Raw genomic sequence first — 57671 nt, 5'->3', positions numbered from 1 at the left:
TAAAATGCAGGGATTGCTCCTTTTTCTTTCATTGGCAAACCGTCACGAAATTGCTTTGCCTGGTTAAAATAATTAAAAATTGCTGCACTATTTTCCTTTTCCAATAGTGTTTTAACACCATTCATTTCTTCCTGCCATTGATTTAATAGTTCAATTAATACTTCTCGATTGTGCAGCAAAATATCCTTCCACATTTCCGGGCTGCTTGAGGCAATTCTTGTTAAATCCCTAAATCCTCCTGCTGCCAGGCGTGGAATGAGACTTTCTGCTTCTGAAAGCTTTTCTGTTTGTCGGACAATGGAGGCAGCAATGATATGGGGAAAATGGCTGACTATCCCTGTAAGATAGTCATGATTTCCAGGTGTAATTGTCAAAAACTTTGCATTTGTCCCACGTAACCAGTCTTTTAATAATTCAACTTTCTTTTTATCGATATGATCTTCCGGAGTTAACAGATAAAATGCATTTTCAAATAATATTTCTTTTGCTGCAGAAACACCACTTTTATGCGAACCAGCCATTGGGTGACCGCCAATAAATGTGATTCCCCAATGCTTCAAGCTAGCAGTACTTTCGACAATTCTACTTTTTGTGCTGCCTGTATCGGTTACAATTACCTCTGGATTAAGTGGCAGTTTAGCTAGTAACTGGAGAATCTCTTTCGTCTCGTTTACAGGGGCGGCAATAATGATTAAATTGGCATCGATTACACCCTCATCGATATTTTCGGCAATTTCATCAATGACTCCCAGCATTTTGGCCAGCCTAGACTGTTCCTTATTAATATCAAAACCCACAATTATTGCATCTTCATGCTCCTTTTTAATACAAAGAGCTAAAGAGCCCCCAATTAATCCTAATCCAATAACAAAAACTCGGCCTTTCAATTTACATCCCCCTAATAAGAAAAGCGCAAGGCGCCCGCTTATCGGCGTATGGACTGGAGCGCTTCGACTGAGATAAAGGAAACACGGAGAGCGTAGCGATCCGATGTTGACTTATCGTAGGGAGAAGAGCGAAGTCCACTAGCCGATGGCGCCTGGAGCTGGACATTTCTCTAAGTCAAATGTTATATTTTCTTATTCTATAAGAAAAGCGCAAGGCGCCCGTCTATCGGCGTATGGACTTAATCTTCCTTATCTTTAAAAATAGCTGGGCTCTATTTAGTTTTCCTTGAGGAAATCGCTTAAGGCTTGAAGCACACCCACATTTTCCTCAAAAGAGCCCACCGTAACTCTAACTGCTGTCGGGAATCCTAATGCTTTTCCGGAGCGGACAATAAATCCTTTTTCAAGTAAATATTGAAAGACTTTATCACCATCTATTTTAAAATCGATTAAAATAAAATTAGTTTGTGAAGGATAGTAGTCCAACTGATTTTGTTCACAAAAATCATAAAATTGGGTTAGACCTTGTCTGTTTTTTTCTTTACAAACCTCAACAAATTCCTGATCATTAATTGCCGCAATAGCTGCTAATTGACCTAATGAATTAGCATTAAAAGGCTCTCTTGCAGGCTCAAGTGCTTTTATGATTGTACGATTTGCAACTCCATATCCGACTCTTAAGCCAGCCATTCCATATATTTTAGAAAAGGTTCTAAGCACAATTAAATTTTCATACTTCCTTGTTAAATTGATGGAATCATAGTAATCTTCAGCTACGACATATTCATAGTAGGCTTCATCAAGCACGACTAGAATATGTGGGGGAACCTTATCTAAAAACGGAATTAATTTATTTTCTGGTATATATGTAGCCGTTGGGTTATTAGGGCTGCAGACCCAAATAACATTTGTCTGCTCGTCTATAGCCGCAAGCATTTCATCCAAATTATGTTCACCGTTTATAAGAGGTAATTCCTTAATAACGGCCCCTTCAATGATGGCGTTGTGTTTGTATTGTGAAAATGAGGGTGTTGCCATAATCGTACTTGCATTAGGATGCAAGAGTGACCTTGAAATAATTTGGATAAGATTATCTGAACCATTCCCTAAAATGAGCTCTTCCTCGTTAATCCCCAAAAATTCCGCAAGCTTCTCTCTTAATTGAGTGGCGTACCCATCAGGATAAATAGCTAAACTAGACAGGTTTGATTGAAGGGCAGTACTAACCCCAGTTGAACATCCAAACGGGTTTTCATTGGAGGCAAGCTTTACAATCTTCTCCAGATTAAATTGTTTTTTAACTGCATCAATTGACCTTCCTGGCTGATATGGAGTAAGTCTCAATAATTGTTCTTTCCATCTCATTTTCTCCACCCCTTTAGTATTAGAAAAAAAAAAAAAATAAGAAAATTCTCTACAATGCCAAGCTATTATCTAAATCCGGTCGAAGCACCTTAGCTTCTCTTAAATAAACATGAATAATTTTTTCTTGGGAGAGGCCTGTATTCACATGCATCATAATTCTTACACACATGTTCAAAGAATTAGGAACTTGCATTTCCCGCATACACATGACTGGTACATAAATCCAGCCCGGAAATTTCCGCAATGCTTTTGCCGGGAAGGCGGCATCAATATCTTCAGTAGTTGAGATAAATACGGATGCAACGGAATCAGGCTGTATATGATTCACTTCGATTAATTTTGCAAGAAGCTCTTCAGTGGCAGAAATAATCGCTTCCTCTGTATTGCCACTAACCGTTGTTGCTCCTCTCACCCCTCTGATCATAAAAAAGTCCCCCCCTTGTTAAAAACTTTTAAGTTCTTCTAACAATTTAGTTTCGGATATTTTCTGAAGCTTTGGCATTCCCAATTCCTCTAGTAAAACGAATCGAATCGAATCACCTACAGACTTTTTATCTTGTTTCATTTTAGCTAATAATTTTTCAAAGGATAGATGATCAGGAATTTTTGTTTTATATCCTAGTTGTTCTACCCACTCAATAAATTCTTCTAAATGGAAAGAAAGATCTAGTAATTCTTTACTTAACTTCAAAGCAAAAATCATCCCTATCATAACCGCTTCACCATGAGTAAAGTTCCCATAACCCATTTCTGATTCAATGGCGTGCCCTAACGTGTGCCCCAGGTTCAGGTAAGCTCGTATTCCCGTTTCCCTTTCATCCTGACTAACAAACTCATTTTTAATCTTAATGCCTTTTATTAACGAATTAGATAGTTGATCTAATGTTAGTAAATTAAGGTCATCAACATTATTTCGCAACCATTCATAGAATGTCGGATCAAAAATCAGTGCATGTTTAATAACCTCAGCAAATCCTGAACGGATTTCTTGGTCAGGCAAGGTAGTTATAAACTCAAGATCATAAAACACAGCTTCAGGCTGATAAAAAGCCCCAATCATATTTTTCCCAAGTGGGTGATTGATGGCCACTTTCCCGCCAACAGCACTATCATGAGCTAGAATAGTAGTCGGGACTTGAATAAAATGGATACCTCTCATGTAGGATGAGGCAACGAATCCAGACAAATCTCCTACTGCTCCACCGCCAAATGAAAGAATAACTGATTTACGATCAAGGCGGTTTTCAAGTGCGGTTGATAGAGAATCATAATAAACTTCAAAGGTTTTAGTCTTTTCTCCACTTGGCCCTGTATAAATAATAGGCTCCCACGGTTTTAAACTGAGCAGCAATTTTTCAAGATGAAGCTTAGCTACCGTTTCATCTGTAATAATTAATATTCTTGTAAGGTCCTGAAAATGATTAGTTAAAAAAGTACCAATCTCGTTCCTTACACCTTCTCCTACAAAGACATTATATTTTTTTGACTCTGTTTGGATGTGAATCGTTTCCATTAAAATTCCCTCGCAAATTCCCGCTGTCTTTTGATTTCTTCTGCAAAGGTTGCAAAGCGATCGCTGTAAAATTGTTCAACCAGAGCGTTGGCAAGTTCCCATGCAACAACACTCTCAGCAACAACAGCTGCGGCAGGTACAGCACAGCTGTCCGAACGCTCAATGCTGGCAGCAAACGGTTCTTTTGTTTCGATATCGACACTCATTAATGGTTTATATAACGTTGGAATCGGCTTCATTACACCGCGTACGACAATTGGCATTCCCGTCGTCATTCCACCCTCAAAACCTCCGAGACGATTTGTTTTCCGGTAGTATCCTTTTTCTTGATCCCAAGCGATTTCATCATGAACTTCGCTTCCAGGCTTTCTGGCTGCCTCAAAACCAATACCAATTTCTACCCCTTTAAACGCGTTAATACTCATAATAGCAGCCGCTAATTTTCCATCCAGTTTACGATCATAATGGACGTAACTTCCAACACCAACTGGCATACCAGTAGCGATTACTTCCACGACCCCACCAATTGAATCACCGTTTTTCTTCGCATTATCAATGGCTTGCATCATTTCTTGCTCCACATTTGGGTCTGCTGTTCGAACTGGGGAACTTTCTGTCCGTCCTTTTAAAGCTTCCAATGTGATCGTGCTGTCAACGTTTGCTGTAACTCCACCAATTTCAACGACATGGGCGACAATACTGACTCCTACTAACGATAAAAGTTTCTTGGCTACTGCACCTGCTGCTACCCTAACGGTTGTTTCACGTGCAGAAGATCGCTCAAGCACATTTCGCATATCCCTTTGCCCATATTTTATAGCTCCATTTAGGTCAGCATGTCCTGGCCTTGCACGGGTTACCTTGCGTTTTATTTCATCCTCTTGTCCTTCTTCAATGGATTCAATACCCATTATATTCGTCCAATGCTTCCAATCGTTGTTTTTGACTACTAAAGTAATCGGCGATCCAAGCGTTTGTCCATGACGAACACCTGAGACAATTTCAGCTGTATCTTTCTCTATCTGCATTCGTCTCCCCCGGCCGTAACCCTTTTGCCGTCTTGCTAACTCCTCATTTATATCAGAAGCTGCTAACGTCATACCCGCAGGGAGGCCTTCTAATATTGTCGTTAGCTGTGGTCCATGGGATTCTCCAGCCGTTAAGTATCTCATTCCCATCGTTCTTTCCCCCTTCAACTCATTAAAGAATTATGTATCAATATATCACAACATCCTCAATAAACCTAGTATAACTATTCAGAAAATAAGGGTAAAAATTTTGTATACGTATACAAAAAAGCACTTGTATAATTAAATACAAGTGCCCCGCTAATATTAAATTAATAAATCCATTCATTCACTAACTTGGAGTACTCAACAACCCCGGTTTCTTTAAAAAACAAGCCAATTTCACGCTCTGCACTTGCTGGTGAATCAGAGCCGTGAATGACATTTTTTCCAACTGTTAGTCCAAAATCACCGCGAATCGTACCAGGTGCCGCATCCTTTGGATTAGTAGAACCCATCATTTGGCGAGCCGTACCGATGACATTTTCTCCTTGCCATACCATTGCAAATACAGGACTAGAGGTAATGAAATCAACTAATTCACCGAAAAATGGTCTTTCCTTATGCTCACCATAATGCTCTTCTGCAAGCTCTTTAGGGATGCTCATTAATTTAGCTCCAACCAATTGAAAGCCCTTTCTTTCAAAACGCGCAACGATTTCTCCAATTAAATTACGTTGTACTCCATCAGGCTTTACCATTAAAAATGTTTTCTCCATAAGTTCCACTCCTATATATTATGTATACTTAATTGTCATAGTGGACAATTCTTGAAAATGTTATCATTTTTTTGAATATTTAGCAACCAATTTAAAAGGTAGAAAAAACTTAACATATCATCACTTTTTTAAACTAAAAACGGTGAGAGAAACTCCTCTCATCGTTAATATTTTCGTCTGCCTATAAATTTTGCAATATCACGTAGTGTCTTCTTAGCCTTATTTGCAGGTAATTCTTCTAATATTTCAAGGGCTTTACTTAAATAATGATCACTCAGTTGAACTGATTTTTCAATTGCACCAGACTGCTTTATCAGGGTAATAATCCTTTGAATATCTGCTGATTCCATCTTTTCATGAACATTCTCAATTTCACTACGTATCGTAGCATCTTCTAAAGCAAATAGGGCTGGTGCCGTAATATTCCCATGCAATAGGTCACTGCCTGCAGGCTTTCCGAGTTCTTCCTCCGTTGCAACAAAGTCTAAAATATCATCAGTTATTTGGAATGACATCCCAACATAATACCCGAAACGGTAAAGTTTCTTATGAATGGTCTCCTCAACATCAGCAACAATTGCCCCTAACTGGCAGCTTGCAGCAATCAGCAAAGCAGTCTTTCTTTTAATTCTACGCAGATAATCGCGAAGATTTTGATTAAAGCGGTACTTATCCTTGATTTGTTGAATTTCCCCAACTGTTACTTCAAAAATCGTATCAGCCAAGATTTTATGGGCCTCAGTTCTTTCAATGATTGTCATCAATTCAAGGGCTAAAGCAAAAACAAAGTCACCTGTATACATGGCAATTTTGTTATCCCATTTAGCTTTGACTGTTGGCTGACCCCTGCGAAGATCTGCATCATCGATAACATCATCATGAACAAGTGAAGCCATATGTATTAGTTCAAGGGCAACCGCCACATTTTTCATCACATTGATATCATAATGACCAAATTTACCACCGAGCAAAACAAAAACAGGACGAATTCTTTTTCCTCCAGCTTGTAATGTATGCATAGAAGCTTGTTTCAAAAGACGAGACTCCGCTTGAATTGTCTCTTCGAGTTTTTTTTCAATTATGTTAATATCCGAATTCAAAAATGAATACATCATTTTTAATTTCATTTGTATTCACCCTGCTTTTCATCCTGTCTTCATTCAAATAATTATTTTTTATATCCAATATGAACTGCAGCTGCGCCGCCGCTGTATGGTCTGTATTTCACTTCATCAAACCCGGCCAGTTCAAACATGTGGGCAAGTTCTCTCATTCCAGGAAAATCGCGGGCAGACTCCTGAAGCCAAGAGTATTCTTTATAACTCTTAGCAAATAATTTACCAAACATCGGCATGATAAATCGAAAATAAAAATAAAAAAGTTGTCTATAACCAATTAATGTTGGCTGCGAAGTTTCCAGACAAACAGCAAGGCCACCTGGCTTTACAACGCGATGCATTTCTTTTAATACCTGTAGGTAATCCGGAACATTTCTCAGTCCAAAACCAATCGTAACGTAATCAAAACTATTATCTTCAAAAGGGAGCTCCATTGCATTCCCATGTATCAGGTTCACCTGGTTTAATCCTTGATCCTTAACCTTTTCAATCCCAACATTGAGCATATTCTGGCTAAAGTCAAGACCTGTTACACTGCCGGAAGGGCCTATGGTCTCTGCTAAAGCAATCGTCCAATCAGCTGTTCCACAGCATACATCGAGTGCTTTTGAGCCTGGCTGTACATTCATTCTTTTCATGGTGTCTTTACGCCACTTGAGATGCTGTTGAAAACTGATAACAGAGTTCATTTTATCATAACTGTCAGAGATTTTTTCAAATACATCATGAACTCGTTCTTCCTTCGATTGCTGCATGTTTATTACCCTTCTTCCACAAAAGTTTTTGCAAATGGCTGATGCTGATTTAAAAGAAAAGAAATTCTTTTCTCTAAATAATCATTTAAATACGGAAGCTGTGGAATTCCTTTTTCTATGATTTGTTTTGATTGTTCAAGATAGCGGTCACATACCATTAACAAATGATTTTGATGATCACTTGAAATATTTACCAAATGATTATCATCTTTAGGATAAAGGTTTCTCTTTAATGCCTCGAATAATAAGGAGTTCCCAGCTTGAATAAATTGGTTTCTCTCAGCCAACAGTCGTTTAAAAAATAAAAGATTGGCCAGAATTTCATTCCAGATGTCTACTTTAAAATATTCAGCAAACCTTAAATGTAAAGAACTCTCAATCTGCTTTATACTTGTCATGAGTTTTTCGATTCCGGTTGTTTTTATCTGATAAACAAGAATTTTATGCTCATTAACCTCTTTTATTCCTTTGGCAAGTGCCTTAATCATCAAAATATCTTTTGATTCTGCAAGGAGCTTATAATATAAGCCACTATAATAATCACCGGCAAGAACCGTTAATTGTCGTCCTATTTCATCATCAGACGATTTCAAAATATGTTCATGTGTATCAAGGGCAATTTGGACCAACATTGTTGACATCGCGTAGTTTTGCATTTTGTTATAAGGCAATTCGAGTCGGTCCATTATTGAGATGAGGATAAGGAGTTTATCTTCGTCAATAATTGGGGTTTCAATATATTCGAGCAAGTATGAGTTAAACACTCTCTTTTCGACCTGCCCTCTAATACTTTTATATTTTTGTCGAATGTCCGGCACTCTAATCACCCCATAATCCCCTAAATATGATGTTTTTATGTATGTTAATTTCTAAAAAATATAAAAGAAAATTCATGCCCATTAAATAAAAAATTAGCCTCTGACTTCTATAGGCAAGCAGAAACCATTATATCATAAAAGATATTACATGGGCAGGAATTCACAAAATAAACAATATCTAAATAAGTGAAAACCAAGCTTTTTAAGATTAACCTGTAAAGTTTTTATTTATTACTTCTTTATTTCACTTTCTACTTCACCAAAGTGAGTAAGAATTTTTGCATTTCCCCTAATTTTAATTGCGGAAGTATGCTCTGTAAATTGTGCAATTAGTACTTCACCTTTATCAAGCTTTTCTGAATGATGGAACTTTGTATCAGTACCTCTGGTTAAGCCAATTACACTAACTCCATCATCAATGGCCTTTATCACGACAAAATCACTATTTTGCTGATTGCGCTTTTCCAATTTAATCACTCCAAATATGTTAGAAATATTCGATACTAATATTTTATTAAGGAAAGCACTTCAGAACGGGCAACTGCATCATCGGCAAGAGTTCCACGGACTGCGGTAGTAACTGTTTTTGAGCCGGGCTTTTTAACCCCGCGCATTGTCATGCACATATGCTCTGCTTCGACCACCACCATTACACCATGTGGATCCAGCTTTTCCATTATGCTGTCAGCAATGGTCGAGGTAATCCGCTCTTGCAGCTGTGGCCTTTTTGCAACCGCTTCAACAGCCCTTGCTAATTTACTCAGGCCTGTGACACGACCATTTTGTGGTATATAAGCCACATGTGCTTTTCCGAAAAAAGGGACCAGATGATGTTCACACATTGAATAAAACGGGATATCTTTAACCAGTACTAGTTCTTCATGGTCTTCACTAAAAATTGTCTCAAAATGCTGTTTAGGATCCTCATTTAAGCCGCTAAAAACTTCCTCATACATTTTTGCGACACGTTTCGGTGTATCAAGTAAACCTTCACGTTTTGGGTCTTCACCGATTGCTTCTAATATTAGACGTACCGCCTCTTCAATTTGGGCACGATTCACTTCTGTCATACAGAATTCCTCCTAGCGTATATCTGTCAAGTAGAGATAAAGAAAACCCGCCGACTGGCAAGCGCCTAAGGGCGAAGACAGAGGCGTAGTTGCCCTAATGCGTTCAGAATTTATGAAAATAAATTCTGATTAGCTGACAAATACATATTAGCACAACCATTTCGGTCCAAGCAAAAAAATAATAAAGGCGCAACCGCCAGAACTGAACGGTTACAAGTTCACCCATAGAAAAAAGGCCATGGACATTCCCATGACCTTTTTGCTTTAGCCTACCGCTTAAAGCAATAAATATATGTAATTATTTTACTGCGTCTTTAAGCGCCTTGCCTGGTTTGAATGCTGGAACTTTGCTTGCAGCGATTTCGATTTCTTCGCCTGTTTGAGGGTTGCGGCCTTTACGGGCAGCACGCTCACGTACTTCAAAGTTTCCAAAACCAATTAATTGTACTTTATCACCATTTTTCAAAGCATCTAAAATCGCATCAAAAACAGCATCAACTGCTTTTGTAGCGTCCTTCTTTGAAAGCTCGCTAGCTTCAGCAACTGCATTAATAAGTTCTGTCTTGTTCATGCCATTCACCTCCTCCCAAAGAAATTATCAAGATTCGTAAATAAGATTACTTATCTACATTTCTAAACAATTTTTTTAATTTCTATACGTTATAGCGCAGTTTAATTACCAAAGTAAGCCAAATTAACTGCTTTAGTGTCTTAAATCTATTTTTTTATAAAAAACCTTATGAAATAAAGGTTTAAAGCACTATAACGTAATTCTGTTAAAAGATTATCACAATCAATTCAGCATATCAAGAAGATTTCAAGATTTTATGGTAATCTTTTCGTTTTTTCAACAAATTTCTCCTATACCGAACTCACTTCCTGTTAAATTTATTGACAAAATAAAAAAGACTCCAACTGGAGTCCAAGTCTAGAGGATAATGGCAATTAAGCCACCAGATCCTTCGTTAATTATTCTCTCTAATGTCTCTTTTAATTTATATCTTGCATTCTCCGGCATCAAGGAAAGCTTTGCTTGGATACCCTCACGAACAATGGAACTCAAGCTACGTCCGAAGATATCGGAATTCCAAATCGATAATGGGTCATCCTCAAAATCCTGCATTAGATAGCGAACTAGCTCCTCGCTTTGTTTTTCTGTACCAATGATTGGGGCGAATTCCGATTCCACATCAACTTTAATCATATGAATGGATGGTGCAACTGCTCTGAGTCTTACCCCAAACCTCGGACCCTGGCGGATTATTTCTGGTTCTTCAAGGCTCATGTCAGAGAGTGTTGGCGAGGCAATCCCATAACCTGTTTGTTTCACCATTTTTAATGCGTCGGCAATATGATCATATTCTGCTTTCGCATGGGCAAAATCCTGCATTAATTCAAGGAGATGATCTTTTCCTCTTATTTCTACGCCGACGATTTCTTTTAATATGTCATCATATAATTCATCTGGTGCAAGTAAATCTATTTCGGCAACCCCTGAACCCATTTCAATCCCTGCCAGACCAGCACGCTCAATGAATTCATAGTCACTAAATTGCTGTACAACGCGGTCAACATCTCTTAATCTCTTAATATCTTTTACCGTTTCTTTAACGGCCTCCTGGTAGCTTTCACGAAGCCAGTGGTTTTCCCTAAGCACCATGACCCAACTCGGAAGATTCACATTGACTTCAAGCACAGGGAACTCGTATAGTGCTTCTCGAAGGACATTGAGGACATCACTGTCGCGCATACTCTCCACACTCATCGCAATGACGGGGATATCATATTTCTCTGCTAAACTTGATCTGAGTGTTTCTGTACTTGGATGGTATGGTTGGGCACTGTTCACCACCATTATAAACGGTTTCCCAACTTCCTTCAGTTCGTTGATGACTCTTTCCTCTGCCTCAATATAATTGCTTCTTGGTATTTCTCCGATGGTTCCATCTGTGGTAACGACTACCCCAATAGTGGAATGTTCTTGGATAACCTTTCTTGTGCCGATTTCAGCTGCTTCATGAAATGGAATCGGCTCTTCATACCATGGCGTATTAATCATTCTTGGTCCATTTTCATCCTCATATCCTTTTGCACCAGGAACAGTGTAGCCCACGCAATCAACGAGCCTTATATTGACATTTAAACCTTCATCGACATGAACAGTGGCTGCCTGGTTAGGCACAAATTTCGGCTCTGTTGTCATAATGGTTTTGCCTGCTGCACTTTGTGGCAGCTCATCTTGTGCACGCGACCTCTCAGCTTCACTGTTTATATTCGGTAATACAACCAACTCCATGAATTTTTTAATAAATGTTGATTTTCCAGTTCGTACAGCTCCTACTACTCCTAAATAAATATCGCCGCCTGTTCTTTCGGCAATATCTTTAAAAATGTCAACCTTCTCCAAGTGATCCCCTCCCGATCATTGAGTAAAGTGGGATAATAATCATCCATTTAGGTATTTTTGGACAGTATATGTTTATGACGTTGTCCTATCTTTTTATGACACTTTTGTAAAAATTTTTTACCTCCTTAAAAACTCACTAGATAAATAAATATCTGTATTTCTCTGAACATTTGATTTAATAGATGAAGAATCGCCATATCGCAAAAGATTTTTATACAAAAAAACCCTTCTCCTACAATATATTTCATAGGAAAAGGGTTATGACAAAATTATTCTTCTAAGAATACAGGTTCCTTCGTTTTTGAATCAATCGTATAGGGCAGGGAATAGGCAGGAACAAACATTGAATCGTTTAGTAAAATAGGACGAATATCCTCACCTGGTTTAAACTGTTTGTCCGATTTCTTAAGCGACTGATAAAGGTCAGGTCGATAATCAACATATACCTCAGCATCGCCTGTAATAACTAGAGAAAGGTTTTGGTTGGAAAATGGACTGATAACAAATGGTGGCTTCTCATAGCCTAATTGTTTAAAATCAAGTGAAAATACATTTTTGGCAAGTTGTGCTTTATATGGCGGATAACCTTTGGTTTTTATTCGTAGTTTAATATCGCGGATTGTTTCTGTCATCCTTAAATCAAACAACTTTACGGTTGGATGCGTTTCTACATCAACAAGCACGTATTGAAAAATACCTCCACTTTCAAACGCATTTCCTGGAGGCTCAGCCATATACTTCGGGGTAATTCTTTTAAATTCAATCGGATATTTTTGATAAATCGGCGTATTCGCTTCCTTTGTTTTTATTGGCAGGATACCGCCATTATCCTTCTGAAAATCATCTACCGCCGTTTGTACCGCCTGAATTTGGTCTTTATAAGGGATTTGGTTTTTTGCTAATTCCTCCTCAGGGTACATACATCCCGACAATAGTAATACGGCTAAAACAAAAAAACAACTGAGCAGATTCCATTTCATACAATCACCTTTTTATCTATGTAATGATTTCGATTAGGCTAAGAAAACAATGAGTAAGGTTAATCCAGCAACAATCAAAAAGATATAGGCGACAATTGCTGTGATAAAACGGAGCACCCCTTTTAACTTATACCTGCTAAAATAAATGGTTATGATGGCAAGAAACATTAGAGCCATGCCGGCAATTGATATCCACATTTTTAACATACCTGGCGACAAACATCATTCCCCCTTTTTCAAATGTTAATTATATCACAGGTGAATGTATTCCTAAAAAGTTTTCAACCACACGCAAAAAAACTGAAGTAAAGGGGGCGAATTCTCTACTTCAGTCAATTGGACTAAATAACCCATTCTCCGGCGTCATACTACCAGGTTGCTTCGTTGCATTGTATGCAATCCAGATTAAAAGCGCATCATAAGAACGCCTAATTTCTTAATGAAAAAGCACATTTTTAGTCTTCCATATTTCTTTCATCAAGCACATTCACTAAATCTTCCATCTCATGAGTTTTACCTCGTGCCATTAGCACATCAACTGCGTCCTTAGCATTCTTGTCATTAAATAAAACATCATAAAGTGCAAAAGTAATTGGCATCTTGACATTGTACTTTTTTGCCAGTTGAAAGGCGGCTTTGGTTGTCCTAACACCTTCTACAACCATCCCCATACTATCAAGAACTTCATCAAGTGTTTTCCCTTTCCCCAGCATATTTCCCGCTCTCCAGTTCCTTGAATGGACACTTGTACAAGTAACTATTAAATCACCAATACCTGTTAAACCAGAGAAGGTTAAGGGATTGGCACCCATCTTCGTGCCAAGACGAGCAATCTCCGCTAAACCTCTTGTCATTAGGGCTGCTTTCGCATTATCCCCATATCCAAGCCCATCAGTTATTCCGGCAGCTAAGGCTATAATATTCTTTAATGCACCACCAATTTCAACTCCGACGACATCTGAATTCGTATAAACACGAAAATTGTGGTTAATGAACAAATCCTGGATTTTTTCAGCTGCTTCCATATTTTCTGATGCAACTGTAACAGTTGTTGGATACCTAAGGCTTACTTCCTCAGCATGACTTGGACCAGAAAGGACAACAACGTCCTTTAAAAGCTTATTCGGTGTCTCTTCCTTAATCATTTCGGTAATACGCAAAAGGGTATCAGGCTCAATACCTTTACTTACGTGTGCGATGGTAATAGGATCAGCCAAAACAGCTCGTATTTTTCCGAGAACTTCACGAATTGCCTTTGTTGGAACAGCTAAAATAACTGTTTCTACACCCACTAAAGAATCACTTAAGGAAGCATAGCCAACAATCAATTCCGGCAGCACAATTCCAGGCAAATATTTTTTATTGGTGTGATGTTCGTTTATTTCATTCACCTGGGCTTCATTATGGCTCCATAGACGGACCTCATGAGCATTATCCGCTAATACCATCGCAAGGGCTGTTCCCCAGCTTCCTGCCCCCACAACGGCTATTGCTGCTTTTTTTGCCAGCATTTCATTACACCCACCTTATCGTTATTTTCTTTCTCTCGCATAAATTTTGATAGGGGTTCCCTCGAATCCAAATGCGTCTCTAATTCTATTCTCGAGAAAACGCTCATAGGAGAAATGCATTAATTCAGGTTCGTTGACAAAAACAACAAAAGTAGGAGGTTTGACTGCTACCTGTGTCGCATAATAAATCTTCAATCGTCTCCCTTTGTCTGATGGTGTCGGATTCATTGCTACCGCATCCATAATAACATCATTTAACACACTTGTTTCAACCCGCATCGAATGATTTTCACTTGCCGTATTAATCATAGGCAACAAGGTATGAATACGTTTCTTTGTTTTAGCCGATAAAAACACAATTGGCGCATAACTTAGAAATAAGAAATGTTCCCTAATATTCTGTTCAAGCTCTTTCATGGTCTTTTCATCTTTCTCAATTGCATCCCATTTATTTACCACAATAACTACTGCACGGCCTGCCTCATGGGCATAACCGGCAATTTTCTTATCCTGCTCAATTATTCCCTCTTCGGCATTGATGACAACAAGAACTACATCCGAACGTTCAATTGCCCTTAAAGCACGGAGGACACTATATTTTTCGGTACTCTCATACACTTTTCCTTTTTTCCTAATTCCTGCTGTATCAATGATGACATATTTTTGTCCATTATACGTATAAGGAGAATCGACAGCATCACGAGTTGTACCCGCAATATTGCTGACGATGACACGTTCTTCACCTAAGATTGCATTGACCAGTGAAGATTTACCGACATTAGGCCGACCAATTAAAGAAAATTTGACCACATCTTCATCATATTCGATTGGCTTATTTTTCGGAAAATGTTTGGCTGCCTCGTCCAATAAATCACCAAGGCCTAATCCGTGTGAGCCGGAAACTGGGATTGGCTCACCAAAGCCTAGTGAATAAAAATCATAAATTTGCTCTCTCATTTCAGGATTATCAATTTTATTTACTCCTAGGACGATAGGCTTTTTCGTCTTATATAAAATTTTTGCTACTTCTTCATCCGCAGCGGTAACCCCTTCTCGTCCATTTGTTAAGAAGATAATGACATCTGCTTCATCAATCGCTACTTCAGCCTGCTGACGAATTTGCTCTAAAAACGGTTCATCACCAATATCAATTCCGCCAGTATCGATTACATTAAAGTCATGTGTCAGCCACTCGCCAGAACTATAAATCCGATCTCTTGTTACTCCTGGAACATCCTCAACGATGGAAACTCGTTCACCGACAATCCGATTAAAAATGGTTGATTTCCCAACGTTTGGCCGTCCTACAATGGCAATAACAGGTTTAACCATTATGATCGCCATCCTTTCTTTCATATATTGAAAATACTTTTTGTTATGTTAGCAATCCCTATAGTTCTTATTAAGTAAAGAAACCCTTCTGTCATCGAGAAGGGCCTAACTTTATTATTTTATCAATGATAATCCTTTCTCGCAATTGAAAGCTTAACAAGAATTGATTTTACGATGATTTTTGTTTTCCTTTTTCAAAAAAATGAAAATGAGTTTGGAAAATGGAGCCTGCATTTTCAAAGAAACTCCATCCTGCCAGCAAAGCCACAATTAATGAACAAACATCTAAGTAAGCAAAAGCTCCAATTGAATAAGGAAATTGAAGCTTATTTAAGATATAGGCATATAAAAACTCCCCCTGCATGGTGCCACTCACTATAATCAGCATTCGGCCTTTTAAGGTTTTTTGCAAGAGAATCGCAAGATAGCCAAAACATATTCCCATCATCCATTCCTTTTTAAAGATAATCCAAATAGGATCAAAAATCTCGAACAAATGGAAAGTAACATAGGCAATAGATACTATAAATGAACAGATAAAATAATAAATGATGGCTCCAAGTTTTTCCTGACTATAAAATATGTATGAAACGGCTAATAAAAATAATCCACTCGCATGGATTTCAAACCCGCTAGCCATGAATTGGATATTCGATACTACTAACACAATAAGAACGAAAGCTGATAGTTTAAAACGGTATTGGTTTTGTTTATTTAATATAAATGTGAAGTAGATCCAAAACGACCAACAAATCCAGTAAAACATTGCCCCTTCCATTTCACACACCTCCTATTATTCACATTATTGGTATTCTTTATGTATTTTCATACTTCCTTGAATAATATTTTCAATGTGATTCATCTTATTATTAGGAGGTGTGGAAGAATGGGTAAAGACCGCCAAGAAAAAAAGCTAAAAGCGAGCAGGAGAGTGGAGTCAGACCGTGATCAAGCATTACACTATCCCGATGCAACCAAGCTTTCAAGTCCTGAAGAAGCACGAGGATTAAATGATGGCAAAAAATAAGTAATATCAAAAAGCTCTCGCAGTTCAAATGCGAGAACTCAGGCTGTCGAAAAACCTTCGACAGTCTTTATTTTTTTATGTTACTTTAATGTTTCACTGCGTTAATTTGTTATAATATCATTCATGCAACATGTCTGTTGATTTGCGCTCCAGGCGCTTCGCTTTCCGCGGGCGTGCCGGGGAGCCTCCTCGGCGCTAAGGCGCGCCTGTGGGGTCTCCCCTGCCCCGTACTCCCGCAGGAGTCTTCGCGCCTTCCGCTCCAATCAACAGGTGCAAATTCAATAATGTCCTCACACACCCAAAAAATAAGTGGTGAAATCTATGTTTAAACCAAGAGAATCTTCCCAAAGTGAAGACGAATTTGTGTCTATTGATGAATTAGTTCCTGATGATCACCTCCTTCGTTTGATTATTAATATATTGATTTTTCGTTTCTTCTTGAAAAAGTTCGCCCTTATTATAGTGATGATAATGGCCGCCCATCTGATCCCCTAATTTTGTTTAAAATGATCTTTATTGGTTATCTTTCCGGTATTCGTTCTGAGCGACAACTAGAAAGAGAAATACGAATGAATGTTGCCTATCGTTGGTTTTTAGGTTTGAAATTCAAGGATCCAGTCCCACATCACTCAACGATTAGTGGGAATCGACAACATCGTTTTAAAGATACTGGTATCTTTCAGGAGATATTTGATGAAATTGTTGTTCAGGCAAAGAATCATAAAATGGTTGGAGGAAGTGTTTTATTTACTGACTCAACCCATTTAAAGGCAAATGCAAATAAGCATAAATACACGAGAGAAGAAGTTGAAGTAGAAAATCGTGAATACTTTGATGAATTAAACAAGGATATTGAGGAGGATAGAATAAAGCAAGGTAAAAAGCCATTACAGGAAATGGTAAGGTTAAATCACTTATCTAAATCTGGAAAATTGCTTTATAAATTTAGGAAGGAAAAAATTGAGCGAAGCTTCGCAGACTCAAAAGAGCTACAGGGGCTTCGCTACTGCCGGTTAAGGGGATTAAAGAATGCAAGTGAACAGGCTCTCCTTACGGCAGCCTGCCAAAATATAAAAAAGATTGCTACACACTTAGCCAGGTTAGAAAAGGTGTGTTGCAATTCTTTCGGTTGATTTGCCACCCTGTTGATTGGAGCGGAGGGCACTCGACTCCTGCGGGATAGAGAGGTCACGGGAGACCCCGCAGGCTCCAAGGGAGCCGAGGAGGCTCCCGGACCTCCCCGCGGAAAGCGAGTGCCCAGAGCGGAAATCAACAGGCCAGTTAGCAGGGCCAATCCATTATTAAAAAATTGCCGAGAAATATACCCTTTCTCGACAATCTAAGCTCTCGCAGTTCAACGGCGAGAGCTTTTACTTAATGGAACGCTGGCTAAATTGTTTAGTATCTATTCCTCTTTGGTGAAGCCAATGGTATGTTTCACCGGAAATTATTAATGGAACATTTTGTAAATCAGCAAGAGTTCGGGCTCCTAAAGCAGTCATAATCATAGTTAATTCCTTATGAAGGTTTTCGATTTCTTCCTGTAAAGCATCCGATCCCTTCTCCATAAGTATTCGCAAGAAATACCCGGCCATACCAATTGCATTTGCGCCTAAAGCTAAACCCTTAGCGATGTCAGATCCTGTTAAAAAGCCACCTGAGCCGATAATGGTTATATTATTAGAATTGGATGCAGCTTCAATGATTGATATGGGCGTAGGAATGCCCCATTGATTAAAAAATGTGAATATTTTTTCTCTGCGCTTATTTTCTATTTCTGCAAAGTTTGTTCCCCCAGAGCCGCCAATATCAATCGCCGTGACACCGGCTGTTGCAAGAGAATCAACCGTTTCCCTCGTCATCCCGAATCCAACCTCTTTAACAATTACAGGAATGTCCACCACTTTAACAATGGATTCAATTCTTTTTAAGACACCGGTAAAATCACGGTCTCCTTCTGGCATGGTCAGTTCTTGAATCACATTTAAATGTATTTGCAGGGCATTAGCTTCAATCATATCGATTGCCGCTTTCGCATTCTCTGATGTTGCTTCACTGCCTAAATTAGCGATGATAACCCCGTCAGGATTTTCCTTTCTGACTACTTCGTAAGTATATCTTTCACCTTTATCTTTTAAAGCAGACATTTGCGAGCCTACAGCCATAGCCAACCCGGTACGTTTTGCAACAATGGCAAGTTCTTTGTTAATCTGGAAAGTTCTTTCACCGCCGCCGCCTGTCATTGCATTGATAAAAATTGGCGAACTTAAAGAAAGTCCGCCAATGGAGTGATCTAATCGAACATCGAACACACTGATATTTGGTAAGCTCTGGTGAAGAAATTTAACATCGTCGAAAACTGTCGAGCGGTTTTGCCTATTTTCAAGAGCAAAGCGAATGTGGTCCCATTTTCGTTCAAATCTAGACACGTAAAATCACCATTATTTTCTTAGATTCTTTAATTTGTCACCAATGACTTCACCAAGTTGGAAGCCTTTTGATTCCTCAGGAAGCTCATAATCGAGATTTTCCTCATCATCTTTCTCAAGAAGTTCTTTAATACTTAATGAAAGACGTTGATCATGTTCATTGGCATCTAAAACCTTTACTTTCACTTCTTGTCCTTCTTTAAGAACTTCATGCGGTGTCCCTATATGCTTATGAGCGATTTGAGAAATATGAACAAGTCCTTCAACACCAGGAAAAACCTCTACAAAAGCACCGTATGAGACTAATCTTTTTACTGTCCCAGTTAAAATACTTCCTTTTGGAGCTTTTTCAGAAATATTTGACCAAGGTCCTGGAAGTGTTTCTTTTATAGACAAAGAAATTCTTTCATTATCACGATCAACATTTAATACTTTCACTTGAACTTGCTGACCTTCCTGTACAACATCAGTTGGCTTATCAACATGTTCATACGATAATTGTGAAATATGAACAAGACCATCGATACCGCCAATATCGACGAATGCGCCAAAATCAGTAATTCTTTGAACGGTACCATCAATGATTTGGCCTACTTGTAATGAACCAAGTCTACTTTGTTTTTGTTTCCCCTTCTCTTCTTCTACCACAGCTCGGTGAGAAAGGATTAAGCGGTTCTTTTCTTTATCAAGTTCAACTATTTTTAAGGTAAGATTACGGTCTTTGTAATCGCTGAAATCTTCAACGAAGAAGGCTTCAACAAGAGATGCCGGCACAAATCCGCGGACACCTAGATCAACAACAAGGCCGCCTTTAACAACGTCTTTTATCTCAGTTTCAAAAATTTCTCCACTTTGAAATTTTTGTTCTAAGGTTTCCCATGCCTTCTCCGCATCTACTTTTCTTTTTGAAAGAATTAATGCTTCTTCCTCTACTTTTAATACTTCTAATTCAAGTTCATCACCTTCGAGAACAGCATCGGATGCTTTTTCAATATGCAAGCTTGAAAGCTCACTAATTGGAATAATTCCATCAAGTTTACTACCTTGAATCGCCACAAGCACCTGCTTCTCTTCTACTTTAGTAACTTGTCCAGTTACTTTGTCCCCAATTTCAAAGCTTCTCACATCTACTTGATTAAATTCTTCCGACATATGTATTCCTCCTTAATCCATTTACGTCTAAAAAAATCTATATATGATTTGGTGAAGGCAACGCAGCAGACACCACATATAAAACCATTTTAAAAAGAAAAGAATATTCTAAAAAAGACTCTTTTTTATAACTTCTTACAAATAGTCTATTTTGTCAAGCAGAAACCTATTGATGCTCTTTGATTAGTTTATGAATTTCTGACATAATTAATTCAGTAACCTCTTCTGCAGATGCTTTATTTGTTCTCATTTCTTCCATTGCTATCGGTGGTCCGTATACTACCTTTAACCTGCCAAAACTTTTATATGGACCGATAACCGCACAAGGAACCACTAGGGCATCTGACCTTAGGGCGAAAAAACCTGCCCCTGAGAGTCCTTTTCCCAGCTCCCCAGTCTTACTTCTTGTTCCCTCTGGAAATAGTCCGAAAACATGACCATCCTTTAAAATTTTTAATCCCGATCTAAGCGCTTCACGGTCCCCAAATCCTCTTTTTACTGGGAAGGCATTACATTTTCTAACAATCCCACCCAACACAGGTACGCGAAAAATTTCTTCCTTCGCCATATAGTGAACAGGCCGAGGTGCCATGATTCCTACAATGATTGGGTCGAAATTATGGATATGATTGGCACATAGAAGAACTCCGCCCTCTTTAGGGAAATTTTCTATTCCAATTGCCTTAACCCGATACCACGGTTTAAAAATCCCATAAACAACTGACTTTGCAAACCCATAAAACGTCAATCTAATCCAATCCTTTCTTGCACCAGAACCATTATTTTTTCAACAACATTAGGAATGGTCAATGAGGTTGTGTTAATTTCAATTGCATCTTCGGCCTTTTTTAAGGGTGCTATTTCTCTCTCTGAGTCAATTTTATCTCTACGTGCAATTTCCATCTTCAATTTATCCAAATCGGATGAAAATCCTTTTTGAATATTTTCATTATGACGCCGGACAGCTCGTTCATCGACACTAGCAAGTAAAAATACTTTTACTTCTGCACCTGGTAATACATGTGTTCCAATGTCCCGACCATCCATCACAACACCCCCGCCTATGGCAAAAGCTTGCTGCCTTCTGACCATTTCTTCACGGACCGCTTGATGTTTTGCAACATATGACACAGAATTGGTAACTTCTGCAGAACGAATTTCATCTGTTATATCTTGATTGTCAAGATATACCAATTGCCCTTTATCTGATGGCAGCAATTTAATATCTGATGATAAGAGTGTATCTAATAAAGGAGCCTCTTCTTCAAGATTTATACGGTTAACAATTGCTTTGTATGTTAATGCCCGGTACATTGCACCAGTATCGATATAAATGTAAGATAGCTTTTCTGCCACAATTTTTGCTACTGTACTCTTTCCGGCTGCAGCAGGGCCGTCAATTGCGATTGATAATTTCTTTTTCATAAATCCTCCTATAACAAATCATGATTGTCTCATATGTTGTCTTCTTTATATTTTACCATAAGAAAGAGAAATGCTTCTTATTTTTCACTTATTAAAACAATAAAAAATAAAGCAGGAAAAGCTGCTTTATTACTTGGTTTGAAGGGTTTGGAGAATTTCTGTAAATGTATTTTCATTTACGCCCTCATATTTTGTTAATTGTTTAATTTGAGGTAGAACATCCATTTGATGAAAAAAGAACTGAGATAAAAGTAGAAAAACAAATTGAATGATAACAACCTTCAGTAGAACCGTTTCAACTCTTTTCATTACAATCACTCCAGCATTAATATATTCTTATTATTGGGGCCAGTGATTTTTTTTATTCCAAGGAAGAAGTGTGGATGAACGGAATATGAGAAAAGGAAAAGCAGTCGCTTTTCCTCACAAAACATCATCATATATGGCCTCAGCATTTTTTAATTTCTCAACCTCTTCTTCCTTTCCATTTGTGGCGTTAATAAAAATTCGGTATGTGTCATTTCCAACGGTTCCTAAAAATTCATAACAGAGAACCTCTTCATTTAGATCATTGACAATATAAGCCTGCCGATCCTCCATCACTTTAAAGTTCGGATTTACCTTCGATCGAGCCTGCTCAAGAGAAATAACGGGTTTTTCTATTTTCCTAGTATGGAAAGATTTTAAGTACTCTTCTGCAGATAGACCAATAATATCTCCTTTATCTAGTGCGACTTTCACTTTTACTGCTTCAGGATAAATTCTAATGCCGTTAATGTTTGTGACAAAATTGAAAACGCCTATATTATCATATTGTGTGCTTTCAAATACCTCTAAATTTTTAAAACCCGTTTCTTTTAGGAAAGCACCCGCTTTGTTATCAGCTTCATTTAGACTGAGAACTTGTTTTTTAACGTCCCGGTTATTTATAAACCAAATGGGATGCCCTGCCTTTTTGGTTATATCCATGCTAGCTTCTTGGCCAGTGTTTTTATTTTTTATGGAAACACTATAAAAACCGTAATCGGAGCCTTTGCCATTTTCAGTCACTTTCACAGTAGCATTTCCATCGAACTTCATATAACTTTTAGCAATCTTGATTGCTTCTTGGCGGGAAATTGTTTTTCCTTTTATTTTTTTAAAATTTTCATCTTTTTTCTGCATATTAGTAAAGGTAGGCCCATGGTCCGATTCTTCATATCCAGTTACAGTCTTTTCAACTGTTTTAAAACCATCAATTATCGTATTGTCGGTTGCTTCTTTTCCTGACGCAAGTGCAAGCTCAACATCCATCCAGCGGAGGTTATTTTTCAAAACCATATGTTGAACATTTCTGAGCTCATTCTGGATATCACCTGACTGTTTATATAGTGTTTGTAATGTACTATACTCCTTTTTTGATAACGGTTCCTTGTCCAAATCCCTGGCAGCTGTACGATAACTAAAGTTTCCGATATTCGCCAAAAACTCTTCGGTCTTGTTAAATGGTAATAGTGTTAATGGCAACTGCCCAACATCACCATGTGCCTCCGATGTAAGTCTCCATACCTCAACTAATGATGGAGATAACGAATGTCTGGAATTCATGGCCAATGTTGTCCCAATTTTATCGTGTAATAAATCCATCCGATAGGAAAGATTATGAAACGCTCGTTGATAATTGTTTTCTGCATTTAAGAGAACCGCATTTTTTTCCTGATGTTCTTGGTAACCCCAAAAGGCTGTTCCTGCGATTCCTAAAGCAAGAACACCGATTAATATCCCTCTAATCATTTCAATTCACCTCTCTACTTGCAAAAAATATGTTTGCCAATTCGTTTTATTTGCGGCCTTCCCCATATCCACCCACTTGTGGCAGTATCCGGATTAAAATAGTACAATGCTTCACCGGTTGGGTCCCATCCATTGATTGCATCGACTACCGCTTTTTTTGAAGATTCATTGGGGGTAAGCCAAATCTGCCCATCAGCTACAGCTGTAAAGGCTCCAGGTTCAAAAATAACCCCAGAAACGGTGTTAGGAAACGATGAACTATTTACACGGTTCAGAATAACAGCGGCTACGGCAACTTGACCTGTATACGATTCTCCTCTTGACTCCCCATGAACAGCATTCGCCATTAAGCGGATATCATTTTGCGAATATCCATTTGGAGTGTTTGCAGCTGTTGGTTTTTTGGGTGCGGCTTTCGAAGCAGCTTGTTTGGCTGGTGCTTTGGCCGCAGGAGCTTTGTTATTAGGTTTACTTTGCTTGCTTTGATCAACTCCACCGTAATGGGTAAACTTTTTCCCGGAATTGATTTGTTTTTTTACAACTTGTTCATTATATTTGCTAACCTTGGCTAGTTTTGCTTTAGTTGTCGCCCCTGCCAACCCGTCAATTGGCAGCCCAAATTCATATTGAAAGTTTCTTAGCGCCCAATATGTACTCCAACCAAAAACTCCATCAATTTTCCTATTATAGTATCCAATATATTGAAGCCTAGATTGTAGTTCAATAACATCATCACCAACAGCTCCTTTTTGAATTACCTGTTTGGAGAAAGCTTGAGCCTCATTATTTTCCAAAAATGATAATGGAAAAGTTAGAAAAAAGATTAGTATGAAGAGTTTTATTAAGATTTTTTTCTTTAACATGGAATAATAACCCCCAAAGTGAGTCTTTTTAACAGTAACTCTATTTTTTGTTATATCCGTGTTTTTATTCCATTTAAAATGGAATAAATAAAAAACCCTTCATCAAGAATGAAGAGTTTTTTGGACTTGATATTGTTTTTTAAAATGATTGGCGCTTAAAGCTTTAGCTTTTTTCACTTTTCGCAATCCAAACCACCAAAGGAAAATCATAAACGGAAAAATTATATACAGCCAATTTTCTAGAGAAATCAAAATATAATCATAGGTTCCATGCAGAATAAAAGGCAAAAGCAGAGAGAATATAACCCACTTTCCTTTCTTTCCTTCAGTAAACTTTGCTTTTCCAATATAAAAGCCCATAATTACCCCGAAAAGGGCATGGCTAGAAACAGGTAGTAAAGCACGTGTCATCGCATGTTGAATCCCATTTGCAAGTAAATATAAAATATTTTCTGCCGTTGCAAAACCAAGGGAAACAGCTACTCCATAGACAATTCCATCAAAAGGTTCATCAAACTCAACATGCTGATAAACAGCATAAAAAAGGATGAACCATTTAAAAAATTCTTCAAGCAGGCTTGAGCTAAGAAACGCATCGAAAAGATGAGAGTTCACCAAATGCTCTGTTTCAAGTACATGCTGGATAAACATGATAGGAAACATCAATAAAACACCGTACAAAAATGTACGAAATACAAAGGAAATTGGCTCTGGCTCATATTCATCTTTTAAATAAAAATAACAAAGTAAAGCCAGACCGGGGGCAACTCCAGCCGATAAAATTCCCAGCATGATGAACCTCTTTTCAAATCCATTTTCTTAATCGTACCATGTAACCTCCATATTGAAAATGATAGATTATTCCACTTGAAATATTCCTATTATTAAACATTTCATGATAATATATCGACTTAAAAATTTATATTCTCCAAGCCGCTAGCAATCGCAACGGCTAATTTTATTCTTGCCTTTTTGCTATCATTGTCACTACCAAGGATTACACCTTTATTATAAAGGTCATAAGCACTTCCTTCGTAGTCATAGGTTGTGTACACAGAACCCTCTTCTGCACTTGTGGTTACGACCAACTTGATTCCAGCATTAATAGCCTTATCAATTTCTTCCATCATTTTAGGAGCCACCTGGCCACGTCCTACACCTTCAAGGACAATCCCGCCAACGCCTGCCTCTCTGGCAGCCTTGATAAATTTCCCATCTGCTCCAATATAACATTTAATAATTTCAACCTGTGGAATCGAAATGTTAATTTCAAAATGCTCGCGGTTAATTGGTTTTTGAAAGACATGGACCTGGTCGTTGTCAATGATGCCAAGGTAACCAAACCCAAATGCATTAAACCCTTGAATATTGGAAGCATGTTCTTTTTTTACATATCTTGCAGCAAAAATTCGTTCATTGAAGACAACAACGGTGCCCGCACTCTTTAAATCAACTGAGCAGGCTGAATAAATCGCATGCCTTAAATTAATATACACATCACTTCCTAAATCTTCAGGAGACCGCTGCGAACCTGTTACTACTACTGGTCTGTCGTCTTTAATCGTTAAATCTAGGAAGTAGGCCGTTTCTTCCATTGTATCGGTACCGTGTGTTACCACGACACCGCAAACCGTCTCATCCTGGAAATAATCGTCAATCTTATTCTTTAAGACAAGTAAATCTTCAAAGGTAATATGAATGCTTGCTTTTTGAAAGACTGATTCAACAACCACTTTAATATCTTTTGGTAATTGGCACATTGCTGCCAGTTCTTCACCGGTTAAGGCACCCGAAGCTAATTTACCAGATTCCTTATTTGGTTTACTAGCTATTGTCCCGCCTGTTGTTAATAAAACAACCTTTTTCATTTATTATCACCCTTTACTTCAGTGTCTGTGATAGAACGTGCAATTTGTTCACCATGGAACCTGCCATTTTCAATGAAAATTTCATTCGCATTATTTCCTGCAGCAAGAACGCCTGCAATATAAATACCATTAATATTTGTTTCCATTGTATCAGGATTAATGAATGGTCTTCCTGATTCCTGATCAATTTTCACACCTATTGTTTTTAAAAATTGATGATCTGGATGGTATCCTATCATAGCAAAGACAAAATCGTTCCTTACTTCTTTCTCTTCACCGTCTTTTGTATAAATCACTTGATTATCCGTAATTTTTTTCACATGAGCATTAAATTCCATTAAAATGGTTCCTGTTCGAACTAACGCTTCAAATTCAGGTAGAATCCATGGTTTTATGCTAGGAGAATATTCTTTACCTCGATATAACACAGTCACTCTTGCTCCGGCCTTTACAAGTTCAAGCGCTGCATCAACACTTGAATTTTTCCCGCCAATAACACACACATCTTTATTAAAATATGGATGGGCTTCTTTAAAATAATGATAGACCTTTGGAAGATCCTCGCCTGGAACGTTCATATAATTTGGATGATCATAATAACCAGTCGCAATGACCACATATCGTGTGAAATAAGTATGTTTATTGGTCGTTACTTGAAATAGATCATCCGGTTGTTTAGCGACATCTAATACCTTTTCAAACGCATTAATCCGCAGTCCCTTTTTCTTGACTACCTCTCTGTAATAGACGAGCGCTTGATTTCGCTTCGGTTTATAACTTTCAGTGATAAATGGGACGTCACCAATTTCTAGCTTTTCACTTGTACTAAAAAAAGTTTGATGTGTAGGGTAATGGTAGATAGCGTTCACAACATTACCTTTTTCAATGATTAGAGGTGTTTTCCCAATTTCCTGTAGGGCTATAGCCGCTGCTAAGCCGCACGGACCTCCCCCAACGATAATACTATCCTCAATTTGCAAAATGGATACACTCCTTAACTAAAACGTATATATTTTTCATCAAAAAACTCCTACCGTCTTATGATAGGAGTTTTTTACTTATGTTTCAATGTTTAAGTTATTATATCCAGCCTCTGAAACGGCTTGCTTCTGCCATTTTTCTTACACCGACCATATAGGCAGCAAGACGCATATCAACACGGCGTGTTTGGGCAGTGTCATAAATATTTTTAAAGGATTTAACCAATATTTTTTCAAGTTTTTCTTCTACTTCTTCCTCTGACCAATAGTACCCTTGGTTATTTTGAACCCACTCAAAATAAGAAACGGTAACCCCACCTGAAGATGCAAGCACATCTGGTACGAGAAGAATTCCCCGCTCTGTTAATATTTTCGTAGCCTCTAAAGTGGTTGGACCATTGGCAGCCTCCACAACGATACTTGCACGAATATTATGAGCATTTTCTTCTGTAATTTGGTTTTCAATGGCAGCAGGAACAAGAATATCACAATCTAGTTCTAGCAATTCTTTATTTGTTATCGTGTTATTAAATAATTTAGTAACCGTTCCAAAACTGTCTCGTCTATCTAAAAGATAATCAATATCAAGTCCGTTTGGATCATGTAATGCACCGTAGGCATCAGAAATTCCAATTACCTTTGCCCCAGCATCATGCATGAATTTCGCTAAAAAGCTTCCCGCGTTACCGAAGCCTTGAACAACAACCCTTGCACCCTCAATTTGAATGTCTTTCTTTTTAGCTGCTTCGCGAATACAGATGGTCACACCTTTTGCCGTTGCCGATTCACGTCCATGTGAGCCTCCAAGCACAAGCGGCTTACCAGTGATAAATCCAGGAGAGTTAAATTCATCAATTCTGCTATATTCATCCATCATCCATGCCATAATTTGCGAATTTGTAAACACGTCTGGTGCTGGAATATCCTTCGTTGGTCCTACAATTTGGCTGATAGCTCGTACGTATCCACGGCTTAATCTTTCAAGCTCTCTAAATGACATATCTCGAGGATCGCAAACAATTCCACCCTTACCACCGCCATATGGTAGATCAACGATGCCGCACTTCAAGCTCATCCAAATGGAAAGCGCTTTTACTTCTGTTTCTGTCACACCTGGGTGGAAACGGATTCCACCTTTTGTCGGCCCAACTGCATCATTATGCTGCGCACGGTAGCCCGTAAATATTTTTATTGAACCATCGTCCATTCTAATTGGAATTTTAACTGTCATCAAACGTAACGGCTCTTTCAAGAGCTCGTATACCTCTTCAGGATAACCTAACTTTTCAAGGGCCTTATGAATAACAGTCTGTGTTGATTTCAACACATCATGCTTTTCCTCTTGATTAGTCTTTTCATTAGCTTTTTCGGCTACCATTTGTAATCCTCCTAAGAAATCACTTTTACGAATGTTGTCCGCTTTCAGACACAAGTATACACGTTTAATTGATTTATGCAAGAAGAAAAACACACTTTTCATTATTTTATAGTGTTAATATGTAAACGCTGCCATTTAAATTTTCCAAAATAAAATTTTTAAAAATAATAACCCCATAATCCCTTTCTTCCAAACACATAAAAGGGGCGCTTGGCCCCTTATTTACTTTATACTATTTATTTAAAAAAATGGAGTATGGTTTCCACCGTTTTATCTTCAATGATAGCTTTACCATATTCAGCAAGAACGAATGGACTGAGAATGGAGGGGTTACCAAATTCTGATAAAATACAAGCTGCCTTTTCTTTATTTACTGTTTCTACCCTATCCATCAAAAGATAATAACGGTTATTCATTTCATAAAGGCTGCCTCCAAAAATATCTGTATAGGACAGTCTTTTTGACAGATTAATAATGTCCTCAAATTCTCCAAACTCATATAAGAGATTTTCACAGCCTTCAACCCTTACTTGCATTTCAATAAAACCATCATACATTAATTCTTCGTCCTCTTTTACTTCCTCGACGGTAATAATTAAAATCATACCTTGGGCCTGAAGAGAAAAAATTTCAACTGCTACAGAACCCTGTATGTCAACATCAAATTCTTCACTCGCCTCTTCTAGCATATCGTGAAAGAGCTGATTCCATTTACTTGATTCCTTCCAGATATCTTCTTTGGAGAGACCTCTTTCAAACAAATCATCAGAAGTTAAAAAAATTTTTATCTTATTGGCCGTTAAGCGTTCCAAGCGCATGCTTTTGCCCCCTGCCGTGACATAACTCTTGTTTTCAGTGTATGCCATAGGGTTCTATTGGTGAATTGTCTAAATCATACTAACGATTATTACCTTTCCTAAGCGTGATGAGATGAGTTTCAGCTGGTGCTCCTAGCCTTAAAGGAAGAGAAGTTGTTCCAAAACCATTACTAATGAGTAAAATTGTATTTTCTAATTTTTTTATGCAACCCCGTTTTTGGGGGCTAAATCCGAAAATATGTATTTGCCCTCCGTGGGTATGACCGCTTAGAACTAGTCGAATTTCATGTTGGGAGTGAATTTTTTTTGTAATACTTGGGTAGTGGCTTGCTAATATTTTGAAACTTTTCTCGTGTGCATCTAAAAGAGCCAAATCAAGCCGGTCCCGCTCCTGATTCAGGTCATCGACTCCGAGCAAACATATTTTTTCTCCTTGTTCTGATTCAAAGGTAACGGCAGTATTATCTAAAACCTTTACACCTGACTCGAGCAGAATCGCATCCAATAAACGAAAATCCACTTCATAATCGTTGTTTCCCCACACAAAATAGACTGGGCCAATTTGCTTTAATTTCAGCAAGTTTGCTCTCACTCTATCAAAAGGAACACCTTTTTCTGTTAAATCCCCTCCGATGATGACCACATCAGCCTTCCCCTTAACAGCATTAATTATGACATCCGATACGGTTCGCCGATGAATATCCGATATAAAAAAGAGTGAAACTTTTCCAAAGGATTCAGGAAAGTCTGGAAAAAGTAATTCATGCTCCATCACCTTATTTAAAAAAGCTTGGCGAACCATATATATAAGGAGTAGGGCTCCCCCTAAAATGACCAGGATAACCAAAAATATAATCATTATCTTGTTCCCCTTTTCCAACCAAATTTCATACGGAAATCATACCATAAACATGGATAATTGTTATTGCAAACATAAAAAAACCCTCCCATATTCATGTATGAGAAGGATTAATATTTTTTCTAATTGGTTTTATTCGTCTTCTTGAATACTTAAGATTCGGAAGCCATGTTCTTCAAGCTTCCTGGTAAACCTGTCAATATTGTCTTTCTTTTCAATTTTCATCACAATTCTTCGAACAAGTTTATCCGTTTCATCGAAAGTAACAAGTGAAATGATATGCTCATGGAATTGATGGGCAATTTCAGAAAGACGAGCAATACGGCCTTCGGTTTCAACTGATGTAAAAGCAATCCTAACACCTGGGCGGTTAACGCCAAAAGCACTTTCAAATGAACTGATAACATCCGAACGTGTGATAATACCAAGAAAATTTTGTTTTGGATCCACAACGGCTAATAAAGGAAAATCCTTTAAATCAAGAAGTGTTCTCTCAAATAATTCTCCACCCTCTAAAAACTTTTCTTGGTGTGTGACAACATCTTTAACAAACGTTGAGCTTAAATATTCATCCTTTTGTTGGTTAGACTGAAAATAACTTTCATAAATTTTATACCTTGTTGCAACACCTAAATATTTTTCCTCGTTTAACACCGGTATACCATCAATATGGTGCTTTTCTAGAATTTCTAAAGTTTCTTTCAGTGTAGCATTTGCTTGCGCCGTAATACATTCATGCTTTGCTATCATAATATTTTTAACGAACAATTTCCATCACCTCAAAGTAAGTATCCTACCTAAATATAATACTTCGACAGTTATTGAAAAAACCCTTTAATTTATTAAAGTTTTATGTCATGTAAATAGAAAAAATTCATATTATTAAATGATATTGTTTAATGGGAGGGCTACTATGAATACACATTTTAAATCGTATTATCCTTATGCGAGTCCATTTGACCCTTGCCAACCAGTGACTGAAAAAACCTATTCCACTCCACCTCATTTATATATGAGTTTCCAACCACCGAATCTTCCACAATTTTCTCCACTTGAAGCACTAAAGGCGGGTACGCTCTGGAAGGATTTTTATGACCCTTGGTACAATTCGTTCGAGAAAGCTAAAAGAGGGGGGGAAATATGACCCAGGTCCCTGCCGAATATTATCAAATAATGGAGCAACTTCAAGCAGTTGACTTTGTATTAATAGAACTAACTTTATATTTAGATACCCATCCTGACGATATGGAGGCAATTCAACAATTTAATCAGTTTACTAAGGAAAGAAAACGAATCAAAAAGACCTTTGAAAGCCAATTTGGCCCATTATTACAATATGGAAACAGCTACTCCGGATACCCTTGGAACTGGAGAGACTCCCCGTGGCCTTGGCAAGTATAAAGTGAAACTCCATCAGTAGGGTTTTTCTTTCATCCGCTGTCTTGAAATGGAGGTCTTACTGTCCTTTATTGATGAATAAAAACGGAAAGTGGCTGTTTGGCTTTGCTCAATTATAGGAGGGATTGAAGTAAATGTGGGTTTATGAAAAGAAATTACAATATCCAGTTCGGGTCAGTACCTGTAATCCGACGTTAGCAAAATATTTAATTGAGCAATATGGCGGTGCTGACGGTGAACTAGCAGCTGCACTTCGATACTTAAATCAACGATACACTATTCCGGATAAGGTAATTGGCCTCCTAACAGATATCGGTACTGAAGAATTCGCCCATCTTGAAATGATTGCCACAATGGTCTATAAATTAACAAAAGATGCCACTCCTGAGCAAATGAAAGCTGCTGGGTTAGGAGCTCATTACGCTGACCATGATAATGCATTATACTACCATAATGCTGCAGGAATACCTTTTACAGCTACTTATATTACTGCAAAGGGTGACCCCATCGCAGATTTATATGAAGATATTGCAGCAGAAGAAAAGGCTCGAGCAACTTATCAATGGTTAATTAACCTAAGTGATGATCCTGATATCAATGATAGTCTTCGCTTTTTGCGCGAACGTGAAATAATCCATTCCCTACGGTTCCGAGAAGCTGTAGGAATCTTAAAAGATGAAAAGGGAAAGAAGAAAATTTTTTAATAAGAAAAGCGCAAGGCGCCCGCCTATCGGCGTATGGACTGGAGCGCTTTGACTGAGATAAAGGAAACACGGTGAGCGGAGCGAACCGATGTTGACTTATCGTAGGGAGAAGAGCGAAGTACACTAGCCGATGGCGCCTGGAGCTGGACATTTCTCGAAGTTCAATGTTATAAATTCTTATATTATAAAAATAAGAAGCAGGGATGTAAACTGCTTCTTATTTCTTTTCATGATAGAGATTAATATCGTACTTATTTTTCATCATTTCAAAAACAATGTGACGATGTTTCCATTCTTCTTCTTTTTTCCATAAATCCTTGCTGCGGTCAACAATTTCACACCTTAAGTCTTGGTATTCCTTTTCCTTTTTCTCCTTTTGCTGCTTTAATAGATTCATCGCACCAAAGCCTAATATGGTTAACGCTAACAAATATATATTGATCCCATCGTTTAATGTAGCAGACAACATGGCTAAAAAAGAATAAGAATAGTGCTCGGCAATGGTGAAATAGAAATAAACAAAGAAAGAGAAAGCAAAAAAAAGGGTTGCGTATATTGATATATAATGCCATCTTTTCGTATCATCAAACTTTTTCTTTCTTTTCCTTACATTTTCTAGCATTTGCTTGGTTGCTTTATCAGTATTTTCAATTAATTGGATGGGAGAATCCATCTGATCACCTTCCATTTCCATACATACTTATGTCCTTGTCCCTCAAATTATGTTTAATATATATATAAAAAAACCGACCAAAGTGATATTGATCGGTTACTTGTTTAATGGTATTTTCAAAACCTGACCAACTTGAATTTCATCGCTCTTCAGATTGTTGGCTTTCTTAATAATATCGATACCTTTTGCTGATTGGTAATACTTTTTCCCAAGTTTAAAAAGGGTTTCTTGAGGCTGAACTTTATGATATATGATTTTACTTGTCTGGGTTGTCGTCGTATTGGTTGGGCTTTTATTCGTCTCTGTTTGTGACTGACTATTCTTATCTAAATCCTGCTTATTGGTATTGTCTACATTTGAACTTGGGGTTTGAACAGTTGTATTAGGATGATTATTAGCATCTGGCTGTTCAATGTCGACCTTAGGCTCTTCTTTTTTTTCCTCAGGATTACCTATTTCACTATTATCTTGCTTAGTTTCCTTGGCTTTCTCAGATTTATTGGAATTAGCTTTGTTTTCTTTTTTCGACTTTTCAAAGTTGACGGTTTCATATCCGACTGTGCCGCCAGAAGTTTTTTCATTTACATTCATTAATTTTCCATCATTAAGATATGAAATTACACTTAAAATTATGATAGGAAGTAGGATAAAACATAAAACTAATAAGCGAATGATTGGGTATTTTAGCTTCCATTTTGTTTTTTTCTTCTTTTGACGATGGATCTCCTCTCTAGGAGGTAAATGGTCACTTTCTTCAATTAATTCATTTTGTTCATTAATTTTTTGAATCCGCTGCTTTAATCTTTCCGCTTGATCTCTATATGGTTCTTCTTTGTTCATGGAGCAGTTCCCCCTTGTTCATCAGCCATTTTTCATTCGGCTAATTTTTATATATACACCCAAAAGAAAATCGATAACAAAATGCATCATAATGGTTACAGCTAAATTACCGGTCCACTCATATACCATTCCAATAATAAAACTTAATAAGACAATATTAAGAAATAAGAACCAATTAAACAGGTAGCGAAAGTGAATGACAGCGAAAATAATGCTGGCCAGGATGAGACCAACCTTTGTTTGAATAATTCCACGGAATAGCAATTCCTCACTACAAGCCACAAATGCAGCAATCACCAAGATATGTAAGGTCGTTCTCTTTTTAAAAATCCTTTCATTCAACCCACCGTCATCATAATAAGATGAAGGCAACCATTTCATTAATACAATATCCATTATAACAACTGTAACACCTGCAGGTATTCCAATGACCACAATATTTAAGTCATTCAAGTGAATATTGTTCAAAAAGGAGAAATGATCAAATAAAAGAAACCCTAAAATGAACGAAATCGCAAGGAGAATTATTTGGGTTATATACAAATGAAATAGCAATTCTTTTTCAGTTAAACTTGAGATTAGGTCATTATACTTCTTTTTCATTTGGTCAACCCACTATTAAGTAATATTTTGGCAAGATAATCCTTCCACTTCTCCTCTTCAGCTGTTAAAACTGGAGTTTTTTTATTGGATTTATACTCGCTTAATTGCAAACCACATTGATCGCAGCACGAAGGAACTTTGTCGGATAATATTTCAGTAAAATAATCTAAGATTGATTCACGTCTGCATGAGGTTGATTCTACCCATTTTTTCATTCTAAAAATATTCGATTTCTTAATTGCTATTCTTTTCTTAACAAATTCTTTAATCGTTACTTGTAAATAATCACTGGAACTTGTTTGTTGTTGTGGACTGTAAACAAAATCCTCAATAATTCGCCATTGTATTTCTGAAAAACCACCAAGCTCTTTTAAGTGATTGTTTAATTTAAATCTTCCATCCATTAATGGTTGTTCATCCGCCAATCTGTTGAACAGCCAATCAATTTGCTGCATAGATGGCAATTCCCCTTCTGCAAGCTGAATCGGAAGCTGCTCATCACCTGGCGAATATAATAGAATAGCAATACTAGGCAATCCATCCCGTCCTGCCCTGCCGATTTCCTGTAGATAGGATTCTATTTGCATCGGCATGTGAAAGTGGATAATAAATCGAATATTTTCTTTATTTACGCCCATTCCAAATGCACTTGTTGCACAGATTACATCGAGCTGGCCGTATATAAACTGTTGTTGAATCAAAATTCTTGAAGTTTGATCTAATCCCCCATGGTAGGCCATTGCTTGACATATTTCTTTTTCTACCAATAGTGACGCCATTTGTTCAGCAGCTTTTTTACTAGAAAAATATATGATTCCAGGCTTTTGAAGCCATGAAACTAGGTCAATTACTCGGTTTTGCTTATCATGGTAATCGGTTATTTGTTCAACATAGTAGGCAATATTCGGGCGGTCAATCGTCGATTCTACTTTGATCATTTCTTCTAACCCAAGGGAAGCTATAATGTCCTCTCTCACCTTACTTGTCGCTGTCGCTGTAAGGGCAAGTGTGAGGGGATTCCCAAGCTTCTTTCGAATCTCACCCAGCTTTGAATAATCGGGACGAAAATCATAACCCCATTGGGAGATACAATGGGCCTCATCGACCACAAACAACGAGATTGTCATTTCCTGAATCCTGCTAATAATAAAGGGAATCTGCAACATTTCAGGAGAAATAAAAATATACTTGTAGCTGCTTAGCTGCCGAAGTGCACTATTTCTTTCTGCGACAGAAAGAAAAGAATTCAAGGCAATGATCCTTTTTTCGCCAAACCGCTTAAACTGCTCCACTTGGTCCTGCATAAGAGAAAGAAGTGGAGAAATAATCAAAATCTGCCCTTTTAAAACATAACCAGGAAGCTGGTAACACAACGATTTTCCTGTACCTGTCGGCAGCATCGCCAATGTATGTTGCCCGGCAAGTATGGACGAAATGACTTCTTTTTGTCCTGTTTTAAACGAATGATAACCAAAATGTTTTTCTAAAATACTTTCTAACTCCATTATCGACCACCATACTTTGCCAGCACTAATCTAATTTGAAAATAAGTTGCTGTCTTCAGTTTTTCCCTAATAATCTTTAGCTGTCTCGTTGCTGAGTCCCGGGATATTTCTAAAATCTTTGTTTGTAACTCTTTATCTACATAATCATCTATAGGAAAATTATCTATATTTAAGGCAAACTCAACGAGATGGTCTTCAATAGTACTTAATTTCAAATGCCTGTAAGTGGCAATCATATCAAGGGAATATCCCTGTTTCAATAAGGCCCACGTTTTCTGTGAAGAGTGAGTTAATTCATTATCTTGCTGCAGATCGTGGAAAAGAAGGGATAGAATCCTAAAACGATTAGACTGGCAGTTAATTTTTTGAATCAAGTAATGAAGTGTGTGAATAAATCCGATATGGTAATCGTGAATTTCCATATGTAACTTTTGGGCTGCCTGCATAGGAGTTAATCCTATTTGTTGAAAACCAGTTAACCGAAATACCAATAGAGAGGGATCTATCTCAGTTGCATCATTGAAACAGTCTACCAGCTCGAAAAAAACAAGACTGCCAACTTCTTTCCTTGGTGCTTGGACTTCTTTTAAAACAGCTTTCAGCCATTTATGAACATCTTTGTTTTTTTGGATGGGAACGTACCTTGCTTCCTGGTAAACAAGATTCGAAGTGACCTGAATAAATAGACTCAGTCTTTCCCAAACCTGCGATGTGAATAAATGATATTTCCATCCATTCATAAAATAGGGTAGTGGATGGGTGGTTAAAACTGACTTCCCCAAGGATGTCACAAGGAATCGCTGCTCCCTTGAGGGATAGATCCACTTTTTTTTTAGCAAGGATTGAATTATTTCTTCAAAGGATTCTCTCGTTAAAGATTCATATATCCCAAAAAACTTTTTCAATGAATATAAATGAGCATCCTGGATGGTTTGTGAGGATTTTTTTCCATTCAAAAGGTGATAGACAGAATAAATCGTCCGTTCACTGTCTAATTGTTTTAAACAATATAAAATAATGGGTTCTATTTGCAGCATTCAGGGCCTCCCATCACTTTTTCGCTTTATATCGACAAAATACCGTTTTTTTCTATTCTTATTTTAACATGAAATGAAGGAGTTTGTTGCCCAAATATGTGGAAGTTTAAGAAAATCAAATAAACAACCACGTTTTTAATAGTATTTTTCTATTGAAAAGTTGCTCATACAGTTTTACAATAGAAATGAGTTATGCGTTTCCATTTTAAACATGGATAATGAGTAAGAATAATTTTTGTTATTTAATTGGGAGGTTTTTTTCATGGCAAAGTATACAATTGTGGATAAGGAAACTTGCATCGCATGTGGTGCATGTGGCGCTGCTGCACCAGATATTTATGATTATGATGATGAAGGTATTGCATTTGTAACTCTTGACGATAATGAAGGTATCGTTGAAATTCCAGATGTATTGATCGATGATATGATGGATGCATTTGAAGGCTGTCCAACTGATTCAATCAAAGTTGCTGACGAATCCTTTGACGGCAATCCAACTAAATTCGAATAATATTTTGTCCAAAAGATATTCTTAAGCTACTAACCCCCACCTTCCTTAGGCGGGGGTTTTCTTATTTACAGAGTTATAAAAATAAAAGCAACCAGGAGTAAAAACCTGATTGCTTTTCACGCTATTATGCACTTTTTACCGTTGAAGATTTATTAATCCACGCCTGCATTCTAGTGAACAGTAACATAAAGACGAAAGACATGGCAACACCTTTTAGTATATTGAACGGTAGAATTCCAGGTACCACATAGTTACGCAGGTCAGGATAATGCAAAATTGCTGTATAGGCAGGGAGAATAAAAAAATAATTTAATACACTCATCATAACTGCCATTGTCATTGTGCCGAGTATTAAAGCAAATGTCATGCCTTTTCTCGTCTTTATTTTATTGTATACATAATAGGTCGGTAAAATAAACAGAATGCCCGCCAGAAAATTAGCAATATGGCCTATCGGAATCCCCGTTTGACTTCCAGTCGCAATATAATTTAGAACATTTTTGAAAAATTCAACTAATATTCCCGCTATTGGTCCAAAGATTAAAGCTGCAATTAACGCTGGAATGTCGCTGAAATCGACTAATAAAAAATTTTGGAACGGCGGCAGCGGAAAATTTAATAGCATTAAAAGATATGCGATACTGCTCAGCATTCCAATTGTCACCATAGTCTTTACCTTTGTGTTCTTCATTTTTTTCATCTTCCTCTCTCCTTTTTTTGATCCATCGCGTAAGGAAGAGAGGTTCAGCAAACTGTCGACCCATGTAAATAAAAATCCCCCAAGAATAATTACTTGAGGGAGTTACTAAGGCACGCTTAATAAACGTTCAATTAATCATTATTTTTTGAACGTCTGCAGAACCTCCATCTTCTCCCATCCAGACTATACTGTCGGCTTTGGAATCACACCAAATCCTGCCTATAAAGGCTCGCGGGCTTATGAGAATAACTCAAATACCGCCGATCGGGAATTTCACCCTGCCCCGAAGATAGATCGATATTAAATTACAAGATTATTATACTAGAAAACGCAGCTTTTGTTAAGCAAAAGAAATATCCATTTATTTTATTGTTTATTATTAAACATTTTCGCACCATAAACCAGCAGCATCTATGTCTACAGGTTACACAATTACTGAACGATTAAAGTTTGATTTACCTTAATTAAGTCTGAATGGAGATGATTTATTTCTTTTATTCGATTTATTGAAATATTTTGTTTCCTTGAAATGGAGTACAATGTATCCCCAGGTTTAACAATATATCTTCCATTGGTTGGTGAATCTATTCCTCTCGCTTCCTCTTGCTGAATTTGCGGGTATAAATGGCTACTTGCTACCATAACGTTATTACCGATACCTGCAATGCCCCCCTGTACAGCTTCGCCAACATCCACTTTTCCAAGCAGTATTTCTGGATCCTGTGCATTTTTCTTATCGAATCTCCATTCTAATTGATGGGCTTCAAAATGAAGATGAGTTCCGGTTGCCTGCCCTGTTTTCCCCATATTCCCAATTACCTCACCCTGCTCAATATTTTGCCCCGCTGAAACAGCCCGCTTGTTTAAATGGGCATAAACCGTTACAAATTGATTTGGGTGTTTAATAAACACTACATTCCCATATGTATTAGAGTAGTACGATTTCACCACCAATCCATCGTCAACAGCAAGAACAGGAGTATCCCATTTTCCGGCTATATCAATTCCTTTATGCTTTCCATGCCTCGTTCCATATGTATCCGAAATGACACCATCTGATGGCCAAATCCAGCTGTCCTTTATTTCCTTTGTATCAGACAAACTTGCCGCCTCTGAATGTTTTCCACCCAAAAATAATAAACTGATACAAAGCGCCATAATAATGGCAATCAAAAATCTCTTTATGTAGTCACGCATTTTCGATTTTCCTCCTTATAACTTGTCCTCTCCTCCACACCATATGTCCGTTTGTTCATGTTTAGTACATTTTGACACTTCGAGGAGTGACTTGAGCATACTTGTTATAATTTGGAGTATTTCACTATTTTATTCATAAAAAAAATCAACCACTATGGGTTGATTTGATATGTCTATTGGATGGTGCGTAAATTAGGCGCTACTGGCACTTTGTTCTCTTTGGATAAATCGAATGAACCGATGTGTGTTATCGGAGAATCCTTTACAATCACTTTTTCCAAACCAAATTCTTTTGCGGTTAGCAATAGAGCCTCAAAAGAAGATGAAGTGAGCTGATTATCTTTCAAGTCCGAATGACCCTTAAATGATACATATAAGGTTCTATCAATAACAGTAACGTCATTTAACGGCTGTAATGGCAATAGTGAACTTTTTAAACCTAGTACTGGTTTATCGGTCTGCATTGCATTAAAGGCTGTATTTATATCTTTATACGAATCTTCAGATGGTGTTAGGAATGGGTAGTCGCTACCTTTGGGATAGTAAAAGAAAAAGGCATGATTTTTTTTATTAACAATATCAAGATTTTCCTGCTTCCCAAATCTCTCAAAATCAATTCCAGGTTGACCATTTGTTGTAAGTATTATCTTATTACTAATGCTATTGGAAGATATATCATTTATTAATGCATTAATAAAAATTGGTTCCATAGATCCCAGTCCGTACTGATGGTTCTCAGGAACATCAACATTGATACTATTATTTTCTTCATAAAGCTCCCTTGTCAGATCAAGCGGGTAGAAATCACTTAATCCCCACTCTTTTTCCTTTAAGTTCGCCATATTTTCATTAAACAGAGTAAGCCTGGACGTATCCTCCGCAGCAGGAACGATAATGGAAACAGGAATGAGTATTTGAACATCTGGATCGGGTATCCAATAGGTTAACACTGTTCCGTCTCCTACTTCTTCATCATAGATAGCTGTTTTGGTACTGTTTGTGCTCATTAGTTCAGGTTTATCAACAGTTTTAGGTGAATTTTCTTTTGCGACGGCAGGATCGTCTTTTTGTAATGCTATCATTGAGGTATCCCTTTTGTCAGCAATCTTCATTTTTTGATTTCCCGATGATTTTTGCTCTTGGGTTTTATCGTGAGAGTAATTTGTACTATCCATTAGTTTTGGAGCTAAAATGAAAAAAAGAAACAATGCTGCTGCTGCAGCTATACCAGGTAACATCCATGATTTGGTTTTACGCTTTTTAAGAGAAACATTTTGGTAAATGTCACGAGGATCGCGATGATCTTGTATTTTTGGCATTAGCCTTAATAATTCTTCGAGCTCTCTATCGCTCCACTCTGACTTTTTCACTTGTTAATCCCTCCTTCTCATAAAACAATTCCATTTGCTTTTTCAAAACCTTTAACGAGCGGTGCTGTGTTGTTTTAACCTTACTCTCCGTCCACCCTAAAGCCTTTGCTGTTTCAGCAATCGACAAATCCTGAAGATATCGCAAAATGATAACGGCTCGTTGGTCCATAGTGCAAAATTCAAGGCATTTGTAAATCCATAGAATTTCTTCCTTTTGGACGGTAATCTCTTCTGGTATTGGATACTCATCCTTTACCTGATTCGTTGACCAATCAAATTTTTCAAGTAATTTCTCCTTCCAGCCCTTTTGTTTACGGAAAAAGTCGATGGCTACGTTTCGTGCAATGGAAAACAGCCATGTTTTTTCACTGCTTTTTCCTTCGAAATTTTGATAAGACTTAAATACTCGTATATAGACTTCTTGAACAAGATCCTCAGCGTGCTCTTTATTTCTAACCATATAAAATAGAAATTGAAAAACGTCATGATGATATTTTTGATAAAGTTCATCGAAAACGGAGTCCATCCATTCCCCTCCCCGTTCATAGTATTAGTCGAAATTTATGTAAAAAAGGTTACATCCTTTTTAATATAGACTTTTTTTAGCTAAAAAGGAAGGTATTAGCTGTAAATCCATTCATGGCAAAATTCAATTCCTCATTAGAAAAAGCTCATCCACCTAAGAAGGCGATGAGCTTTTGATTTGTTTCTCGTGAATCAAGAACAATCGGCAAAATCATTGGTAATATTACTTTTTTCGAGGTAGCAGGAAAGTGAATGTTGTCCCTAGACCCATTTTACTTTGAACAGAAACAGACCCATGATGCGCATCAATAATATTTTTCACTATTGCCAGCCCAAGTCCTGTACCAGCTCTCCCCCTTGTCCTCGCTTTATCGGCTTTATAAAATCGCTCAAAAACGAAGGGCAAATCTTCTTCAGGAATTCCGGAGCCTGAATCTTTTACTTCCAATCTGATGCCCATGTCTTCAGAAGTAGCCTTTAACCTTACAGACCCACCTTTTGGAGTATGCCTAATAGCATTATCAATTAAGTTAGTGAGAACCTGCTCAATCCGATCAGGATCAAAGGAAACCGACGATATTCCGTCTTCAATTTCCGCATTTAATTGAATTTCATTATCCTTAGCTAAGCCTTGGAATTTATGAATAATTCGATTGATAAATGGAGATAAGTCTATATCTTCAAACGATAATTGAAGATGTCCAGCCTCCATACGAGCTAGATCAAGAAGCTCGTTAACAAGCCGGCCCATACGCAATGATTCATCATAAATAACCTTTGCCATTTCTTTTTTCTCTTCTTGCGATTCAGCGATATCGTCTACAATTGCCTCACTATATCCCTGCAGCATGGAAATAGGTGTTCTCAGTTCATGTGAAACATTGGCAATGAAATCTATCCTCATTTTATCTAATTGCCTTTCCTCGGTCATATCCCTTAGAACTGCAACTGCCCCGCGAATAAATTGGTTACTATACAACGGACTAACCAGAATAACCCAATGACGGCCTTGAAGTGAAATTTCACCGATCTGCTCTTTTTCTGTATCAACAGCTTGTTGAAAAAGTTCCATAACTTGCGTTGGAATCCCCTCAGAATCAGTTTCAAATCCTCCTTTTTCGTAATACCAATATTGAAGAAATCGATCTGCAGGAGGATTGGTGATTAATATCGTACCATCCCGATTAAAAGTAATGACTCCATCTGCCATACTACTTAAGATACTTGCAAGCTGTTCTTTTTCCTGACTGAGAGCATTCATATTAAACTTTAATTGCCGGCCCATCTGATTAAAGGCCGTTGCCAACTCCCCAATTTCATCATGAGTTAAGATAGGAACCTTTGTATCAAATTTCCCTCTAGCTACTTCGAACGCAGCCTCCCTCATTTTTCTAAGTGGTGCAGTGATTCTCGTAGATAAAAAGAACGCAAAAATAGTTGTTAGAATAATGGCGACACCTGCAACGAGAAGAATAAACTTGGTTGTTGATTGTGAGGTTTCCTGCATATCTTCTAAAGATTGATAAATAAAAACGGCTCCATTTTTTTCACCAGGCAAATGTAGTGGGACACCTATTATCGAATAGTTGGTATCTCTATTACCATTATTAGCTGAAAGATTTGACATTTTTTCAACTGATGTGTCTAAGCGGAACACCTTTGATAGTTCCGGATCATGTTTTATTTCCGTTAATGATAATTTTTTTGCCTTTTCCGTATTTGGAGAGTAATAGATTTCTTGGTCGCTTTTTACGATAACCACTTGGGTAACATCATCGATAATTTCCCAAGATATTTCTAAACCAAGCGGGAATTTATCTTCCGGATGTTCTTCCAAAACATGGGCTATTTTTTCAGCGGTGTTGGTTAAGTCCTTCTTTGTAACATCGATGTTGTAGTTTTGGAAAAATTCAAGCAGCATGACTGTTAAGATGAACAGCACAAATGATACTAATAAAAGGATGGTAAACCAAAGCTTACCTACAACACTTCGTAAAAAGATCATTCATTAATTACCTCAAATTTATAGCCTACTCCCCAAACTGTTACGATCATTCTTGCTGCTTGTTCGGACACTTTATTTAATTTCTCACGGAGTCGCTTTACATGGGTATCAACCGTCCGTAAATCACCGAAAAATTCATAGTGCCAAACTTCTTTCAGTAATTGTTCACGATCGAATACTTTGTCCGGTGCTTTAGCAAGGAAGTAAAGCAATTCATATTCTTTTGGTGTTAAGCTAACTTCTTTGCCATCAGCCGTTACCCTATGTGCGTCATTATCAATGGTAAGGTGTGGGAAAACAATGACATCCTTCGTAGTTGTTTCCGTTTGCAGATAACTTGTTTGCGATGACCTTCTTAGTAGCGCTTTAACACGTAAAACAACCTCGCGCGGGCTAAATGGCTTGACAATATAATCATCTGTGCCCACTTCGAAGCCCTGAACGCGATTGATTTCTTCACCTTTTGCCGTTAACATGATTATCGGCGTAGCTTTTTTCTCCCTTAGTTCGCGACAAACTTCGATACCATCCTTACCTGGCATCATTAAGTCAAGAAGAATGACATCATAGTCATTGGCAATTGCTTTTGTTAAAGCCTCATTACCGTCTTCTGCTTCATCAATCATATACTCTTCACGCTCTAAATACATTTTTAATAAACGGCGAATTCTTTCTTCATCATCAACTACTAAAATTTTCACGTCTTTTTCCATTATTAATCCCCCCATGGAGTTTATTTTACGAAATGTTATTATTTTTTGCTATCTTTTCAGGACAATTACTCCTATAAAAAGTGTCAATAATTTGACAATGTCAAATACTAATAATAAATTATTTTTTGATTTTAAAAAAAGCCTTCACTCAACAGAAAGTGAAGGCTATAAAATTTATATTAGTCGAGATGGAAAATTACGAACCAGCATAGGAATGGAGGCCAGCAATAACCAAATTTACAGCAACAAGATTAAACATGATTATAACAAATCCAAGGACGGCAAGCCATGCTGATTTTTCACCATGCCACCCTTTTGAAAGACGTAGATGTAAAAACGCAGCATAGAATAGCCATGTGATTAAGGCCCATACCTCTTTTGGGTCCCAGCCCCAGAATCTGGACCAAGCCATTTGCGCCCAAATCATCGCAAAAATGAGCGCACCTAAGGTAAATACCGGGAAACCAATTAATACAGATCGGTAGCTAATCTCATCGACAAAGTCGAGTTTAATGTTTTTAACCAACGGTTGAAGTGCTGCGGCAATCCGCTTCCTTAATATTAATCTAATTAAGCCGTAAAGGAGAATACCGGCCATTAATGACCAAATAACAGTATTTAATTTTTTGGCATTAATGAATGCCGGCATTTCAATCAGCGGTTTAAATCCATCCTTTGTAAGCAATTCTCCGGCATGAGGACCAGAAATAGCCGGCATGGTATATTCAACAACGGCTACAGTTCCATGTTTATCTGTCCAATTAAATTTCTCATGATAACCTGCTGCTGAAAAGACAGTTGAAACTGCAACAAAGCCTAGGACGGCTACTAGTGCAAACATAACTACTTCAAGCCAAAAGTTTCGTTTGTTCAATTTTGTTTGATCAATCGCCTTGACGAGATAAATTAACCCAGCGGCAAAACTAATTGCCAAGATCGCTTCCCCAATTGCTGCCGTCGTAACATGAATATGAAGCCAATAGCTTTGTAACGCTGGAATTAATGGAGTAATGTCCTTAGGGAACATACTTGCATAGGCAATAACTAAAATAGCCACTGGCATAGTAAATAACCCCAGTAAGGTTGTCCGATAAATAAAATAAATAACAATAAATGCACCTACAAGTGCCATCCCAAAAAATGTAGTAAACTCAAACATATTACTAACTGGAGCATGACCAGCAGCAATCCATCTTGTAATAAAATAACCAAGCTGTGCAATAAAACCCACAATTGTTAAAACAACTGCAATTTTCCCCCATTTGTTGGTTTCTTTCTTTTCGTTTAGCTCTTTCTTAGATTTAATTGATCCCCCATAAAATAGGGTTGCAACTAAATATAGAATAAAAGCAATAAACAATAAATTACTACTTATTGTTGCCAACTAAACTCCCCCCTTATCCGCTTGTTCACTTTGAAGTTGATCGTCTGGCATGTTAAGCTTCGTATCCTCTATTACCTTTTCAATCTCCCGTTTAAGACCATACCAATTTTTATTCGTATGGGCAGCAATCCAAATCTGTCCGTTTTTATTTTGGACCCAAATCCGACGGTGGTTCCAATAAGCCCCTTGAATAACACCAATCATGAAAAGGATTCCACCCAAAATTATCACCCATAATGTCGAATCCTTGCGAACAATAAATCCTGAAACATTTTTTGTTTCAATACCCTTAAAAGCCATCTTATAAGTATTATCCCCAAAGGGCTCAATGGTCTGTTTAATTGCGACAAAACTCTTTTCACCATCTGGATTTTCAGGAGATATCATTTGAAAAATAAAGGCAGGATTGTTTGGTACTCGCGATTTCGTTGATGGATCCCCGTTCTTATCAAATTCAAAATCCGGAAAATAATTAAGAATTTTCACCGAATAGCCATTTCCAAGATCATACTTTTCCTTTGGATCCTCAAAGTTGATTTTCATCTCTCCAAAAGTCTGATTCGTATTTTTATTTGTCAGCATAAAGGTCATTGCTTTTAGCTCACTTCTAAAAGAGGATTGGAAAACAGAGTAACCATCAAAGGTTAATGGGTGATTGACACGAACCTTATAGTCTGTTACCTTCTCAAGCTTTGGCTTCTCCCCAGGAAGACTTTCACCAACCCGTTTGTATAAAACGACGTTAGATTGATAATTCTTTACGACCTCACCAGCCTGTTCAATCGCTTTTTCGAAGGCTTTATCTTTATTTTTATCATAGTGCTGTAAAATAAATTGATTATTTTGCAGATAAAATGTTTCTCCCGTTTCTGGGACTGCGGTGGTTTCTCCCTCTTTCACCCACAAGTTTTCATTGACATACATCCCAGGGAAAAAACGGAGCATTCCCCCAAATAAGAAAATGATTAAACCTACATGGTTAACGTATGGACCCCAGCGGGAAAAACGGCCCTTTTCCGCTAATAAATCGCCATTTTCTTCACGAACGTGGTAGTGTTTTTCCTTTAAATGTTTCTTCACAATGTCGAAGTCCTGGTCATCTATCACATGGTTGGTCCCAAATAGACGTTGACGCTTAAGGAATCCTTCATTTCTTGTTACTCTTTGCGCTTTTAAGGCCTTATATAAAGGTACAACCCGATCAAGACTACAAATGACAAGTGAAATTCCAATCATAGAGATTAACAATAAATACCACCATGAGCCATACAAATCATGTAAACCTAACTGGTAATATAATTTTCCAAACCAACCATACTCTTGCTCATAATACACATCAGGAGGCAGGTTGATATACATTTTCTGTGGAAGTATGGTTCCTAGTATGGAAGCAAGTAAGGTAATGATAATTAGCCAGACGCCGACCTTTACCGACGAAAAGAAATTCCATATTTTATCCACAATCGTTTTATTATATGTTTGTGAGCGGCGTGCACTACCTTCATAGCGCATATCAAGTAATTGATCCTTGTTTTCTCGTTCGTCCAACACCTTACCGCAGGCCTCACACAACACGGTTCCATGGGGATTCACATGGCCGCATTCACATTTCACATCTTTCATACTAAAAAACTCCCTACAACCTTAAGGTTTAATTTTCTCCATAAATTCCTTAATCATATTTTCAGTCAGCTCTCCCGTATGATATTTTACAACCTTCCCATCTTTATCAATTAAAAATGTGGCTGGAAGCAGATCAACACCATAAGTATTCATAACTTCTTTTTCTGGATCAATCATAATGGGAAAATCAAGCTTAAGGCGGTCTGCAAATTGTTGAACGGCGAGTGGGGATTCCTGTATATCTACAGACATAAGCTGAACCCCTCTGTCTTTAAATTGATGGTATTGATTATTGATATATGGCATTTCTTTCTTACACGGAGGACACCATGTTCCCCAAAAATTCAAGAACACTCCTTGTCCTCGATAATCAGAAAGTCGATGTTTGTTTCCTTCTATATCAACCAGCGCAAAATCAGGCGCCGAGTCACCAACTGCCACTTTTTGTTTTTTGTCTTTAGTAAAATTAGCATATAGCGTGTAAACAACGGCAGCACCAAGTACAAGCAAAATAATAGTTCTTATTACTAATCGCCGTTTTTTCATAAAGAACCCTCCAGTAAATCAACAGACACAGTTTGTATAAATTATAGCACTTTGCAATATCAATATAGTGTCAATGAAAGAAACTATTTGTGACGATTCTATGAATTTTTTTTAGAAACACCCATTGCTAAGGCCCTCAACTGCTTTACCTCATGTGGAGTCAGTTCCCTTGCCTCTCCTGCCTTTAACCCGTTCAAGGTCAAGAATCCATATCGCTCACGCTTTAATTTCATTACGTCATGACCAATTGCTTCAAACATCCTTCTAACCTGACGATTCCTTCCTTCATGAATACTAATCTCAACTATAGCTGATTGTTTTTTCTTATCTCCTGAGAGCATTTTCACTTTGGCTGGTGCTGTTTTCCCGTCCTCCAGCCGAATTCCTTTTTGTAATTTTCTTAGGTTCTCTGGGAGCGGGATGCCCTTTGTTTTTGCAACATACACTTTTTCAATTTCATTACTTGGGTGCATAAGCAAATTGGCAAATTCCCCGTCATTCGTTAACAGCAATAATCCTGATGTATCATAATCTAAGCGGCCAACTGGGAAAATTCTTTCTTTAAAGTTAGAAAAGAAATCAGTAACGACTTTCCTGCCCTTCTCATCGCTGACACTTGAAATGACTCCTCTTGGTTTATATAAAAGAAAATAGACAGGCTCTTCTTTCTCAATTTGGATTTCATTTACTTCAATTTTATCGGAAGAAGTAACTTTCAAACCCAGCTCAGTAACGACCTTTCCATTAACCTTTACTCTGCCTTCTTTTATTAGTTCCTCAGATTTTCTTCTGGAAGCAATCCCAGCTCGAGCAATAACTTTTTGTAATCTTTCCATTTATTTCACCTCTAAATTTTTCCGAATATGAAAGTTTGGCCCATTTTTACGCTTTTTCACTCTGTTTTGTAAATAGGAATATTTCCTATTTACATATAAAGCCTTTTCACCTTACTATTCTAATGAATTATGACACAATTTCTCCACTTTTCAAAGTAACGGGCTTTAATAATGAAGAAAAAAAGTAAGTTCCCAATATGAGAACTTACTTTTTCTCTCTTTTTCTTAATTTCAGCTTATTTTGTTCCAAATACCAAGGCAACCACAGCAATTGCCGCAACAATTCCTACAACGTCTGCAAGAAGGCCAACTTTAAGAGCATCCCCCATTTTTTTAATTCCAACTGCACCAAAATATACGGTTAATACATAAAAGGTCGTGTCCGTGCTCCCTTGTAATACTGATGCAAGCCGGCCAATAAAAGAATCCGGACCATAGATAGCAATTAAATCACTGGTCATGCCAAGAGCAGCTGTTCCCGAAATGGGCCTGATGATTAGCAATGGCACAATTTCCGCTGGTACTCCCATCGCTTTCGTAAGCGGCCTAATCCAATTCATTAATGCGTCCAGTGCACCAGATGCACGAAATATAGAGATGGCGACCAGCATCCCGACAAGAAATGGAATGATGGATACCGCTATTTTTATTCCTTCTTTTCCACCTTCAACAAAGCTTTCATAAGTTGGTACTTGTTTAAAGGTTCCATATAATAGAATAAACCCTATTAATAAAGGGATAAAAGTCAACGAAATTAGCGAAATTAGTTCCATATATTTTCACCCTTTACGGCTTCTGCGATAATAAAAGTAGCGGTCTATCAAGATTGCCCCTATTGCCGAGAGTATGGTGGCAATAATGGTTGGAACAACAATTTCAGTGGGAGAAGTGGATTTATAATTCATTCGAATGGCAATAACGGTTGTCGGAATAATTGTAATACTTGCTGTATTTATAGCTAAAAAGGTAACCATTGACCTGCTTGCAGCATTCTTCCCCCCATTTAATTTCTTAAGTTCCTCCATTGCTTTAATTCCGAGAGGAGTTGCTGCATTCCCCAACCCAAACATATTAGAAATCATATTAGATAAGATATACCCCATCGCGGGGTGGTTTGTGGGGACTTCGGGAAAAATGATTTTTACTACTGGTCGAAATAGTTTAGAAAGACGTTCAAGGAGGCCTGACTCCTCTGCAATTCGCATCATTCCTAGCCAGAAAACAAGAACACTAATTAAACCGATACAAAGAGTTACCGCTTCTTTTGCACCATCAAATATTGCCTTGTTTACTTCCTCCATGGTTCCATTAATCAGTGCAAAAACAATCCCTATGATCGTCATAAATACCCATATATAATTAACCATTAGCGTTCACACCGATGACTGAAAGGAAAATTTCCATAATAAAATGGAACAGCCCTTTCTTCTTTTCAGGAACGTTTCCATAGTAAATCGGGGTTTCCTGTACAACTCTCCCATCCAAATAAACAGCTGCCTTCCCAACAACTTTTTCCCTTTTCTTAGAAGAACCCCAGTTTTTCTCCGGCTTATTTAACTTAAATTTCACTGAAAATAAGTCCGCTTCAGCGCTTGTAGCAGGATAGACAATAGACTTTTTTACGTACAAATGATTTTTATAATATTTGTTTTTCACTAAATCAATTTTACCCTTCGACAACACTTCAATCATGTCGAACCCTTTAAAGCCATTTTCATACATCGAAATATGATCATTCCAATCATCGGGTCCATTCAAGGTTACAGCAATCAGGCTCATATCTCCTTTTGTTGCGGTAGTGACAAGCGTTCTTTTCGCTCTTTTTGTAAACCCTGTCTTTCCTCCTGTGCAATATTTGTATTTTGAAAGCAGGCGGTTTTTGTTTTTCCACTCGCGGTCCCAATTTTCTGTTGGATTCGGAGCATGATATACCTTGGTACTAGAGATTTTTTGGAATGTCTTATTTTTCATAGCATAGCGCATCAGAATGGCCATATCATATGCTGTTGAATAATGATCTTCATGATCATCTAGTCCATGCGGATTAGCAAAATGGGTATTATACATCCCAATTTCCTTTGCTTTTTGATTCATTAAATAGGCAAATCCATCGACACTTCCACCAATATATTCGGAAATTGCTACTGCGGCATCATTTCCAGATCTTAGCATCAATCCATAAACCAGATCGTTCAGTTGGATTTTTTCTCCTGGTTTTAAATAAACGGATGACCCTTCAGCACGAGTCGCCTTTTCACTTATCTTTACCATTTGATTCATTTTCCCTGAATCAATCGCGAGAATCGCTGTCATAATTTTTGTTATGCTCGCAATCCTCCTTTTTGTGTAGGCATCTTTCTCAAAAAGGACCCGACCAGATTTCTGCTCGATAAGTACGGCACTAGCTGCACTTACTCCAAGGGAAGCATCCACCTTTTGAGGAATGTTTGCAATGAATAGTGAGACCATGAGGAAAAAAATTACTAACTTCGAAATCATTCTCATCAGATTTACCTCGTCCCCTTCTTATAAAATCAGAATTTATATCATTAGACTTTGAGAATTGTCTAGCTCCAGCGCCCAGCTGCTAGTGGACTTCACGCTTCTCCCTACGATAAGTCAACATCGGTTCACTTACGCTCACCGTGTTTCCTTTATCTCAGTTGAAGCGCTCCATAAGGAAGGCTTCGGCAGCATAGGCATCGCACGAAGAAAAAGCGTTAGCTTTTTCGAGGAGTCCATACGCCGCTAAACGGGCGCTTACGCTTTTCTTACAATCTACTTGTCTAGTCTTGTACAATTCAATTTTATGCAGGACAAGGTTTGATATGACTACTTCCTTGAGAAAAACGAAAGCACCCGACAACTGTCGAATGCTTCAATAAGAACTCTTCACTTTTAAAATGCAGGCCATTTAATATCTGCTGCTTTTTCAAACCTCATTTCGACATCATGCCAATTAACGATATTCCACCATTTGTCCACGTATTCAGCCCTGTTGTTTTTATATTGCAGATAATAGGCATGCTCCCAAACATCAAGGACAAGAAGCGGAATCGTATCCCATTGGGTAAGTAACATATGCCGTTCCGATTGTAATACTTCTAGATGCCTTGCCCTAGGTGACCAAACTAACAAGGCCCAGCCGACACCCTCAACCTGTTTAGCCGCTTCTGAAAATTGGTTTTTAAAAGCGTTAAGACTACCAAAGTATTGATCTATTTCTTCTTTTAACGGTCCATGGGGATTTCCACCGCCATTTGCGCTCATATTTTTCCAAAAAATTGTATGAAGGTAATGACCCGACCCGTGAAAGGCAAGCTCTCTCGACCAATGTTTAATTAATGAAAAATCATTGGTCTCCCTTGCTATTTTTAGCTTAAGTTCTGCTTTATTTAACCCATCAACATAGGCACGATGGTGCTTATCGTGATGCAGATGCATTATTTCTTCAGAAATATAGGGCTCTAAGGCATTATAGGGATAGGGAAGACCTGGGAGCGTATGGCCTCCCGGCGGAATTTGTTTTTCAATCATCCAAATATCGCCAATTCCTTTCTCTTGCTTCCTTTTAAAGTAATCTTCCATTTGTTCATGGATATGCTCTGCTTTTGTTTGAAGAGATAGTAGCTCCTCATTTGATAACTCACGGTTTGTGCTTTCAATCAATTCCGTAAAATCTTCAAGCTTTCCCCATAGTTCTGAGTCTTGACCAACCTTTTCAGAGTTTAGGAACTGTTTCATTTGCTCATTCCATTCAAATAGTTCAATGACATATCGACTAAACCGATCCATCTTATCCCCCTCATTCCATAGCGCTATTATCTTTCCAAAATCAATAATTCTCCCTAAATGGTATGAAAGGTAAAATTTATTAAGAACGGATTAGAAAAAGTTAAAAGGCTACCTCTTTAAAAAGGCAGCCTTCTTTGTAGATTTATTTTGATTGAATCATTTTTGTTCTGTAATCCGTTTCGTAATACTCAAGTTCTTCTCTAATTCGCTGGAATTCACCTTCAAGACTAATAAGCAGTTGCTCGATGCTATCCGGGACATTACGATAAAACTTAATGGCATTCCTCCCTGTATAGGCGGATCGGCTATCTTCGTACCAGGCATCATTCTTTGGCGCAAAAAATTCTTCTATACATTGATGGTAAATTTTGTAAAGAATTTTTTCCGCTGCCGCTTTTTGAAAAGGTTCACTTTGAAAAATTACCGAACAGGCATCCAAGCCTTCCTCGCTATACACGATAAGCTTACGTAAATTTGAAAAAATTAATTTTGTATAGGACCGTTCCTCTTCATTTTCATTATGCAATTGCGTGATGGTTGTTTCATTTAAGAAATCCTCTAAAGTTGAAATGGTCTTACTTAGGAACCCTTTTACATCGTTTAGTTGTGAATTTACTAACGTATTCCCCATAGTTACCCCCTTAGATTTTCTCCAAATTCCCTTTATTGAGGTTGCATGATGAACTCAAGTGGAGACCTGAGCTCATAGCTGCTTTTTTGATTCAAAGCTAGAAATATTTCTGGCAGTTTATTAAAATTTATATCTTGAAAATTTGCAGCAAATTCATGTTTGGAATTGATATACAGGCGCTTCCGCCCGCGCAAGCCTGGATTTTTCAATAGACACACAAGTGCCACGATATCCTTGAACTTGACCTCTTTTCCTTCTTGAACAATGATCGGGTCTTGTTGGTATGGAGTAAATTCCTGGATGACTTCATCAAAATAGCGAACATAAAGAACGTGAAGCGTTCTTTCCAGCCCATCTTCGCTGAAAGTAACTTCACTCCTATTAAAAAAATCCTCCGAAGTATTTGATTTTTCTTTTTCTAATTCAAACCCTCTACATTCTTTTATTAGCACCTTCATCCCGCTCCTTATCGAATTGCTCAGCTCATTCTCTTTATGATCTAATTAACTGAAAACGTATTTCTATTTTATCATAAATACCCCTAATAAATGGGGAATTATGAGTTAATCGTTTCCTGGAATTTCTCAAAAAATAAATCTGCTTCCTCTTGAATAAATTCATCCGCTACTTTTTCAGGAAGTTGTGGTAGTTCTTCCAAGCTTTTTAAACCAAAATAATCGAGAAACTCTTTCGTCGTCCCATATAAATAAGCTCTTCCTGTTCCTTCTGCACGACCAACCTCTTTTATTAACACTTTTGCACTCAGTGTATGTAGCGGTCTTTCCGTTTTTACTCCACGGATTTCTTCAATCTCCGCCCGTGTTATCGGTTGTTTATAGGCAATGATAGCCAACGTTTCTAGTGCAGCCTGAGATAAAGTCGTTGTATGTGGAGAGTCCACCAGCTTCTTTAAGTAAGCAGCATTTTCCTTCTTCGTTGCCAATTGATAGGTTCCTGCAAGCTGAACAATCATGATTCCTCTATTGTTTTGCTCATATTCATGTTTTACATCCTCAATGATTTCACTCGCCTTCAGTTCATCCACCTCTAAGACTTCTACTAATTGCTTTAGCGAAAGCCCTTCATCACCTGCTGCAAATAATAGACTTTCGAGTATGCTGCTCCAATTAATAATATCCAACCACATCTGCTCCTTCCTTTAGAGCTTCAACAAAGATATCACCAAAGTTTTCTTGCTGCTCTACGTCAATTTCTTTTCTTTTTATAAGCTCCAAAATAGCTAAAAAGGTAACGACGATATGTTCCTTCCCAGGATACGGAAATAAATCATTAAAATTTTTCCGCCCTTTAAGCTGTTTTAATTCATCCATTATTTCAGTCATTCTTTTTTCAATCGATATTTCCTGACGGGCAATTTTCGTAGCCATTGGCCGCTGGAGTTTCTTTCTGCGTAATAATTTCTGAAAAGCAGCTAACATGTCATAAAGAGAAACATTTAACTCTGCTTTTTGAGGCTGGAAATCTTTCGCAAAATCTGAAAGATCGCTCGGCGGTTTTGTATACATTAAGCCGCGTTCTTCTTCCATTGACTTTAAATCATGGGCAGCTTCCTTGTACTTTCGATATTCAATCAAACGCTCAACCAGTTCATCTCTTGGGTCTTCCTCGAAGGGCATTTCATGGTCTTCATCATCGAAAAACTCTTCATGCTTCGGCAAAAGCATTTTACTCTTAATGACGAGTAAGGTAGCAGCCATAACCAAAAACTCGCTCGCCACATCTAATTTAAGCTCACTCATTGTTTTAATATAAATTAAGTATTGTTCCGTAATTTGGGCAACTGGAATATCATATATATCAATTTCAAGTCGATTTATTAAATGGAGCAGCAAATCTAATGGCCCTTCAAACGCATCTATTTTCACCTGATATGGCATTAATCTCACCAAAATTCTTAAAAAATAAAATTCATTTAGTTATTACAATGACTATTACTAGTATAGTGGATTCAATTGGGTTATCCAATAGAAAATTCAACCTTGCAGGGTTTTATTATGAAAACATGATGTTTGCCCATAACAATGGACAAATCTCCTACATAAGATGACATGGAAAAGAACAATATCTTTTAGGAGGTTTTATATATGGATGGCGGTTTTGGAGGCGGTTTTGCATTAATCGTTGTACTATTTATTTTGTTAATAATCGTTGGTGCTTCTTGGATCTATTAATATAAAAAAGGAAGTAGCTGCTGGAAACCTTGTTCCTTTTTGGATCGGACAAATTGATTAGAACAAGCGAAGGCCCGTCAATCCTGACGGGTTTTTTTTACAGGATTCCTTTTACCAAAGAACCTATTCGAGTATGATAAACTAAGTATTATTCATTAGTTGAGGGGGGATTATTTGTATCCGAAAGAATATATCCAATTTTTAACCCATTTTCATGGTGACAGAGATTATTTTGAGTGCCATGAAGTACTTGAAGAATATTGGAAAAAGACAGATTCAAGGAACAAGGATTCCATCTGGGTCGGTCTTATTTTATTAGCAGTTTCTTCTTATCATCACCGGAGAAGCAATTTTATAGGTGCGAAAAAAACGTTAGAAAAATCGTTAAAGATTTTTGAAACACAAGTAGATGAGTTAACAATTCTTGGATTAGATAAAATTCTCCTCTCCGAGTCACTTAAAAAGCGTTTATCATTCATTGAAACAGAAGTAGTATATGAAAGCTTTGATTTGCCTATTTGTGACACTGTCTTATTAGAATTGTGTAAAAAATCTTGTATAAGTGAAGGACTTACATGGGGGCAAAAAAGTGATATCACTAATAATAACCTAGTTCATCGTCATAAATTTCGGGACAGAACAGACGTTATTCAGGAAAGATATCAGTCTTTAATGATGCGAAAAGGCAGCGAATAATTATATTCGCTGCCACTCGCTAAAATCTAACATAATTCACATTTTTCAATAAAAGCTGCTGTATTTTCATTTGAGATAATATCTTTATCTGTATACATTTCTTTTAGTGCTTTAACCATTCTTTTTCCAATCCCTTGAAAACGATGGGAAGGATTGACTGAAATATGCTGAATTTCTAGAGCATTTTTATCCTCATGGTACAGGACCCCAAGGAGTCCAATAATATCTTCTTCTTTCCACAGAAAAAGCTGCCAATCCTCTTCAGTCTCATATTCTTTCATGGTTTGCTGAAGCTTCTTTAAATCCTTTTCATTCGGCATAAAAGACAATAAACCCATGGCAATTTTTTCGAATGTTTTCTTATAACGAATTAACATTTAGATCCCTCATTATATTAAATAAACCAATGAACACTCTGGTTTAGTAATAGTATATTTTTTTCAAATAAATCATTAATAAACCTTATTCATTATATGTAGGTGAATTTATAATGTTTCACTAACAACAATCATACATAACTATTGGGCAATCATCAATTACAATTATTGCTATCGGGTAGGCGCAATAAAGATCCAGTAAATAATTCCCCAAATAACGGAAAGGCCAATAAGAATACCAAATAAAACCCAGTTGTTTCTTTTCATTAAAAACGATCCTCCAAAAAGAGTTCTTTCTTGGCCGATAGGAAAGTATATCTTGCCTATCAGGCATAAGTGCTCTAAGGAATGCTTCGTGAACAAAAGCTTGGCAGTCGAAAAGCTGACTTTTCGACGAACCTCCCTTAGGGACCCGCCAGTCGGTGAGTTTTCTTTAACCTCCATTCTACACCAAAAAACAAAAATAATCTAATTTCTCTTACAAAATTTGCATATCTTTCACCAAAGGATTAAAAACTATGAAACTTATAGGCTATTTTTTACGTTTATAATAAAGGTTTCGGTTATATTATTAACAGAGCCAAAATATTCTCATGACTAGCTTAAGAAATTCGAGGAGGTCCACGATGAAAAAAATCCTTATTCTCATACTCGCAGTTATTATGTTTATAAGCCCTCACCAAAGCTTTGCTGACATGGCTGAAGGAGACATGATTGTAACATTAGGTGAAAATTTATCTGCTGAGCAAAAACAAGTGTTATTATCGGAAATGGGTGCCCCGAAGGATGTTCAAATCATAACGGTATCAAATCAGGAAGAACATCAATATTTAGGGAAATATGTAGCTAAGTCATTAATTGGTACAAAGGCAATCTCGTCCTCTGCCATTACCATTGCACCTAAGGGTTCCGGGATAACGGTTAAAACAAAGAATATCAATTGGGTAACCGATGAAATGTATGTGAATGCTTTGATAACGGCAGGAGTCAAGGATGCTAACATTTATATTACTGCCCCAATAGCCGTTTCCGGAACCGCAGCGCTAACTGGAATAATAAAAGCATACGAAATATCGGCTGATAAAACCATCCCTGAAGAAGTTAAACAAGCGGCAAACCAAGAAATGGTTGAAACAGCCAAATTGGGTGATTCCATCGGCGATAAGAATGCCGCAGCACTTATTGCCAAAGTAAAAGAAGAAATCGCCAAGAATAAACCGAAAAATGATGAGGAATTACGAAAAATCATAGAACAAGCGGCAAAGGATTTAAACGTTAAACTTTCCGATAAGGAAATGAAAAGGCTGATTGACTTTTTTAATAAGCTAAAGGATTTAAATATTGATTGGAACCAAGTAAGTGATCAACTTAATAAAGCAAAAGACCGGATTTCAAATTTTATTCATTCTGAAGAAGGGCAAGGATTTTTTGAAAAAATCAAGCAATTTTTCATTCGGCTCATTGATGCGATTAAATCTATTTTTTCATAAAAAACTATCATGAGCCTCAACTCCCAACCCTATCCTGAAAATTAAACTTTCCTTCATTTGCTGTGCCGCAACACGGCATGGTTGTCTACCATGGAAATAAATTTAGAGAACAAGCCGTAGTCACCTAATAAAGGCGGTGAGAGCAGAGCTAGACTTCACATCTTTCGTCTAGTGAAATGGGTATTTCACTTTAACTGGTTAAAGTG

64 protein-coding genes, 1 pseudogene and 1 riboswitch (1 of these 66 running past the window's edge) are annotated in these 57671 nt (G+C 37.5%); of the genes and pseudogenes, 9 read left to right on the top strand and 56 right to left on the bottom strand.

The window, feature by feature from the left end:
* From M5A78_RS14665 to M5A78_RS14580, 18 genes are all read right to left on the bottom strand, one after another.
* Nucleotides 1-887, bottom strand: the 5' portion of a protein-coding gene (locus M5A78_RS14665; protein ID WP_248736021.1) for a prephenate dehydrogenase. Its footprint begins 220 nt before the window's first position; the window shows 887 of its 1107 coding nt (coding positions 1-887); the start codon lies at nucleotides 885-887; the stop codon falls past the left edge of the window.
* Nucleotides 888-1163: 276 nt separating this feature from the next.
* Nucleotides 1164-2252 (bottom strand): histidinol-phosphate transaminase, encoded by a 1089-nt coding sequence (gene hisC / locus M5A78_RS14660; protein WP_248736020.1) that lies wholly within the window; start codon nucleotides 2250-2252, stop codon nucleotides 1164-1166.
* Nucleotides 2253-2301: 49 nt separating this feature from the next.
* On the bottom strand, nucleotides 2302-2676 hold the full coding sequence (gene aroH, locus M5A78_RS14655) for a chorismate mutase (RefSeq protein ID WP_248736019.1): 375 nt from the start codon (nucleotides 2674-2676) through the stop codon (nucleotides 2302-2304).
* 18 nt (nucleotides 2677-2694) lie between these two features.
* A complete protein-coding gene (gene aroB, locus M5A78_RS14650; protein WP_248736018.1) occupies nucleotides 2695-3765 on the bottom strand; it encodes a 3-dehydroquinate synthase in 1071 nt (356 codons plus the stop codon).
* Nucleotides 3765-4937 carry a chorismate synthase gene (gene aroC / locus M5A78_RS14645; RefSeq protein WP_248736062.1) on the bottom strand — a complete coding sequence of 391 codons (1173 nt, stop codon included), beginning with the start codon at nucleotides 4935-4937 and terminating at the stop codon, nucleotides 3765-3767. Before aroC ends, aroB begins: the two co-directional genes overlap by 1 nt.
* 167 nt (nucleotides 4938-5104) lie before the next feature.
* Nucleotides 5105-5551 carry a nucleoside-diphosphate kinase gene (gene ndk / locus M5A78_RS14640; protein WP_248736017.1) on the bottom strand — a complete coding sequence of 149 codons (447 nt, stop codon included), beginning with the start codon at nucleotides 5549-5551 and terminating at the stop codon, nucleotides 5105-5107.
* Nucleotides 5552-5715: 164 nt separating this feature from the next.
* Entirely contained in the window at nucleotides 5716-6678 is a 963-nt protein-coding gene (gene hepT, locus M5A78_RS14635; RefSeq protein ID WP_248736016.1) for a heptaprenyl diphosphate synthase component II, read from the bottom strand.
* Nucleotides 6679-6719: 41 nt separating this feature from the next.
* A complete protein-coding gene (locus M5A78_RS14630) occupies nucleotides 6720-7424 on the bottom strand; it encodes a demethylmenaquinone methyltransferase (protein WP_248736015.1) in 705 nt (234 codons plus the stop codon).
* Nucleotides 7425-7429: 5 nt separating this feature from the next.
* The gene (locus M5A78_RS14625; protein WP_248736014.1) at nucleotides 7430-8251 is read right to left on the bottom strand and encodes a heptaprenyl diphosphate synthase component 1; all 822 of its coding nucleotides are present in this window, start codon (nucleotides 8249-8251) and stop codon (nucleotides 7430-7432) included.
* Nucleotides 8252-8473: 222 nt separating this feature from the next.
* Nucleotides 8474-8710, bottom strand: a complete 237-nt coding sequence (gene mtrB / locus M5A78_RS14620) for a trp RNA-binding attenuation protein MtrB (protein ID WP_248736013.1) — start codon at nucleotides 8708-8710, stop codon at nucleotides 8474-8476.
* A 35-nt stretch (nucleotides 8711-8745) separates the two neighbouring features.
* A complete protein-coding gene (gene folE / locus M5A78_RS14615) occupies nucleotides 8746-9312 on the bottom strand; it encodes a GTP cyclohydrolase I FolE (protein WP_248736012.1) in 567 nt (188 codons plus the stop codon).
* A 298-nt stretch (nucleotides 9313-9610) separates the two neighbouring features.
* Nucleotides 9611-9883: a non-specific DNA-binding protein Hbs gene (gene hbs, locus M5A78_RS14610; protein WP_024030636.1), complete on the bottom strand. Its 273-nt coding sequence runs from the start codon at nucleotides 9881-9883 to the stop codon at nucleotides 9611-9613.
* A 357-nt stretch (nucleotides 9884-10240) separates the two neighbouring features.
* Nucleotides 10241-11719, bottom strand: a complete 1479-nt coding sequence (gene spoIVA, locus M5A78_RS14605; protein WP_248736011.1) for a stage IV sporulation protein A — start codon at nucleotides 11717-11719, stop codon at nucleotides 10241-10243.
* A gap of 269 nt (nucleotides 11720-11988) precedes the next feature.
* Nucleotides 11989-12699 (bottom strand): hypothetical protein, encoded by a 711-nt coding sequence (locus M5A78_RS14600; protein ID WP_248736010.1) that lies wholly within the window; start codon nucleotides 12697-12699, stop codon nucleotides 11989-11991.
* A gap of 33 nt (nucleotides 12700-12732) precedes the next feature.
* Entirely contained in the window at nucleotides 12733-12918 is a 186-nt protein-coding gene (locus tag M5A78_RS14595; protein WP_248736009.1) for a DUF2768 domain-containing protein, read from the bottom strand.
* A gap of 236 nt (nucleotides 12919-13154) precedes the next feature.
* On the bottom strand, nucleotides 13155-14210 hold the full coding sequence (locus tag M5A78_RS14590) for an NAD(P)H-dependent glycerol-3-phosphate dehydrogenase (RefSeq protein ID WP_248736008.1): 1056 nt from the start codon (nucleotides 14208-14210) through the stop codon (nucleotides 13155-13157).
* 21 nt (nucleotides 14211-14231) lie between these two features.
* A complete protein-coding gene (gene der, locus M5A78_RS14585) occupies nucleotides 14232-15542 on the bottom strand; it encodes a ribosome biogenesis GTPase Der (RefSeq protein ID WP_248736007.1) in 1311 nt (436 codons plus the stop codon).
* Nucleotides 15543-15711: 169 nt separating this feature from the next.
* Entirely contained in the window at nucleotides 15712-16320 is a 609-nt protein-coding gene (locus M5A78_RS14580; protein WP_248736006.1) for a YphA family membrane protein, read from the bottom strand.
* A gap of 108 nt (nucleotides 16321-16428) precedes the next feature.
* Here M5A78_RS14580 and M5A78_RS14575 point away from each other — a divergent pair, with 108 nt between their 5' ends.
* Both M5A78_RS14575 and M5A78_RS14570 read left to right on the top strand, forming a co-directional pair.
* Nucleotides 16429-16569, top strand: coding sequence for a YpzI family protein (locus tag M5A78_RS14575; protein ID WP_248736005.1), 141 nt, complete (start codon nucleotides 16429-16431; stop codon nucleotides 16567-16569).
* A 321-nt stretch (nucleotides 16570-16890) separates the two neighbouring features.
* Nucleotides 16891-17702 (top strand): annotated as a pseudogene (locus tag M5A78_RS14570) (transposase).
* Between the two features lie 237 nt (nucleotides 17703-17939).
* On the opposite strand, the gene fni reads toward M5A78_RS14570, so the two are convergent.
* The 14 genes from fni to M5A78_RS14500 all read right to left on the bottom strand — a co-directional run bounded on the left by fni (nucleotide 17940) and on the right by M5A78_RS14500 (nucleotide 30882).
* Nucleotides 17940-18998 carry a type 2 isopentenyl-diphosphate Delta-isomerase gene (gene fni, locus M5A78_RS14565; RefSeq protein WP_248736004.1) on the bottom strand — a complete coding sequence of 353 codons (1059 nt, stop codon included), beginning with the start codon at nucleotides 18996-18998 and terminating at the stop codon, nucleotides 17940-17942.
* 12 nt (nucleotides 18999-19010) lie between these two features.
* The gene (gene rpsA, locus M5A78_RS14560; protein ID WP_248736003.1) at nucleotides 19011-20150 is read right to left on the bottom strand and encodes a 30S ribosomal protein S1; all 1140 of its coding nucleotides are present in this window, start codon (nucleotides 20148-20150) and stop codon (nucleotides 19011-19013) included.
* 166 nt (nucleotides 20151-20316) lie between these two features.
* Nucleotides 20317-20898 carry a lysophospholipid acyltransferase family protein gene (locus M5A78_RS14555; protein ID WP_248736002.1) on the bottom strand — a complete coding sequence of 194 codons (582 nt, stop codon included), beginning with the start codon at nucleotides 20896-20898 and terminating at the stop codon, nucleotides 20317-20319.
* Nucleotides 20895-21575, bottom strand: coding sequence for a (d)CMP kinase (gene cmk, locus M5A78_RS14550; RefSeq protein WP_248736001.1), 681 nt, complete (start codon nucleotides 21573-21575; stop codon nucleotides 20895-20897). Before cmk ends, M5A78_RS14555 begins: the two co-directional genes overlap by 4 nt.
* Nucleotides 21576-21704: 129 nt before the next feature.
* Complete coding sequence (locus M5A78_RS14545; RefSeq protein WP_248736000.1) at nucleotides 21705-21884, bottom strand: YpfB family protein; 180 nt, start codon at nucleotides 21882-21884, stop codon at nucleotides 21705-21707.
* Between the two features lie 114 nt (nucleotides 21885-21998).
* Nucleotides 21999-23348, bottom strand: a complete 1350-nt coding sequence (gene ypeB, locus M5A78_RS14540; RefSeq protein ID WP_248735999.1) for a germination protein YpeB — start codon at nucleotides 23346-23348, stop codon at nucleotides 21999-22001.
* Nucleotides 23349-23362: 14 nt separating this feature from the next.
* A complete protein-coding gene (gene sleB / locus M5A78_RS14535; protein ID WP_248735998.1) occupies nucleotides 23363-24211 on the bottom strand; it encodes a spore cortex-lytic enzyme in 849 nt (282 codons plus the stop codon).
* A 102-nt stretch (nucleotides 24212-24313) separates the two neighbouring features.
* Complete coding sequence (prsW, locus tag M5A78_RS14530; RefSeq protein WP_248735997.1) at nucleotides 24314-25003, bottom strand: glutamic-type intramembrane protease PrsW; 690 nt, start codon at nucleotides 25001-25003, stop codon at nucleotides 24314-24316.
* 119 nt (nucleotides 25004-25122) lie between these two features.
* On the bottom strand, nucleotides 25123-26079 hold the full coding sequence (locus M5A78_RS14525) for an asparaginase (protein ID WP_248735996.1): 957 nt from the start codon (nucleotides 26077-26079) through the stop codon (nucleotides 25123-25125).
* Nucleotides 26076-27059 carry a YpdA family putative bacillithiol disulfide reductase gene (locus tag M5A78_RS14520; protein WP_248735995.1) on the bottom strand — a complete coding sequence of 328 codons (984 nt, stop codon included), beginning with the start codon at nucleotides 27057-27059 and terminating at the stop codon, nucleotides 26076-26078. The genes M5A78_RS14525 and M5A78_RS14520 overlap by 4 nt, the downstream gene beginning before the upstream one ends.
* 100 nt (nucleotides 27060-27159) lie before the next feature.
* Nucleotides 27160-28437, bottom strand: a complete 1278-nt coding sequence (locus M5A78_RS14515) for a Glu/Leu/Phe/Val family dehydrogenase (protein WP_248735994.1) — start codon at nucleotides 28435-28437, stop codon at nucleotides 27160-27162.
* A 236-nt stretch (nucleotides 28438-28673) separates the two neighbouring features.
* A complete protein-coding gene (locus M5A78_RS14510) occupies nucleotides 28674-29255 on the bottom strand; it encodes a genetic competence negative regulator (RefSeq protein ID WP_248735993.1) in 582 nt (193 codons plus the stop codon).
* Nucleotides 29256-29334: 79 nt separating this feature from the next.
* A complete protein-coding gene (locus M5A78_RS14505; protein ID WP_248735992.1) occupies nucleotides 29335-30114 on the bottom strand; it encodes a metallophosphoesterase in 780 nt (259 codons plus the stop codon).
* 132 nt (nucleotides 30115-30246) lie between these two features.
* Nucleotides 30247-30882 (bottom strand): CBS domain-containing protein, encoded by a 636-nt coding sequence (locus M5A78_RS14500; protein ID WP_248735991.1) that lies wholly within the window; start codon nucleotides 30880-30882, stop codon nucleotides 30247-30249.
* Nucleotides 30883-31027: 145 nt separating this feature from the next.
* Between M5A78_RS14500 and M5A78_RS14495 the strand changes: the two genes are divergently transcribed.
* The 3 genes from M5A78_RS14495 to M5A78_RS14485 all read left to right on the top strand — a co-directional run bounded on the left by M5A78_RS14495 (nucleotide 31028) and on the right by M5A78_RS14485 (nucleotide 32216).
* Entirely contained in the window at nucleotides 31028-31258 is a 231-nt protein-coding gene (locus M5A78_RS14495) for a spore coat associated protein CotJA (RefSeq protein ID WP_248735990.1), read from the top strand.
* Complete coding sequence (locus M5A78_RS14490) at nucleotides 31255-31515, top strand: spore coat protein CotJB (RefSeq protein WP_248735989.1); 261 nt, start codon at nucleotides 31255-31257, stop codon at nucleotides 31513-31515. The genes M5A78_RS14495 and M5A78_RS14490 overlap by 4 nt, the downstream gene beginning before the upstream one ends.
* A 131-nt stretch (nucleotides 31516-31646) precedes the next feature.
* Nucleotides 31647-32216 (top strand): manganese catalase family protein, encoded by a 570-nt coding sequence (locus M5A78_RS14485; protein ID WP_248735988.1) that lies wholly within the window; start codon nucleotides 31647-31649, stop codon nucleotides 32214-32216.
* A 217-nt stretch (nucleotides 32217-32433) separates the two neighbouring features.
* Here the strand turns inward: M5A78_RS14485 and M5A78_RS14480 are convergent, their stop codons facing one another.
* From M5A78_RS14480 to M5A78_RS14460, 5 genes are all read right to left on the bottom strand, one after another.
* Nucleotides 32434-32910, bottom strand: a complete 477-nt coding sequence (locus tag M5A78_RS14480) for a DUF2663 family protein (RefSeq protein ID WP_248735987.1) — start codon at nucleotides 32908-32910, stop codon at nucleotides 32434-32436.
* Nucleotides 32911-32985: 75 nt separating this feature from the next.
* Complete coding sequence (locus M5A78_RS14475) at nucleotides 32986-33729, bottom strand: LysM peptidoglycan-binding domain-containing protein (RefSeq protein ID WP_248735986.1); 744 nt, start codon at nucleotides 33727-33729, stop codon at nucleotides 32986-32988.
* Nucleotides 33730-33750: 21 nt separating this feature from the next.
* Nucleotides 33751-34332 carry a CPBP family intramembrane glutamic endopeptidase gene (locus tag M5A78_RS14470; RefSeq protein ID WP_248735985.1) on the bottom strand — a complete coding sequence of 194 codons (582 nt, stop codon included), beginning with the start codon at nucleotides 34330-34332 and terminating at the stop codon, nucleotides 33751-33753.
* Nucleotides 34329-35837, bottom strand: a complete 1509-nt coding sequence (locus tag M5A78_RS14465) for a RecQ family ATP-dependent DNA helicase (protein ID WP_248735984.1) — start codon at nucleotides 35835-35837, stop codon at nucleotides 34329-34331. The genes M5A78_RS14470 and M5A78_RS14465 overlap by 4 nt, the downstream gene beginning before the upstream one ends.
* Nucleotides 35837-36874 carry a helix-turn-helix domain-containing protein gene (locus M5A78_RS14460; RefSeq protein WP_248735983.1) on the bottom strand — a complete coding sequence of 346 codons (1038 nt, stop codon included), beginning with the start codon at nucleotides 36872-36874 and terminating at the stop codon, nucleotides 35837-35839. The genes M5A78_RS14465 and M5A78_RS14460 overlap by 1 nt, the downstream gene beginning before the upstream one ends.
* Nucleotides 36875-37136: 262 nt before the next feature.
* Between M5A78_RS14460 and M5A78_RS14455 the strand changes: the two genes are divergently transcribed.
* A complete protein-coding gene (locus M5A78_RS14455) occupies nucleotides 37137-37385 on the top strand; it encodes a ferredoxin (RefSeq protein WP_066060880.1) in 249 nt (82 codons plus the stop codon).
* Nucleotides 37386-37509: 124 nt separating this feature from the next.
* On the opposite strand, the gene M5A78_RS14450 is transcribed toward M5A78_RS14455, so the two are convergent.
* From M5A78_RS14450 to M5A78_RS14365, 18 genes are all read right to left on the bottom strand, one after another.
* Entirely contained in the window at nucleotides 37510-38076 is a 567-nt protein-coding gene (locus tag M5A78_RS14450) for an ECF transporter S component (RefSeq protein ID WP_248736061.1), read from the bottom strand.
* Nucleotides 38077-38247: 171 nt separating this feature from the next.
* Nucleotides 38248-38380: riboswitch (FMN riboswitch) on the bottom strand.
* A gap of 137 nt (nucleotides 38381-38517) precedes the next feature.
* Complete coding sequence (locus tag M5A78_RS14445; protein ID WP_248735982.1) at nucleotides 38518-39282, bottom strand: peptidoglycan DD-metalloendopeptidase family protein; 765 nt, start codon at nucleotides 39280-39282, stop codon at nucleotides 38518-38520.
* Nucleotides 39283-39455: 173 nt separating this feature from the next.
* Nucleotides 39456-40652, bottom strand: coding sequence for a hypothetical protein (locus M5A78_RS14440; protein WP_248735981.1), 1197 nt, complete (start codon nucleotides 40650-40652; stop codon nucleotides 39456-39458).
* Nucleotides 40627-41178: an RNA polymerase sigma factor SigX gene (sigX, locus tag M5A78_RS14435; RefSeq protein WP_248735980.1), complete on the bottom strand. Its 552-nt coding sequence runs from the start codon at nucleotides 41176-41178 to the stop codon at nucleotides 40627-40629. The genes M5A78_RS14440 and sigX overlap by 26 nt, the downstream gene beginning before the upstream one ends.
* 222 nt (nucleotides 41179-41400) lie before the next feature.
* Nucleotides 41401-43182 (bottom strand): ATP-binding protein, encoded by a 1782-nt coding sequence (locus tag M5A78_RS14430; RefSeq protein WP_248735979.1) that lies wholly within the window; start codon nucleotides 43180-43182, stop codon nucleotides 41401-41403.
* Nucleotides 43179-43895 (bottom strand): response regulator transcription factor, encoded by a 717-nt coding sequence (locus tag M5A78_RS14425; RefSeq protein WP_248735978.1) that lies wholly within the window; start codon nucleotides 43893-43895, stop codon nucleotides 43179-43181. Before M5A78_RS14425 ends, M5A78_RS14430 begins: the two co-directional genes overlap by 4 nt.
* A 196-nt stretch (nucleotides 43896-44091) precedes the next feature.
* Entirely contained in the window at nucleotides 44092-45279 is a 1188-nt protein-coding gene (gene ccsB / locus M5A78_RS14420) for a c-type cytochrome biogenesis protein CcsB (RefSeq protein ID WP_248735977.1), read from the bottom strand.
* Nucleotides 45280-46902, bottom strand: coding sequence for a cytochrome c biogenesis protein ResB (gene resB, locus M5A78_RS14415; protein WP_248735976.1), 1623 nt, complete (start codon nucleotides 46900-46902; stop codon nucleotides 45280-45282).
* 21 nt (nucleotides 46903-46923) lie between these two features.
* A complete protein-coding gene (gene resA, locus M5A78_RS14410) occupies nucleotides 46924-47448 on the bottom strand; it encodes a thiol-disulfide oxidoreductase ResA (RefSeq protein WP_248735975.1) in 525 nt (174 codons plus the stop codon).
* Between the two features lie 98 nt (nucleotides 47449-47546).
* A complete protein-coding gene (gene rluB, locus M5A78_RS14405; protein WP_248735974.1) occupies nucleotides 47547-48284 on the bottom strand; it encodes a 23S rRNA pseudouridine(2605) synthase RluB in 738 nt (245 codons plus the stop codon).
* A 236-nt stretch (nucleotides 48285-48520) separates the two neighbouring features.
* Nucleotides 48521-49057, bottom strand: coding sequence for a spore maturation protein (locus M5A78_RS14400; protein WP_248735973.1), 537 nt, complete (start codon nucleotides 49055-49057; stop codon nucleotides 48521-48523).
* A gap of 6 nt (nucleotides 49058-49063) precedes the next feature.
* Nucleotides 49064-49651 carry a nucleoside recognition domain-containing protein gene (locus M5A78_RS14395; RefSeq protein WP_248735972.1) on the bottom strand — a complete coding sequence of 196 codons (588 nt, stop codon included), beginning with the start codon at nucleotides 49649-49651 and terminating at the stop codon, nucleotides 49064-49066.
* Nucleotides 49644-50789 carry a D-alanyl-D-alanine carboxypeptidase family protein gene (locus tag M5A78_RS14390; protein WP_248735971.1) on the bottom strand — a complete coding sequence of 382 codons (1146 nt, stop codon included), beginning with the start codon at nucleotides 50787-50789 and terminating at the stop codon, nucleotides 49644-49646. Before M5A78_RS14390 ends, M5A78_RS14395 begins: the two co-directional genes overlap by 8 nt.
* A 393-nt stretch (nucleotides 50790-51182) precedes the next feature.
* Entirely contained in the window at nucleotides 51183-52079 is an 897-nt protein-coding gene (locus M5A78_RS14385; protein WP_248735970.1) for a superoxide dismutase, read from the bottom strand.
* Nucleotides 52080-52221: 142 nt separating this feature from the next.
* The gene (locus M5A78_RS14380; RefSeq protein WP_248735969.1) at nucleotides 52222-52710 is read right to left on the bottom strand and encodes a YpuI family protein; all 489 of its coding nucleotides are present in this window, start codon (nucleotides 52708-52710) and stop codon (nucleotides 52222-52224) included.
* Between the two features lie 32 nt (nucleotides 52711-52742).
* Nucleotides 52743-53168, bottom strand: coding sequence for a hypothetical protein (locus tag M5A78_RS14375; protein ID WP_248735968.1), 426 nt, complete (start codon nucleotides 53166-53168; stop codon nucleotides 52743-52745).
* 98 nt (nucleotides 53169-53266) lie between these two features.
* Complete coding sequence (scpB, locus tag M5A78_RS14370; protein WP_319942295.1) at nucleotides 53267-53851, bottom strand: SMC-Scp complex subunit ScpB; 585 nt, start codon at nucleotides 53849-53851, stop codon at nucleotides 53267-53269.
* A complete protein-coding gene (locus M5A78_RS14365) occupies nucleotides 53838-54608 on the bottom strand; it encodes a segregation/condensation protein A (protein ID WP_248735966.1) in 771 nt (256 codons plus the stop codon). Before M5A78_RS14365 ends, scpB begins: the two co-directional genes overlap by 14 nt.
* Nucleotides 54609-54815: 207 nt before the next feature.
* Here M5A78_RS14365 and M5A78_RS14360 point away from each other — a divergent pair, with 207 nt between their 5' ends.
* Both M5A78_RS14360 and M5A78_RS14355 read left to right on the top strand, forming a co-directional pair.
* On the top strand, nucleotides 54816-54902 hold the full coding sequence (locus M5A78_RS14360) for a YjcZ family sporulation protein (protein ID WP_248736060.1): 87 nt from the start codon (nucleotides 54816-54818) through the stop codon (nucleotides 54900-54902).
* Between the two features lie 174 nt (nucleotides 54903-55076).
* The gene (locus M5A78_RS14355; protein ID WP_248735965.1) at nucleotides 55077-55598 is read left to right on the top strand and encodes a DUF309 domain-containing protein; all 522 of its coding nucleotides are present in this window, start codon (nucleotides 55077-55079) and stop codon (nucleotides 55596-55598) included.
* Nucleotides 55599-55624: 26 nt separating this feature from the next.
* On the opposite strand, the gene M5A78_RS14350 is transcribed toward M5A78_RS14355, so the two are convergent.
* Nucleotides 55625-55975, bottom strand: coding sequence for a GNAT family N-acetyltransferase (locus M5A78_RS14350; RefSeq protein ID WP_248735964.1), 351 nt, complete (start codon nucleotides 55973-55975; stop codon nucleotides 55625-55627).
* Nucleotides 55976-56601: 626 nt separating this feature from the next.
* On the opposite strand from M5A78_RS14350, the gene M5A78_RS14345 reads away from it, so the two are divergent.
* A complete protein-coding gene (locus M5A78_RS14345; protein WP_248735963.1) occupies nucleotides 56602-57465 on the top strand; it encodes a DUF1002 domain-containing protein in 864 nt (287 codons plus the stop codon).
* The last annotated feature ends 206 nt before the right edge of the window (nucleotides 57466-57671 follow it).

It is taken from the genome of Neobacillus rhizosphaerae (assembly GCF_937468385.1).
In the GTDB taxonomy this organism is placed as follows: Bacteria; Bacillota; Bacilli; order Bacillales; family Cytobacillaceae; genus Neobacillus; species Neobacillus rhizosphaerae.
Note: the sequence above shows the minus strand (reverse complement) of the source record. Positions and strands in the feature narration are given on the sequence as shown.

Excerpts from the sequence above, each read along its gene's own strand:
- hisC (WP_248736020.1), bottom strand. The coding sequence starts at position 2,252 with ATGAGATGGAAAGAACAATTATTGAGACTTACTCCATATCAGCCAGGA.
- aroH (WP_248736019.1), bottom strand. The coding sequence starts at position 2,676 with ATGATCAGAGGGGTGAGAGGAGCAACAACGGTTAGTGGCAATACAGAG.
- aroB (WP_248736018.1), bottom strand. The coding sequence starts at position 3,765 with ATGGAAACGATTCACATCCAAACAGAGTCAAAAAAATATAATGTCTTT.
- aroC (WP_248736062.1), bottom strand. The coding sequence starts at position 4,937 with ATGAGATACTTAACGGCTGGAGAATCCCATGGACCACAGCTAACGACA.
- ndk (WP_248736017.1), bottom strand. The coding sequence starts at position 5,551 with ATGGAGAAAACATTTTTAATGGTAAAGCCTGATGGAGTACAACGTAAT.
- hepT (WP_248736016.1), bottom strand. The coding sequence starts at position 6,678 with ATGAAATTAAAAATGATGTATTCATTTTTGAATTCGGATATTAACATA.
- M5A78_RS14630 (WP_248736015.1), bottom strand. The coding sequence starts at position 7,424 with ATGCAGCAATCGAAGGAAGAACGAGTTCATGATGTATTTGAAAAAATC.
- folE (WP_248736012.1), bottom strand. The coding sequence starts at position 9,312 with ATGACAGAAGTGAATCGTGCCCAAATTGAAGAGGCGGTACGTCTAATA.
- hbs (WP_024030636.1), bottom strand. The coding sequence starts at position 9,883 with ATGAACAAGACAGAACTTATTAATGCAGTTGCTGAAGCTAGCGAGCTT.
- M5A78_RS14600 (WP_248736010.1), bottom strand. The coding sequence starts at position 12,699 with ATGAAATGGAATCTGCTCAGTTGTTTTTTTGTTTTAGCCGTATTACTA.
- M5A78_RS14590 (WP_248736008.1), bottom strand. The coding sequence starts at position 14,210 with ATGCTGGCAAAAAAAGCAGCAATAGCCGTTGTGGGGGCAGGAAGCTGG.
- der (WP_248736007.1), bottom strand. The coding sequence starts at position 15,542 with ATGGTTAAACCTGTTATTGCCATTGTAGGACGGCCAAACGTTGGGAAA.
- M5A78_RS14580 (WP_248736006.1), bottom strand. The coding sequence starts at position 16,320 with ATGGAAGGGGCAATGTTTTACTGGATTTGTTGGTCGTTTTGGATCTAC.
- M5A78_RS14575 (WP_248736005.1), top strand. The coding sequence starts at position 16,429 with ATGGGTAAAGACCGCCAAGAAAAAAAGCTAAAAGCGAGCAGGAGAGTG.
- rpsA (WP_248736003.1), bottom strand. The coding sequence starts at position 20,150 with ATGTCGGAAGAATTTAATCAAGTAGATGTGAGAAGCTTTGAAATTGGG.
- cmk (WP_248736001.1), bottom strand. The coding sequence starts at position 21,575 with ATGAAAAAGAAATTATCAATCGCAATTGACGGCCCTGCTGCAGCCGGA.
- M5A78_RS14545 (WP_248736000.1), bottom strand. The coding sequence starts at position 21,884 with ATGAAAAGAGTTGAAACGGTTCTACTGAAGGTTGTTATCATTCAATTT.
- ypeB (WP_248735999.1), bottom strand. The coding sequence starts at position 23,348 with ATGATTAGAGGGATATTAATCGGTGTTCTTGCTTTAGGAATCGCAGGA.
- sleB (WP_248735998.1), bottom strand. The coding sequence starts at position 24,211 with ATGTTAAAGAAAAAAATCTTAATAAAACTCTTCATACTAATCTTTTTT.
- prsW (WP_248735997.1), bottom strand. The coding sequence starts at position 25,003 with ATGCTGGGAATTTTATCGGCTGGAGTTGCCCCCGGTCTGGCTTTACTT.
- M5A78_RS14525 (WP_248735996.1), bottom strand. The coding sequence starts at position 26,079 with ATGAAAAAGGTTGTTTTATTAACAACAGGCGGGACAATAGCTAGTAAA.
- M5A78_RS14515 (WP_248735994.1), bottom strand. The coding sequence starts at position 28,437 with ATGGTAGCCGAAAAAGCTAATGAAAAGACTAATCAAGAGGAAAAGCAT.
- M5A78_RS14510 (WP_248735993.1), bottom strand. The coding sequence starts at position 29,255 with ATGCGCTTGGAACGCTTAACGGCCAATAAGATAAAAATTTTTTTAACT.
- M5A78_RS14505 (WP_248735992.1), bottom strand. The coding sequence starts at position 30,114 with ATGATTATATTTTTGGTTATCCTGGTCATTTTAGGGGGAGCCCTACTC.
- M5A78_RS14495 (WP_248735990.1), top strand. The coding sequence starts at position 31,028 with ATGAATACACATTTTAAATCGTATTATCCTTATGCGAGTCCATTTGAC.
- M5A78_RS14490 (WP_248735989.1), top strand. The coding sequence starts at position 31,255 with ATGACCCAGGTCCCTGCCGAATATTATCAAATAATGGAGCAACTTCAA.
- M5A78_RS14485 (WP_248735988.1), top strand. The coding sequence starts at position 31,647 with ATGTGGGTTTATGAAAAGAAATTACAATATCCAGTTCGGGTCAGTACC.
- M5A78_RS14480 (WP_248735987.1), bottom strand. The coding sequence starts at position 32,910 with ATGGAAATGGAAGGTGATCAGATGGATTCTCCCATCCAATTAATTGAA.
- M5A78_RS14475 (WP_248735986.1), bottom strand. The coding sequence starts at position 33,729 with ATGAACAAAGAAGAACCATATAGAGATCAAGCGGAAAGATTAAAGCAG.
- M5A78_RS14470 (WP_248735985.1), bottom strand. The coding sequence starts at position 34,332 with ATGAAAAAGAAGTATAATGACCTAATCTCAAGTTTAACTGAAAAAGAA.
- M5A78_RS14465 (WP_248735984.1), bottom strand. The coding sequence starts at position 35,837 with ATGGAGTTAGAAAGTATTTTAGAAAAACATTTTGGTTATCATTCGTTT.
- M5A78_RS14460 (WP_248735983.1), bottom strand. The coding sequence starts at position 36,874 with ATGCTGCAAATAGAACCCATTATTTTATATTGTTTAAAACAATTAGAC.
- M5A78_RS14455 (WP_066060880.1), top strand. The coding sequence starts at position 37,137 with ATGGCAAAGTATACAATTGTGGATAAGGAAACTTGCATCGCATGTGGT.
- M5A78_RS14450 (WP_248736061.1), bottom strand. The coding sequence starts at position 38,076 with ATGAAGAACACAAAGGTAAAGACTATGGTGACAATTGGAATGCTGAGC.
- M5A78_RS14445 (WP_248735982.1), bottom strand. The coding sequence starts at position 39,282 with ATGCGTGACTACATAAAGAGATTTTTGATTGCCATTATTATGGCGCTT.
- sigX (WP_248735980.1), bottom strand. The coding sequence starts at position 41,178 with ATGGACTCCGTTTTCGATGAACTTTATCAAAAATATCATCATGACGTT.
- M5A78_RS14430 (WP_248735979.1), bottom strand. The coding sequence starts at position 43,182 with ATGATCTTTTTACGAAGTGTTGTAGGTAAGCTTTGGTTTACCATCCTT.
- M5A78_RS14425 (WP_248735978.1), bottom strand. The coding sequence starts at position 43,895 with ATGGAAAAAGACGTGAAAATTTTAGTAGTTGATGATGAAGAAAGAATT.
- resB (WP_248735976.1), bottom strand. The coding sequence starts at position 46,902 with ATGAAAGATGTGAAATGTGAATGCGGCCATGTGAATCCCCATGGAACC.
- resA (WP_248735975.1), bottom strand. The coding sequence starts at position 47,448 with ATGAAAAAACGGCGATTAGTAATAAGAACTATTATTTTGCTTGTACTT.
- rluB (WP_248735974.1), bottom strand. The coding sequence starts at position 48,284 with ATGGAAAGATTACAAAAAGTTATTGCTCGAGCTGGGATTGCTTCCAGA.
- M5A78_RS14400 (WP_248735973.1), bottom strand. The coding sequence starts at position 49,057 with ATGGAACTAATTTCGCTAATTTCGTTGACTTTTATCCCTTTATTAATA.
- M5A78_RS14395 (WP_248735972.1), bottom strand. The coding sequence starts at position 49,651 with ATGGTTAATTATATATGGGTATTTATGACGATCATAGGGATTGTTTTT.
- M5A78_RS14390 (WP_248735971.1), bottom strand. The coding sequence starts at position 50,789 with ATGAGAATGATTTCGAAGTTAGTAATTTTTTTCCTCATGGTCTCACTA.
- M5A78_RS14385 (WP_248735970.1), bottom strand. The coding sequence starts at position 52,079 with ATGGATCGGTTTAGTCGATATGTCATTGAACTATTTGAATGGAATGAG.
- M5A78_RS14380 (WP_248735969.1), bottom strand. The coding sequence starts at position 52,710 with ATGGGGAATACGTTAGTAAATTCACAACTAAACGATGTAAAAGGGTTC.
- M5A78_RS14375 (WP_248735968.1), bottom strand. The coding sequence starts at position 53,168 with ATGAAGGTGCTAATAAAAGAATGTAGAGGGTTTGAATTAGAAAAAGAA.
- M5A78_RS14365 (WP_248735966.1), bottom strand. The coding sequence starts at position 54,608 with ATGCCATATCAGGTGAAAATAGATGCGTTTGAAGGGCCATTAGATTTG.
- M5A78_RS14360 (WP_248736060.1), top strand. The coding sequence starts at position 54,816 with ATGGATGGCGGTTTTGGAGGCGGTTTTGCATTAATCGTTGTACTATTT.
- M5A78_RS14350 (WP_248735964.1), bottom strand. The coding sequence starts at position 55,975 with ATGTTAATTCGTTATAAGAAAACATTCGAAAAAATTGCCATGGGTTTA.
- M5A78_RS14345 (WP_248735963.1), top strand. The coding sequence starts at position 56,602 with ATGAAAAAAATCCTTATTCTCATACTCGCAGTTATTATGTTTATAAGC.